The organism is Brevibacterium iodinum ATCC 49514, from assembly GCF_900169265.1.
Lineage (GTDB): Bacteria > Actinomycetota > Actinomycetes > Actinomycetales > Brevibacteriaceae > Brevibacterium > Brevibacterium iodinum.
In genome coordinates this window covers 114380-171064 of record NZ_FXYX01000003.1, presented here as the reverse complement: position 1 = coordinate 171064, position 56685 = coordinate 114380, and the positions used below count along the sequence as shown (strand labels likewise).

Below are 56685 nucleotides of genomic sequence, written 5' to 3'. Positions count from 1 at the left end.
CGCCGATGATGAGGGATTCCTTGTTCGCCAGGGCCACGTCCGTGCCGCGTTCGAGGGCGGCCAGGGTCGCGCCGAGACCGGCGGCACCGGTGATCGCGTTGAGGACCATATCGGCGGCCAAGCCCGCGACCGCCTCGGCGGCGTCATCCCCTAAGTGGAGGGCTTCGACGGGGTCGGCAGTCCCCCGCTGGGCAGCCAGCTCGGTCAGTCGCGCGCGCACCTCGGCCTCGCCTCCGGCGGGTGGGGTCGTGAGCCCGATGACGGGGACGTGGAAATCGAGGGCCTGCTCGAGCAGAAGGTCGAGCTGGGACCCGGCGGCCAAGCCGATGATCGCGTGCTCGTCCGGGTGTTCGGCGAGGACATCAAGGGCCTGGGTGCCGACCGAACCGGTTGAGCCGACTACAATGAAACCACGTTTACTCACGCCAACCGATGATGCCAAAGTTCTCTGGGAAATGACTCGACACGGACTCGTGTGTCGCCCAGCGGGACCTGGTCATCTGTAGTGCTTCGGGACACCGATCTTCCACCGGGTCCCGGTAAAACTGTGAATGAAGACAATCAATGGCGAAAGAGATGGATATGAGCAAGACGCTGAGCCCCGACGACATTCTTGGACTGGATTCGGTCTTCGAACCCGATGACCTCGAATTCGCATCGATCGTGAAGAAATGGCTGGACGAGAACGTCCGGGAAAAGATCGGCGACTATTTCCTCGACGCCACCATCCCCGCCCGAGAACTGGCCGAAGGACTCGGCGAGCTCGGTCTGCTGGGCATGCACCTCGACGGCTACGGCTGCGGCGGGTCGACGGCGACTCAGTACGGACTGGCCTGCCGCGAACTCGAAGCCGTCGACTCCGGTCTGCGCTCCCTCGTCTCCGTGCAGGGTTCGCTGGCGATGTTCGCCATCCACCACTGGGGGTCGGAAGCACAGAAGGAAGAATGGCTACCGAAGATGGCCGCCGGCAAGGCCATCGGCTGCTTCGGTCTGACCGAACCCGATGTCGGCTCCGACCCGTCGGGGATGAAGACGACCGCGAAGAAGGACGGATCCGACTGGATCCTCAACGGCGCGAAGATGTGGATCACGAACTCCCCGGTCTCCGATGTCATGGTCGTGTGGGCCAAGACCGAAGAGGTCGACGACAAGGGCAATAACGTCGTCCGCGGCTTCGTCGTCCCCTCGAACACCGAGGGTGTGCAGACCCCGGAGATCCACCGCAAGATCTCGCTGCGTGCGTCGATCACAGGTGAGATCGTCCTCGACAACGTCCGCCTGCCCGAGGATGCGATGCTGCCGAAGGCCATGGGACTCAAGGGGCCCCTGTCCTGCCTGTCCGAGGCCCGCTACGGCATCGTCTTCGGTGTCACCGGTGCGGCCCGAGACGCGCTGCTCTCCGCACTGGAGTACACCGGCACCCGTGTCCAGTTCGATCGCCCGCTGGCGGCGTTCCAGATCACGCAGCAGAAGCTGGCGAAGGCCTTCGGCCAGTACTCGCAGATCACTCTGCTCGCCGCTCACCTGGGCAAGCTCAAGGACTCCGAGAAGGGTGTCCGTCCCGAGCAGATCAGCCTGGGCAAGATGGTCAACGTCGATACCGCGATGAACGTGTGCCGTGACCTGCGCGCCCTGTTCGGCGGGTCGGGCATCACGAGCGAGTACCCGCCGCTGCGTCACGCGGTCAACCTCGAGACCGTGCTCACCTACGAAGGCACGCACGAGGTGCACCAGCTGACCCTGGGTCGGACGATGACCGGAATCAACGCTTTCGCGAACTGAACCATGTCGCCCAGGGTGGGCCAGCGCACTGACTCAACCCACTCACCGACTGGCTCAAAGTGCACGTGCACGGACTTGATGCACTGCACGTGCACTTTGAGCCAGTCGGTACGCAGCCGGCCGGCTGAAATCACCCGATTTCAGCCGGCCGTTGTCAGTTTCGACGACGCAGTTCGAGGACCACGGTCTGTTCATCCTCGCCGAGGTGGCTCTGGGCTTCCAGCCCCCGCTCGGCTGCGAACCCGGTGGCCTCTGCGACCTGGCCTTGCCCGAGTTCGATGAGCAGCACTCCGTAAGGGGCCAGCCAGTCCAAGGCCTCCGTGATGAGCCGGCGGACGAGGTCGAGTCCGTCGGAGCCCCCGAAGAGGGCGCTGCTCGGTTCGAAGTCGAGGGCCTCATGCGGCAGAAAGTCGGCTGCCGTTTCAGGAACGTACGGCGGCACGGCAGCGATGACGGAGATTGACTGCCGCAGCGAGTCGGGCAGTCCGTGCAGGCAGTCGAGGGCATGCCCGGTCACGAGAGTGCCGGACTCATTTGCTTGTTCGGGCCCGCCAGCCTGCGCAGATTCCCCCACGTGCGCTGAGTTCCTCGACTGGATGCAGCGTTCGACATTCTCCACCGCACATCGCACGGCTTCCACCTGCGCATCACCGAAGTGAAGATCGACTCCCGGCACAGAGGCAGCCACGACCGAGGCGACCGGTCCGACCCCGCAGAATGCTTCGAGCACAAGGGGTCGCGCTGCCGCGACGCCAGCGTCTGCCTCTGTACCATTCCGTCGTGAGTCCGTCACCTGCTGGGCCGCGGCCACCGTATGCGCGGCGAGCAGAGCCGTTCGCTGCCGCGGCACGAACACTCCGGGGCGGACACTCAATCGCAGGCTCGAAAAGTCGACCCAGCCGACGATCTGTTCGAGGGGTTCACCGCCGACTCGTCGCGCGATGAGCCCGGCAAGAAGCCGATCCGATCCTGCACCACTGTGCGCGTCCGAATCGGTGCTCGCCGCCATACCTTCGCTCACAGCTTCAAACAGGATCGCCGCCTCATCCTCGGCGAAGACGCAGCCGGCCGCGCGCAGAGCAGACACCGTCTCAGCCGAACGCGGATAAGCAGGCCGCGGGTCCGCGGAAGCCGGAACGTCGACACCAGCATCGGCGTCGAAGCCCCCAGACGCCCGGGGCTCAGGAAGCAGAGAGAACCTCGGTGCGGTACCAGTCGAGGCTCGTACCCGCCGCAAGATCACCGTCGTCGGTGAGCAGCAGAGTGCGCTGCGGGTCGAGCGGCACTACTGCGGCGAATTCGACGCGGGAGTCGCGCATCGCCTGGTCGAGGTTCGCGGTCTCGGAGCCGATCGCCACTCCGACGCCTTCGAAACGCGACCGGGTGACCCGCACGGAGGTACGCCCCGGCTCGACCGGTTCGTCTTCGATGGCGTGGAGAACCACTAAGTCTGAGGCAGAGTCAGACGAAGCCCCTGCTCGCAGATCCACGACGAGCCCGATCCGGGCGGCAGCCAACACACCGAGCGCCCGCGCCAGCGGCGGGACATCCTCGGCGAAGGTGAGCCGGGCACCGGATTCCGGAACCACGCCCATGGCGCGGAGCACTCCGGCGAGCTTCGAACTGCGGTCGAGCACCTCGGCGCGGTCGAGCTCGACGGGAACGGACAGGGCATTGACCAGGCGGGGATCCGTGACTTCCCGGCCGTCGACGAGCGGTTTCTCCGGGGCCGGTCCGGTCAGCACGATGTCTTCGGCCTTGCCCATCGCGATCGGGAAGTCGAGGAGTTCGTACACCGGGTTGAGTGTGCCGGGATCGGTCGCGGTCGGGACCGCGAAGTAGTGGAAATCAGTCAACGGAGGCCATCACTTCGACGACGCGGTCGATGAACGCATCGACCTGGTCCTCGTTGTATGCCTTCTTACCTTTTGCGGTCTTGAACAGCACGCGGCGGACCTGGTCGACGCTCATCGCCACGCCCTGCGTGAAGTACGAGCTGACCTTGTCGCACATGTCGTCGACCTGGGTGATGTCGTAGCCGATGACTCCGGGAGGAGGATTGTCGAAGCGCTCACCGGGCTCACGGACCAGGCGTCCCCGCAGGGACGCGGCCACACGGGTGAGCTCGGAGACCCAGGCGTCCTGACCGGCCTGCGCGATCAGACGGTCTCGGGCCTGCTTGGCGAATGCGTCCTCGAGACGGTCGAGAGCGGCGTCGACGACGGCGACGTGGTAGCCCTTGCGGACGAGATCGAAACCGACCGTGCGCACCGCCCGGGAGTCGAGGTCGCCAGGCTGCGGCGTCGGCCGTTCGAAGGACTCACGTGCACGCTTGAAGAAGCTGTCGACCTGCTTGGGGTCGTATCCGTTCTTCCAACCGGACATTCGAGGGAAAGTCGTGTCCGCCATGTCTCCTCCAGAAGCGAGTGGCTGTGGTGTTTCCACCATCATAGATGGAAGCCGCAGCAATTGCGTTGCCGCGGTCGGCAGTAGCCGAACCGGGCGTCGATCAGTCGGCTGCGGCGAGCTGTCCGCAGGCGCCGTCGATATCGGATCCGCGGGTATCGCGGATCGTCGTCGGAATGCCCTGATCGATGAGGCGGCGGACGAATTCGTCGGCGACCTCCGGTTCGGAGGCCGTCCACACCGACCCCGGGGTCGGGTTGAGCGGGATCGGGTTGACGTGGACCCAGCCGCGTCCGCGGGCGTTGAGCTTCTTAGCCAGCAGTTCCGCACGCCAGGCGTGGTCGTTCATGTCCTTGATGAGCGCGTATTCGATGCTCACCCGCCGACCGGTCACCTGGTAGTAGTTGTAAGCCGCGTCGATGGCCTCATCGGCCTTCCACCGCGTGTTGACCGGGATCATCTCATCGCGCAGTTCGTCATCGGGTGCGTGGAGGCTGAGGGCGAATGTGACGGGGATGTCCTCGGCGGCGAGTTTGTTGATTCCTGGCACGAGTCCGACCGTGGAGATCGTGATCCGCCGGGCCGACATGCCCAAGCCGTCCGGTGCCGGGCCGACGAAGCGGCGCACCGCGTTCATCACGCGCTTGTAGTTGGCCAGAGGTTCGCCCATTCCCATGAAGACGATGTTCGAGACCCGTTCGGGTCCATTCGCCGAGGTGGCCGTGGCCTCTGCATCGAATGCGGACTCCCCTGCCTGATCGTCATCGTCGGCTTCCGCGCCGAGTGCGGCTTCGCCGGCGCCGGGCATATCCGACTTCGGGGCTTCGGCGAGTTCGCCGGCGGCGATGACCTGGTTGGCGCGGATGACCTGTTCGACGATCTCGGCCGTGGACATATTGCGGGTCAGTCCCTGCTGTCCGGTGGCGCAGAACGGGCAGTTCATTCCGCAGCCGCACTGGCTGGAGACACAGAGAGTGACGCGGTTGCGGTAGCGCATGAGCACAGACTCGACGAGGGCTCCGTCGAAGAGGCGCCACAGGAATTTGATGGTGTCGCCGTTCTCGGTCCGCAGGCGGCGGACTTCTGTGAGCAGGTGCGGGAAGAACCGTTCCTGGATCTCGGCCCGTTTGTCCTTGGGCAGGTCCGTCATCGCTTCGGTGTCGGTGACGTAGTGGCTGAAGTAGTGGGTGGAGATCTGCTTGGCCCGGAATGCGGGCAGTCCCATCTCCTTGACCGCTTCGACACGTTCGTCCATGGTCATATCAGCCAGGTGCTGAGGCGGCTGCTTGACGCGAGCGGACTTGAAGTTGAGAAGGGGACGGCCATCGCGCATCGGAGTCTTCGATGTCGTACCGTCGGCATGTTCGACGACGGGCCTGGTCTGCCTTCTGCCTGCTTGAGTACTCACACACCTATTGTCTCATGTTCGCCCAGACCCTGTCGTGTGTGAGCCGCCACGTCAGGCGGCCGGACAGCGGGCTCAGAGATAGCCGGGCAGCACCGAGAACAGGACGAGAGCCACCGGAGCGGTGGGCAGGATCGAATCGAGTCGGTCCATCACTCCGCCGTGGCCGGGCAGCAGAGTGCCCATGTCCTTGAGTTCGAGGTCGCGTTTGATCATCGATTCGCTGAAGTCGCCGAGGGTGGCGAACGCGGGGATGACGGCGCCGATGACCAGTCCGGTCCAGAACGGCGCACCGACGACGGTGACCGCCAGGACCGTCGCGACGACCGCGGCGAACACTGTCGATCCGAGGTAGCCTTCCCACGACTTCTTCGGAGAGATCCGCGGAGCGATGGGGTGTTTGCCCCACAGCACGCCGAAGACATAGCCGCCGGTGTCGGAGGCGACGACGGAGGCGAGGAAGACGATGATGAAGAGGTTGCCGTCGGGCTGAGTGAGGATGTAGACGACAAAGCAGGCCATGAGGCCGACATAGGTGAGGGCGAAGAGGGAGAGCGAGACGTCTTTGACTGCGTTCTTCCGGCGCTCGACCATCGTGAAGAGCATGACGGCTCCGGCGCTGGCGGCGAAGGTCACCCAGAGGGCTTCGCGGCCACCGACGTAGGTGGCGACGACCATACAGGCCGCCGAGACCATGGTGGGAACCCGGGAGACGAGTGAGCCGGAACGTGACAGAGCGTTCGCCAGCTCCCACATTGCGGCGACGATGCCGACGAGGACGATGAAGAGGAACGAGATCGGCAGGAAGATCAGGGACGAGAGCACTACGCCGCCGATGAGCAGTCCCATGCCGATCGCGGCCGGCAGGTTGCGTCCGGCTCGACCGTAATCCTTCGGTTCAGGCTCGGAATCGGTCGCAGCCGCCTCGTCGGTCGGATTCGATTCCGGGTCGTCAGGCGAATACGGCTTGTCCGAGTTGCGCAGGTCTCGACGTTTCGGGAAAGGGGTCTCAACCCGCGCGGCCTCGCCTGACGGATCCGGCTCCCCGACGGGAGCCGGATCTGTCGCGGGGCTGTCGGACCCTGTCACGGCGATCATCAGACCTCGAGCAGCTCAGCTTCCTTCTGCGCAAGCAGCTTGTCGACGTTTTCCACCTTGCTCTTCGTGAGATCGTCGAGCTCGGAGATGCTGCGAGTGACCTCGTCCTCGCCGGCTTCGCCGTCCTTCTTGATGCGTTCGAGAGTCTCCTTGGCGTGACGACGGATGTTGCGGATGGAGACCTTGCCGTCTTCGGCCTTGCCCTTGACGATCTTAACGTATTCCTTGCGGCGTTCCTCGGTGAGGTCCGGGAGGACGACGCGGATGACGTTGCCGTCGTTGGCGGGGTTCGCGCCGATGTCGGAGTTGCGCAGAGCGTTCTCGATATCGGTCAGCGTGCCCTTGTCGTAGGGGGTCACGAGAATCGTGCGTGCCTCGGGCGTCTGGAACGAGGCGAGCTGCTGCAGCGGTGTCGGAGCGCCGTAGTAGTCGATCTCGATATCGGCGAACAGTGCGGGGTTGGCACGGCCGGTGCGGATCGACGCGAAGTCCTCCTGCGTGAATTCGACGGCCTTGTCCATCTTCTCTCTGGCTTCGGCCAGTGTCTCTTCAATCACGGTTGCCTCTTTCCCTCTTCTTAAAGCTTTGGGTTCATTCTATGGGTCATCACTGAAAAATGCCGCACCGAATCATCGCAGGGGTGTTCTCACCTGCGTGGATGCCAGGCGGCCGACCGCCTCGGTGGAGACGGTCCCACGCTGTGAGGACCCTCCCGCGTTCAGCGTCGGACCACCTCGGTGGGAGTGGGTCTCAGTGGACGACCGTGCCGATCTTCTCACCGATGATGGCCTTGCGCAGGTTGCCCTCGCCTTCCATTCCGAAGACGTGCATCGGCAGCTTGTTGTCCATGCACAGACTGAAGGCGGTCGCGTCGACGACCTTGAGGCCTCGCTGCAGGGCGTCTTGGTAGCTGATTTCGGAGATCTTCTCGGCCTGCGGGTCGACTTTGGGGTCGGCGGTGTAGACGCCGTCGACACCGTTCTTGGCGATGAGGACCTCATCGGCATGCACTTCAAGGGCGCGCTGGGCGGCCACGGTGTCGGTGGAGAAGTACGGGAGTCCGGCGCCGGCGCCGAAGATGACGACGCGGTTCTTCTCCATGTGCCGCATAGCGCGACGGGGAATATACGATTCGGCGACCTGTGACATGGGGATCGCGGTCTGCACGCGGGTGTCGACACCCGTCTGTTCGAGGAAGTCCTGCAGTGCCAGGCAGTTCATCACGGTGCCGAGCATGCCCATGTAGTCGGCACGAGTGCGGTCCATGCCGCGCTGGGAGAGTTCGGCTCCGCGGAAGAAGTTGCCGCCGCCGACGACGATGCTGACCTCGACATCCTCGGTGGTGGGAGCCACCTCGCGGGCGACTGCGGCCACGACGTCGGGATCGACGCCGATCTTGCCGCCGCCGAAGACCTCGCCGGAGAGCTTGAGCAGAACGCGGCGGCGATGAGTGCGCACCGCGCGGCTGGCGTAGCTGGATTCGTGAACAGGGGTGCTTGTCATGGAGTCCTTCTTCCGTGCGGGCAGGTCTGTACCCGGTGGGATCGTCACTGTGATCGGGCGTCTGGGTCAGTTTAGCGAAAAACGGGGCCGGACCGATTGGTCCGACCCCGCTCCTCGGGTGAGTTCTCACTCACTCGGTGAACCTGGGAAGCAGAGATCTGTCTGCTTCGCGGTCAGTGGTGTATCAGGCTCCGACGCGGTAGCGCAGGAAGCCGGTGGCCTTGACGCCGGCGGCCTCGAGGACCTTGGCCACGGACTGCTTGGGATCCTTGGCGAATCCCTGGTCAAGCAGGCAGTTCTCCTTGAAGAAGCCGTTGACGCGACCCTCGATGATCTTCGGCAGAGCCTGTTCGGGCTTGCCTTCGTTCTTCGCGGTGTCTTCGGCGATGCGACGCTCGTTCTCGACGAGGTCGGCGGGAACGTCTTCGCGGGAGAAGTACTTCGGAGCCATGGCGGCGATGTGCACGGCGACATCGTGTGCCACGGTCTCGTCGTCACCTTCGAATGCCAGCAGCACGCCGACCTGCGGGGGCAGGTCCTTGTTGGTGCGGTGCAGGTAGGAGGCGATCTTGGAGCCTTCGACACGGCCCACGCGACGCAGTTCGACCTTCTCGCCCAGCGAGGCACCGGATTCGGTGATGAACTGGGAGACGGGCTTGCCGTCGGTCTCAGCGGCGAGGAGCGCCTCGGCCGAATCGGCCTTGTTGGCCACGGCCAGCTCGAGGACCTCTTCGGAGAGCTTGACGAACGGTTCGGACTTCGCGACGAAGTCGGTTTCCGAGTTGAGCTCGATCATGGTGCCGACTCCGCCTTCGACGGAGGTCGCGACCAGACCGTCGGAGGTCGATCGGCCTTCGCGCTTGGTGGCGCCCTTGAGGCCCTTGATGCGCAGGGCTTCCATGGCCTTCGTCTGGTCGCCGTCGGACTCGTCGAGAGCCTTCTTGACGTCCATCATTCCGGCGCCGGTCTTCTCGCGCAGTGCCTTGATATCAGCGGCAGTGTAGTTTGCCATTCCTTCTCCTCAGGATGGTGGAGTTAAACGAAATCAGGACTCGGTCGACTCGGTGGAGTCGGCAGCTTCAGCGGCCGGAGCGGCTTCGGCGTTCTCGGCGTCGGCCGCAGGAGCAGCCTCAGCAGCAGGAGCGGCCTCTTCAGCCGGGGCAGCAGCCTCGGTGCCGTTCTCTTCGGTCTTGCCTTCGAGGAGCTCGCGCTCCCACTCGGGCATGGGCTCGACGGCGGAGACGTTCTTCTCACCGCTGGCGTCGTCCGAGGAGTGGCGGGCGATGAGACCCTCGGCCACGGCGTCGGCGACCACGCGGGTCAGCAGCGAGACGGAGCGGATGGCGTCGTCGTTGCCCGGGATCGGGTAGTTGACGTCGTCCGGGTCGCAGTTCGTGTCGAGGATGCCGATGACCGGGATGCCCAGCTTCTTGGCTTCGTCGACCGCGAGGTGTTCCTTCTTGGTGTCGACGATCCAGACGGCCGACGGGGTGCGCTGCATGTCGCGGATACCGCCGAGGGTCTTCTCGAGCTTGTCCTTCTCGCGACGCAGGATGAGCAGTTCCTTCTTGGTGTGCGAGGAACCTGCAACGTCATCGAAGTCGATCTCTTCGAGTTCCTTGAGGCGGCGCAGACGCATCGAGATGGTCTGGAAGTTCGTGAGCATACCGCCGAGCCAACGCTGGTTGACGTAGGGCTGACCCACGCGCTGAGCCTGCTCAGCGATGGATTCCTGGGCCTGCTTCTTGGTGCCGACGAAGAGGATCGAGCCGCCGTGGGCCACGGTCTCCTTGACGAATTCGAAGGCGTTGTCGATGTAGCCCAGCGACTTCTGCAGGTCGATGATGTAGATGCCGTTGCGCTCGGTGAAGATGAAGCGCTTCATCTTCGGGTTCCAACGACGGGTCTGGTGTCCAAAGTGAACGCCGCTGTCGAGCAGCTGGCGGATGGTGACGACGGCCATGCCGACGCCCTCCTTTCTGTGCACCCTCAGGGTGCTTTTACGTCACGCGCGCGTCGATCGTTCTCAAAGCGAACCTTTGAGGGTCCGCATCGATTCGATCGACGAGATGCGTCGATGACATTTTCGGTTGATTCCTGGTACCCGGTTCGTCCGCCCCACAGGCACACCTGACGGCTGCCTGCACCATGGGAAGGAGAAGAATTCGGATACGCGTAGTCAGAAGACACGCTTCTGCTGTGTCCAAGTCTATCCCGGTTGGGCAAGTCATTTCCAATCGAGATCGATCCCCCGCCGAGGCGGCCCACCGGCCCGTATCGTCGTACCGACTCGTGCGTCGACGGGTGGGGATCGACGGGTGTGGGCGAGCTCCGGAGCGCAGGGTCCCGTCGGTCGGGGGGAGCTGAATCGCCGTCGATTCGGTGCACTCGACCATCGCTTCCTGTGGACAGCCGCCGCACTCGAGCGTCGTTGATTTGTGGATGGAGGCGGCCCGTCCACAGCTCTGATTCTCACGGGTGACTCGGTCGTGCCCTAGGGGGTTGCATGCTCCCATGACTCACTTCGCGCTCGACCGGCTCCGCCTGCTGCTCCGTCTCCGAACGAGACGCTCAAGCCTCGGCTCACCGCAGTCACTGCTCCTTGCTGTGATCATCGCAGCGGCGCTTGTGCTCACGACCACTCCCCCGGAGGCAAGCGCTGCCACCGGATCTGCGTCGACAACGGCGCAGGGCAATCAGCAAAGGAACGCTCAGTCGAGTTGGGTCACCCCGGTGCCGGCGATGGAGATCATCGAAGCCTTCGACCCTCCGGACAAGCCGTGGCTCAAGGGACATCGCGGAATCGACGTACTCGCGCTCGAAGGCGAGCCGCTGCGGGCACCGACGGAAGGGACGATCCGCTTTGCAGGCACGGTGGCGGGAATGGCCACCGTCAGCATCCTCACCGAGTCCGATCATGTGCTCACCTTCCAACCAACAGCGACAGCGTTGGAAAAGGGCGAGAGATTTACCGCCGGTGAGCAGATAGGCACGGTGGGCAGCGGTGGTCACTGTCAGCGTTCGTGCCTGCACATCGGAGCATGGCCGGCCGCGAGCGATAAGAGGTACGTCGATCCGGGCAAGTTCTTCGGCCAGGAGCAGTCGGCACTTCTGCCTCTGTCACGGAAGCCCGCGAAGGAACCGAAAGGCAGCGGAGATTCGACCACCTCCGGTGCCGGAGCGTGGGGCGGTCACAGCAATGGGCAGATTCCCGCCTCGGCGATGTGTCAGTTGGAGTCGGCCCCCGGGCAGATGCTGCGCTGCGATGCTCAAGCAGCTTTCGATCGACTCTCGAAGGCGTTCGAGGCTCGGTTCGGCGCCCCGATCTCGGTCACCGATGCCTACCGGGACTACGCCACACAGGTGATCCTCAAACGTCGAAAGGGGAGGATGGCGGCGACTCCGGGCACGTCGAATCATGGGTGGGCTCTGGCGGTCGACCTCGGCAGCGGGATCAATTCCTTCGGCACCGCGCAGCATCAGTGGATGCGGACGAATGCGCCGAAGTTCGGGTGGATCCATCCCGGCTGGGCGCGGCAGACGGGGTCGCTGCCCGAACCCTGGCACTGGGAATTCCGGAAATAGAACGCCGCAGTCAGGCCGACGCTGCTGCCATGACTCTGCCGGCCAACTGCTTCACGGTGAGTTTCAGGCTCGCGGGTGTGCTCGCCGGTAGGTGTCCTGCAGACGCTGCATGGATACCTGAGTGTAGATCTGGGTGCTGCTCATCGTGGAGTGGCCGAGCAGCTCTTGGATCTGCCGCAGGTCGGCACCGCGGTCGAGCATGTGTGTGGCCGCCGAGTGTCGCAGTCCGTGTGGTCCGATGTCCGGGGCGCTGGGGTCGTCGGAACCGTAGCGGTGAACGAGTTCGCGCACCTGCCTGGCGCCGATGCGTCCTCCGCGAACGCCGAGGAACAGTGCATCGCCGCTGTGGGGGCCGGTGAACAGTTCGCGGGCGGCGAGCCAGTCGTCGAGGGCTCTGCGTGCCGGGGCTCCGAACGGCACCCGACGTTCTTTGTTGCCCTTGCCGAGCACGGTGATCATCGATGCGCGGCGATCGATATCGCTGCGGTCGAGTCCGGTCAGCTCCGAGACGCGCACCGCAGTGGCGTAGAGCATTTCCAGGATCGCGGCATCGCGGATGCGTTTGGCCGCCTCGAGCGGATCGTTCTTGCCGTGCTGTGCGGAATCACCCGTCGTGGCGTCGTCTGCCGCCGGGTCGCTCGTCGAGGAGTCGTCTGCCATCAAGCCACTCGTATCCATGCCGTTGTCGTCGCTTCCCCCTTTCCGTCTCCGCCCCACGCCGGTGACTCCGGTTCGGTGGTTCTCGGCGGCGGAGATGAGGTCGGCGGCCTGCTGAGGTTTGAGCACCGTGGGCAGGCGGGAGTCCTTCTTCGGAGTCCGCAGACGCGCGGCCGGGTTGTTCGGCAGTCCCAGGTTGCTCACACCGTAGGCGAAAAAGGAGCGCACTGCCGCGATCTTGCGAGCCACCGTCGATTTCGCGGCACCGGCATCGTCGAGGACGATGAGCCAGGACCGCAGATCGTCGAGTTCGACAGCAGCAATGTCGATCCGTGCGCCGGATGCCGTCGCGAGGTGCCCCTCTCCACTCCCCTGTCGGAGCTTCGTCGAGTGCACGGCGTGATCGAGGAAGTCGGAGACGTCGGCGACGTAGGCTCGGGCGGTGTGTTCGGAGACGTCACGAGACCTCAGGTGGTCGGCATAGCCGGACACCACCTCGGCGACGGTCGATGATGTGCTCACGTCCCCAGGTTACGCGGGTGGATGTGCACAATCATGGAGCCGGAGTGCAGCCGCGCCTACATCGCCGGACAGGCCGATCGGTTGGCGCAGTGTTCAGCCACCCGGTTTCTGCAGCTTCACCCATCCGGTGTCGCGGCGTGCGGCCAATCCGGCCAGGTCGAGCGCGGTGAGAGAGTTGAGCGCATCCGCGATCGTCAGCCCTGCCCGGGAGGCGATGGTGCCGACGTCGAGCGGCTTCGACACGGTCAGCGCATTCAGACAGATCTTCTCCCGCTCGTCGAGCCCTTCGCGGGGATCGAGAGACGGTGGGCGTTCTCCACTCCCCGCAGCAGCACTGAGCACGGCCGTGTCGAAGAGTGCCGGGGTGTCATCGTCCATGAGCGCGATGACGTCGTCGCTGCAGGTGACGAGTTCCGCTTCGTGTTCGCGCAGGAGCTTGTGTGCTCCGGTCGAGGACGCCGAGTACACGGACCCGGGGAAGGCCGCGACCTGGCGGGAGAGTTCGAGGGCATGCCGGGCGGTGTTGAGTGCCCCGCTGCGCCAGCCGGCTTCGACGATGACGCTCACCTGCGACGAGGCGGCGATGAGTCGGTTGCGCAGCAGGAACCGGTGGCGCATCGGCGTCATTCCGGGTGCAGTCTCGGACACGATGGCACCGGTGGCGAGGATCTGTTCGAACAGGTCGGCGTTCGCCGCCGGGTAGAAGCGGTCGACTCCCCCGGCCATGAATGCCACCGTCGGCGATTCCCGGGCGATGGCGGCACGGTGGGCGGCCGCGTCGATGCCGAACGCACCGCCGGATACGACGGTGATTCCGCGAGCGGCAAGATCCCACGCAAGGTCAGAGGCGCATTTGGTTCCGTAGTTGCTGGCTGCTCTGGCCCCGACCACGGCAACGGAACGAGTCAGTGCGGCACTGAGGGAAGCTGCTCCTCTCACCCACAGGCCCAGCGGTGCTGCAGGGCCGAGATCGTCAAGCATTCGTGGCCACTCATCGTCATCGGGGATGACCAGTCGGCCGCCGATTCTCGCGATCTTGTCCAGATCGCTCCCGACTGCGTCGGCTTCGCCGGCTCGCACAGCCCACCGGTCGATGGCTGCTGGCATCTGACTGTGTTCGGCTGCCTCGGTGCCGGTGTCGGCCAGACCTTGGACAGCATCGTGTGCGGTGGTCTCACCGCGACCGACGGCTGTGATGATCGCCAGAGCGGCGACCGGGCCGATTCCGTCGACGAGCTGTTTGAGCAGTCCGTCGCCGGGCTCACCGATGCGCAGCAGTGAGGCGATGGCCATGCGTACGTCCTCATGTGTGTTCACGGTCATGACTCCTGTGTCCGCAAGGCGAGCGCCATTCTCATCGTGTCGGGGTCGGGACCCTGCTTTCCCGCCAGGTCGGCCAGAGTTGTTGCGACGCGCAGCACCCTGTCATAGCCGCGCATGGTGATCCGGCCGGTGTCGAGTGCCCGGTCCAGGTCCGTCAGGTCTTTCGGTGTGAGTGCGAAGTGTTCGCGCAACCAGGTTCCGGGCGCTTCGGCGTTGAGCCTCCAGTCGCAGCCGGCGAAGCGTTCCGACTGTCGCTTCCGTGCGTCGAGTACGCGGGCGGCCACCGTGGTGCTGGTCTCCTGGTCCCCGCCGAGCCGGATGTCGGCGGGAGAGACGGGAAAGAGCTCGAGCTGCAGGTCGACGCGGTCGAGCAGCGGTCCGGAGAGCCGATTGCGATAGCGGCGTTTGTCCAGAGGGGTGCACCGACAGTCCCCGCCGGCGCCGGCCATCCCGACTCCGCAGGGGCAGGGGTTTGCGGCCATGATGAGCTGGAAGGATGCCGGAAGCACCATCGATCCCCAGGCACGGTGGATGTGGACGCGACGGGATTCCATCGGCTGTCGCAGGGCTTCGAGCACATCGCGTGAGAATTCGGGTGCCTCATCCATGAACAGCACCCCGCGGTGGGCGCGGCTGAGGACTCCGACCGTTCCGGGGCGGCGTCCGCCGATGAGCGCCGAGGCGGTGCTGCGGTGATGGGGTGCCTCGAACGGCGGGCGGCGATCGAGTCCGTCGCTGCCGTCGAGTTCTCCGCGCAGAGAACGGACGGTGGCGACTTCGACGGCTTCGTCGTCGTTCAGCGGCGGCAGGATTCCGGGCAGGCATTGGGCCAGCAGCGTCTTGCCCGCTCCGGGTGTTCCGCGCATGAGCAGGTTGTGGCCACCTGCCGCGGCGACTTCGAGGCCGAAACGTCCTTCGGCCTGTCCTTGGACTTCGCTGAGGTCATGGAGTTCCGGGTTCACGGGGACGGGCCGATCCATTTCGAGGACGGCAGGCAGTGCGGGTACGGCCATCGATCCTCCGTAGGCATTGACCACCTCGGCCAGCGAGGCGACCGGGAGGACTCTGGCCCGTCCGATGAGTCCCGCCTCGTCGGCGTTGCCGATGGGGACGACGAATCGGTCGAACCCAGCTTGCAGCGCTGTGTGCAGGGACGGGAGCACCCCGGTGACGGGACGGATTCTGCCGTCGAGCCCGATCTCACCGCAGTGGATGACGCTGCCGGTGTCGTCGTTGGTGATCAACGAGAGTGCTCTGAGCACGGCGACGGCGATGCCGAGGTCGAATCCGGTGCCGATCTTCGGCACCGTTCCCGGGGTGAGATTGATCGTCAGGTGCTCTGTGGCGACAGGTTTGCCGAGGTAGGACAGGGCCGCACGAAGGCGCTTGCGTGATTCGCTCACCGAGGCATCCGGCAGTCCGACGATGTCGATTCCCGGCAGGCCCGCGCTGACGCTGGCTTCGATCGACACGATCTTCCCGGTCAATCCCCACAGGGCCACGGCAGAGGCCCGCCCGATGATGTGCGCCGAGGATGTCGGTTCGACTTCGTCGGCCTCGGCCGGCTCGACCAGCTCCGGCGGATCGACCGACTCGGGCGGGTCGACCGGATCGCCCGACGGTTCCTCCCGTTCCAGGGTCTCCTCACTCACGAGTCGACCTGGATGTTCGGGCAGTGGAAGTACTGGACGCGCGGTTCCATGATGATGCCGAGTGCGTCGATGCGCGTGGCCGGAAAGTATTCGTCCTGCCCGCTCAGCCAGAACCCTGCCAATGTGCGGATGCGGGCGAGCTTGTTTCGGGTCACGGCTTCCAGCGGTGAGCCCAGCATCGCGGTGCGACGCGTCTTGACCTCCACGAAGACCGCGGTGTCACCGTCGCGGGCGATGATGTCGAGCTCACCGCGTGGGCACCGGAAGTTACGTTCGAGAACGACGAGTCCAGCGTCTTCGAGGAACGCAGCGGCGAGGTCCTCTCCCCTGCTCCCGAGCGCCTGCTTGCGCAGGCCCTTCACGGTCCGTGTGCTCTTCGATGCTCGATTCCGACCGGGTGTTCGTATCCGTCCCATGCGGATCAGATGACCATGCCGGCAATACTTCAGGGAAGATCAGAAAAAGGGCCTGTGGACGAGGCTCACTCATCCACAGGGGTTCTACGTTCGAGTCAGTGCCTCGTCCACAGCAGTCGGTGCATGAGTGAGTGGGCCCAGGGTTCGCCGGTGGCCCCGGTGCCCCGTATCAGCCGCGGATCGCCGTCGGCGGTTCGAGATCGGACTTCGCGATCTCTTCGATGTTGACGTCCTTGAACGTCAGCACGTGCACGGTCTTGATGAACCGCGCCGACCGGTAGCTGTCCCACACCCACGCGTCGCGCAGGGTGAGTTCGAAGTACACGTCGCCGGCATCGTTGTGAGCCTTGAGGTCGACGTGGTTGGCGAGGTAGAACCGGCGCTCGGTCTCGACGACATAGGCGAAGAGACCCACGACGTCCCGGTATTCCTTGTACAGCGCAAGCTCGAGTTGTGCTTCGTAATCGTCAAGATCATCGGCGCTCATGACAGACCCTCCTTCGCTCCCGAGTCCGCGGTCAGGCGGAAGCTTCTCCGGTGGTGGATGCAGGGTCCGAGTTCGGTGATGCCCTGTCGGTGCTTCACCGTCCCGTATCCCACGTTCGATTCCCAACCATAGTGCGGATGGGCCTCCGCGAGTGCGATCATCGTCTCGTCGCGTGCCACTTTCGCCACTATGCTCGCCGCCGCGATCGCCGGAACGGAGCCGTCCCCCTTGATCACGGTGCGCACAGGCGGCAGTTCGAGGTCGACACAGTCACCGAATATCCCCAGGCAATCGAGGGTGAGTGGGGCCGACAGCCAATCGTGTCGACCATCGAGGAGCACCATCGTCCGGCCCGGGAAATCCCTCGCAGAGGCGGCCGCTGCGTTGATATCGTCACGTCCCGAACCGTTCCTTTCGGAGCCTCCCGAACCGTGCCCGTCGGAACGAGCGTCCGCCCATTCGCGCAGCATCGAGATCATGCCGCGACGTCCGGCGAGGTTGAGCGCCATCGTCATCCCCACCTCGTCGAGTTCGGCAGGCGTCGTCGATCCCACCGCCGCGGCGGTCGCCCACGACCGCACGCGGTCGGTGGCCTCTTGCCTCGACTGCGCACTCAGCTGCTTCGAATCATGGATGCCGGCGGGCACCTCGGCGGCGGTGAGAGTGCGCAGATCGAACAGGGCGACACCGACGCTGACGGGCCCGGCCAGGGCACCACGGCCCACCTCGTCGACGCCGATGACGTAGTCGAATCCCTCGCTCAGCAGTTCCCGTTCGACGCTGAGGTCGGTCAGTCCACGTGCGGCCATCAGTTCCCGCTGAGTCCCTCGGCGGTGTCCGGTACGTCCGCGAAGACCTTGTCGGGTGTGGAGACCCAGCTGAAGTGCTTGAACGGCCAGTTGATGAGGAACACGGTGCCGACGACGTCGTCTTCGGACACGAACGGGTCGGTGTCCATGTGGTACCTCGAGTCGGCGGAGTTGCTGCGGTTGTCGCCCATCACCCAGTAATGGCCTTCGGGCACGGTGACTTCGAACTCGACCTCCGAGGGAGCGGTGCCCTCATCGAGATAGGTTTCGTCGATCAATTCGCCGTTGACCAGCAGGCGTCCTTCGGCGTCACAGCATCTGATCGTGTCGCCGCCGACCCCGATGACCCGTTTGATCAGCTGATTGCCCGAGTCCGCGGGGGCCAAGCCGATGAATTCGAGGACCGGGTTGGGCGTGTATTCGGCGGTCTCGGCGGCCGAGAGCCAATGGTCCGGGTCGTCGAAGACGATGATGTCGCCGCGGTCGGCGGGTCCGAAGCGGTGAGCCAGCTGGTTGACGAGCACCCGGTCATCGACCTGGAGAGTGGTCATCATGGATTCGGACGGGATGTAGAAAGAACGGACGACCCACGTCTTCAGGGCCGTCGAGATGAGCAGGGCGACGACGATGATCGCCAGGGTCTCCAGCAGACCGCGCGCGAACCGTTTCGAGGCGGGCGGCGGGGAAGCTTCGGATTCGCTTGTCATTCGTTCGCTTTCACATCGGAACAGGACTGCGGCTGTGGACTGAACCGAGCGTATCAGCACGACTCTCGCCGCACACTCAGCCGCAGTGCAGTTCCGTGCGAACGCTCAGTCGATCGAGGAGCCGTGCCCGATCACGGGGCCGATGATCCGGTCGGTGGGGATGAATCCCCCACCGGGCCGTCCCAGCAGCGACCTGGAGTCGGCGGAGTCGTTGCGGTTGTCTCCCATCACCCACATCGTGCCCTCGGGGACTTCGATGGAGAATTCCACCGCCGAGGCGGGGGTCGGCGCATAGTCTTCGCTCAGAGGCTTGCCGTTGAGCAGCAGACGGCCCTTCGCGTCGCAGCATTCGAGGCTGTCACCGCCGACGGCGATGACGCGTTTGACGTAGTAGACGTCCCGAGGGCCGAGTCCGGCCCAGGAACCGATCTTCTGCAGAGGAGTGGGCAGCGCATCGTCGACGAACGATCCGCGGCCGTCGAAGACGACGATGTCTCCGCGTTGGAGGTCTCCGCGCAGGGCGTCCGGGCGCCACACCGTGATCGAATCATCGACCTTGAGCGTCGGCTCCATCGAGGCACTCGGAATGGTGAAGCGCTGGATGACGAATCCGCGGATCGATCCACCGAGGACGATGATGATGACGGCGATCGCCGCGATCGCCTTCCAGAACCGTGCCGAAGACAGAAGACGCGACCCGAAGGTCGCGTCTTCATGTCTGTTCGGCACCGTGTGATCATCTCCCACAGTGCCGGGCAAATCAGGCCTTTTCGCGGATGCGAGCAGCCTTGCCGCGCAGTTCGCGCAGGTAGTACAGCTTCGCACGACGCACGGCGCCGCGGGTGAGGACCTCGATCTTGTCGACGTTGGGCGAGTGCACCGGGAAGGTACGCTCCACACCGACGCCGAAGCTGATCTTACGGACGGTGAAGGTCTCGCGAACGCCGTCGCCCTGGCGACGGATGACGATTCCCTTGAAGACCTGGATACGCGAGCGGGAACCTTCGATCACCTTGACGTGAACGTTGAGGGTGTCGCCCGGACGGAATTCGGGAACGTCAGACTTCAGCGAGGCTGCATCTACAACATCGAGCTTCTGCATTGTGGTATCTCCTGTGGCCTCTGCTTCAGGTCGAGGACACGCATATCGGACCGGTGTTCCGGTAACTGGATCGTCTGTCGGGATCTCTCCCCGTCGACCCGCCGATTCGATGCGACGGGCCACCGTGGGCACTCATCCCCCTGAAGCAGGTGAGTGCCAACAAACGCGACGCTCTATTCTGTCACGGTTGAGCGCTCAGACTCAAACCGCTCGAGCGCCGCCAGGTCGTCTTTGCTTAGGTCATCGAGCTTCTCGAGCAGATCCGGTCTGACATCCGCGGTGCGTTCGAGACGTCGGTCACGTCGCCACCTGGCGATCGCGGCGTGGTTGCCGCTGAGCAGGATCTCGGGCACTTCGCGTCCGCGCCAGGACGCCGGCTTCGTATAGATCGGGTATTCGAGCAGTCCGTCTTCGTGGCTCTCCTCGGTCAGCGATTCGGGGTTTCCGATGACGCCGGGGATGAGGCGGCTGACCGCTTCGATCATCGCCATCGAGGCGACTTCACCGCCGTTGAGGACGTAGTCGCCGATGCTCATGGGCAGCAGGTCGAAGTGCTCCCCGGCCCAATCGATGACGCGCTGGTCGATTCCTTCGTAGCGTCCGCAGGCGAAGACGAGGTGGTCGCGGGCGGCGAGATCCTCGGCGATGCGCTGGTCGAACACCTGCCCGGCAGGGCTGGGCACGATGAGCGTCGGCTTGCCTCCGGCTGCCCGACCGGCGGTCCGAGCACCGTCCGCACCTTCGCCCACCGCAGCGCTGCCGCGTTCCGCGAGGATGTGCTCGAGAGCCAGCGCCCAGGGTTCAGCCTTCATGACCATTCCCGCTCCCCCGCCATAGGGCGAGTCATCGACTGTGTTGTGCCGGTCGAAGGTGAAGTCCCGCAGGTCGTGGACGGCGAGGCTCAGCTGACCACGATCGACGGCCTTGCCGATGAGCGAAAGCTGCAGTCCGGCGAGATATTCGGGGAAGATCGACACGACATCGATCGACATCTGCGGTCCGACCGCCTCTGCGCGGGTCGCACCCTGGGTCTCTGGGCTCGCTCCGGTAGCCTCGGCGGGGGTGTCGCTGCCATTCATCGGGAACGGTTCGCTCATTCGGCGTCGAAGAGGCCGGCGGGCGGGGTGACGGTGACGAGGCCTGAGTCGATGTCGACATCGGGCACGATCTCGGTGACGAAGGGGATGAGCACAACGTGACCGGCGGTGTGTTTCATGTGGAGCAGATCCTGGGCGGACCCGTTCGTGACGTCGACGATCTCGCCGAAGAGGGCGTCATTCGCATAGACCTTGAGGCCGATGAGGTCATCGAGGTACCAGGCGTCGGTTTCGTCTTCGTCCTCATCCGCCTCGGCGAGGATGAGGGTGTTGCGGATCTCCTCGGCGCGGTTGCGGTCGGGGACCTCATTGAATGCCAGGAGCAGGCGATCGCGGTGCCACCTCGCCGACTTCAGCGTCAGCTCTCCGATATCGGGATCCGTGGCGAAGGTCGCCCCTGGATTGAGCCGGTCCTCGGGTCGGTCGGTGCGCACCTCGACGGTGAACTCGCCCTTGATTCCGTGCGGCTTGCCCAGCCGGGCGATCACCGTGTCCATACTGCTCCTCGAAGTCTGCTGTCGCTGTCTGTTCGGCGGGCCCTGCACTGAGGTGACTGCGCTTCTGCGGTCGTACGGCGGGCCGCCGTGCTCAGGCACCAGTGTAGTCGGCGACGGTTAAGTGAATGCATGAGAGGGGATGCAGCGCACGTGCACTGCATCCCCTCTCGGATGTTGGAATTACGCCTCGATGAGGTCCACTCGCACCGACTCACGGCCGGCCAGCGAGTTCATCACGGTGCGCAGGGCCTTGGCGGTCCTGCCTGCACGGCCGATGACCCGGCCGAGGTCTTCGGGGTGAACCCGGACCTCGAGGGTCGTGCCGCGCTGCGAAGAACGCGAACGAACGGAGACGTCGTCGGGATGATCGACGATTCCGCGAACCAGATGTTCGAGCGAATCAGGCAACATCTCAGGCTTCAGCGCTTTCTTCAGCGGCCTCAGGTGCGGCTTCGGCTGCTTCCTCGGCCGGAGCCTCGGCAGCTTCAGCGGACTTGCCGCCCTTCTGGGTGATGGCTTCCTTGATCACCGATTCGGCGTTCGGGGCCACGTAGGCTTCCTTCTCAGGCTGCGGCTTCACGGTGTTGACCGCTTCACCTTCGCCCTTGAACTTCTGCCAGTCGCCGGTGAGCCTGAGCAGAGCCTTGACCTGGTCGCTCGGCTGTGCGCCGACGCCGAGCCAGTACTGCGCGCGCTCGGAATCGATCTCGATGACCGAAGGCTCACGGGTCGGGTGGTAGATGCCGATCTGTTCGATGGCCTTACCGTCACGACGAGTCTTCGAGTCAGCGACGACGACGCGGTAGAAGGGTGCACGGATCTTGCCCATGCGGGTCAGACGAATTTTGACTGCCACTTTAGTGGTGTCTCCTTTTGTGTTCTGTGTGCACAGCTGTACCAGAAGAATCGTGGGGTTGATCTGCTGGAAGCCGCGGCTCGGACTATCACTTCGGCGCGGATGAGAGGGCCCGGACCGAGAGCAAAAGTACAAGAGTCAATTGTGCCAGAAGGCTCTACTTCTTGCCACCTGGGAAGATTCCGCCGAAGCCCTTGGGCAGGTTGGCCGGATCGAATTCCTCGTCCTTGCCCAGATCGACTCCGCCGAAGGCCGAGCCGACCGGGTCCTGGGTCTTGCCCGCCTTCTTGTCCGCCAGCGCCTGCGCCTCCTGCGCACGCTTGGCCGGGTTGCCCGACTGACCGCCCTTGCGCCCCTTCTTCTTCCCTGCGGGTTTCTTCTTCTTACCACCGGCGGCACCAGGCATTCCGCCCATCCCGGGCATCTGCGGCATACCTCCGCCACCGGGCATTCCGGGCATTCCGCCGCCGCGGGTCATCGACCGCATCATCTTCTGCGCTTGGGTGAAGCGCTCCATGAGCTGGTTGACCGCGGTGACCGTGGTGCCGGCGCCCTTGGCGATGCGGGCACGGCGGGACCCGTTGAGGATCTTCGGGTTGGAGCGCTCCTGAGGTGTCATCGATCTCACAATCGCTTCGACCCGGTCGACCTCACGCTCGTCGAAGTTCGCCAGCTGCTCCTTGTACTGGCTCATGCCGGGCATCATGCCCAGCATCTTCTTCATCGAGCCCATCTTCTTCAGGCCCGCCATCTGCGTGAGGAAATCGTTGAGGTCGAAGTCCTCGCCGGATTCGACCTTCTTCTTGAGCTTCTCGGTCTCTTTTTCGTCGAAGTTCTTCTCGGCCTGCTCGATGAGCGTCATGATGTCGCCCATGTCGAGGATCCGGTCGGCCATCCGGTCCGGATGGAACTGCTCGAAGTCCTTCATCGATTCGCCCGTCGAGGCGAACATGATCGGCTTTCCGGTCACCTCGGCGACGGACAGCGCGGCACCACCGCGGGAGTCGCCGTCGAGCTTCGAGAGCACGACGCCGGTGAAGTCGACGCCCGCAAGGAACGCCTCGGCGGTCTTCACCGCGTCCTGACCGATCATCGCGTCGATCACGAAGAGGACTTCGTCGGGGTTGACCGCGCTGCGGATGTCCGCGGCCTGCTGCATAAGCTCCTCGTCGATGCCGAGGCGGCCGGCCGTATCGACGATGACGACGTCGTGGAGTTTGGACTTCGCAACCTCGATCGAGTCGGTGGCGACCTGGATCGGATCACCGACGCCATTGCCCGGTTCCGGGGCGTAGACCACGGCACCGGCACGCTCGCCGACGATCTGGAGCTGGTTGACGGCATTGGGACGCTGCAGGTCGGCCGCGACGAGCATCGGCCGATGGCCCTCGGACTTCAGCCAGTGTGCGAGCTTTCCGGCCAGGGTGGTCTTACCGGCACCCTGGAGGCCGGCGAGCATGATGACCGTCGGCGGACGCTTGGCGAAGTTGAGTCGACGGGTCTGACCGCCGAGGATGCCGACGAGTTCGTCGTTGACGATCTTGACGACCTGCTGGCCGGGATTGAGTGCGCCCGAGACCTCCTCGGACAGCGCCCGCTCGCGGATCCGGCCGGTGAAGGCACGCACGACAGGCAGGGCGACGTCGGCGTCGAGCAGGGCACGTCTGATCTCACGAATGGTGGCATCGACGTCGGCTTCGGACAGCCGGCCCTTCCCGCGCAGATTCTTGAAAGTCGCGGTGAGCCTGTCGGACAGAGAGTTAAACACGTACGAGCCTTCTTCACGATGGTGTGGTCGACTCTCTAGACTAGCAACTCACCCGTGCCGGGCTGAAACCAAGAGTGCTGACAATGCCCCGTGAACCCTCGCCGAGGTGGCGCCGGCCTTCCCGTATTCGTCAATTGCCGAACGCCGAGGCGGCACAAATGCTTCACCTGCGCGCGGAACGGCCGATCGCCTCGGCGGGGTGGTCTGCTTCCACCCTGCCGAGGCGATCAATGAGCACGACGTCGCACTCTCCCCCGTTCACGCGGCCGGCGAGACCCACCGGCCGCCTGGACGGGCGTCTGTTGGGGTCACCGGAACGAGTAGGCCTGCTCGGCGTGTTCGAAGGTGTCGATTCCCTCGAGTTCCTCCCGCGGGTCGATCCGCAGCCCCATCGTCGAGCGCAGGACCAGGGAGATCGCGAGCGTGACGAGACCGGCGAAGACGATGGCCACGAGACAGGCGAGCACCTGTGCAACGAGGAGTTCGAGTCCGCCTCCGTAGAAGAGGCCGGCCGGTCCGTTTTCGTTCGGGAAGGCGAAGAACCCGATCATCACGGTGCCGATGATTCCGGCGACGAGGTGGACGGCCACGACATCGAGCGCATCGTCATAGCGCAGACGGTTCTTCGCTTCGACGGCGAAGATCGCACCGGCGCCTGCCGCGATTCCGATGAGGATGGCCGCATAGGGATCGACGTTCGCACACGCCGGGGTGATCGCGACGAGGCCGGCGATCGCTCCCGAGACGCTGCCGATGCTGCTCGGTCGCGAGGCCCGCAGGCGTTCGATCATGATCCAGGTGATCATGCCGGCAGCAGGTGCTGCCAGCGTGTTGATCCAGATGAGTCCGCCCTGTTCGATGGTGGTGGCGGCACCGCCGTTGAACCCGAACCAGCCGAACCACAGCAGCGCAGCCCCGAGCACGGTGATCGGGATGTTGTGCGGCTTGTGCGGGGTCGAGAAGCGGGCGCGACGACCCATGACGACGACGAGCACGAGGGCGGAGATGCCGGCATTGATGTGGACGACCGTGCCTCCGGCGAAGTCGATGGCCGGCCCGAACAGACTGCCGATCGCACCGGATTCGCTGAGCAGTCCGTCTCCCCAGACCATGAACGCCAGGGGGCAGTACACGAGGGTCACCCACGCGGCGGAGAAGACCAGCCAGGTGGAGAACTTCGCCCGGTCGGCGACCGCGCCGGCGATGAGGGCGATCGCGATCATCGCGAACGTCGAACCATAGCCGATGGAGATCAGCGAGGCCGGGTCGTTCGCGACCGAGCCGGTGAGTCCGAGTTCGGACAGCGGGTTGCCGACGATTCCGGCGATCGAGTCACCGGAGCTCAGTCCGTAGCCGAAGAGGACCCAGACGAGTCCACCGACGGCCATCGCGGAGAAGACCATCATCATCATATTGATCGCCGAGGTGATCCGCGTCATTCCTCCGTAGAAGAACGCCACCCCGGGGGTCATGAGCAGCACCAACCCCGCGGCGACCATCATCCATACATTCACTGCATCGAGTTCCATGTCGTCTCTTTCGTGTCTCGGCCGGTTCCGAATCGAACCGGGCAGACACAGTCTGCATGACGCATGTCACAGTGGTGAGTCGTCAATGTTTCCGGAATGTGACGAGCCTCGTCTCACCCTGCGAATATGCGGGTGAGACCAGGCTCGAAGAATGCGCGGGATCAGTTGCGCGACAATGCCGTCGGGACTGCTGAGCGTTCAATCAGCCCTCAGTCGAGCAGGGCGTCGACGAACCCTTCGGCGGTGAATGGCGCCAGGTCGTCGGCACCTTCGCCGAGGCCGATGAGTTTGACCGGCACCCCGAGTTCACGCTGGACGGCAACGACGATTCCGCCCTTCGCTGTGCCGTCGAGCTTGGTGAGCACGATCCCGGTGATGTCGACCGCCTCGGCGAAGACCTTCGCCTGCTGCATGCCGTTCTGACCGGTGGTCGCATCGAGGACGAGGAGCACCTCGTCGATCTCGTGGCCCTCCCCCAGCGGTCGGGTGGCCACTCGTTTGACCTTGCCGAGTTCGTCCATGAGTCCGCGTTTGTTCTGCAGACGTCCGGCGGTGTCGATGAGGACGACGTCGGAACCGTCGGCCTGTCCCTTCTCGACGGCTGAGTAGGCCACCGAGGCGGGATCGGCGCCCTCTTCCTTGCGCACGGTTTCGACGCCGACACGTTCACCCCATGTGGACAGCTGTTCGGCCGCGGCGGCGCGGAAGGTGTCCGCGGCGCCGAGCAGCACGGACTTGTCCTCAGCGACGAGCACGCGGGCGATCTTGCCAACCGTCGTCGTCTTCCCGGCACCGTTGACCCCGACGACGAGGATGACCGAGGGGTCGCCGTCCTTGCCGGTATCGGCGAGCGAGCGGTCCATCGTCGGATCGACGAGTTTGATGAGCTCTTCGCGCAGCAGCCCGCGGACCTCTTCGGGATCCCGGGTGCCGAGCACCTTGACGCGTTCGCGCAGGCGGTCGACGAGCTCGGTCGTCGGTTCGACGCCGACGTCGGCGAGGATGAGCGTATCCTCGATCTCCTCCCAGGCGGACTCGTCGAGATTGTCACGGGAGAGGAGGTTGAGCAGTCCGCGCCCGAGCCCGCTGTTCGACTTCGCCAGGCGCTCACGCAGGCGGACGAGGCGGCTGGCCGGTTCGGTGGGGACCTCGGAACCGCGCGCTTCGGCTTTGTCCTTCTCGACCGCCTCGGCGACGTCATCGATGCTCAGCTCACCGGTGACCTCCGCATCGATGCCGCGCCTGTCATCGAGGCCCTTCTTGCGCGCGTTGACGCGCAGCGAGATGCCCACGCCGACGACGAGAGCGAACACGATCGCCGCGACGATGAGCAAGATGATCGGCTGATCCATGGTTCTTCCGTCCTCCTTTGAGTGCCGCCGTTCGGGCCGCCGGCACTCGAGTTCCCAGACTCTTCCGGTGGTGTCAGTGTGTCGGTGAGCGCGCCGGAATCAGTCGGCGCGGTCTCCATTGTCGCGGGCCTCGACCACTCGAGGCCGCATAGGTCTCAGGTCAGGATCCGCGGCTGCCGAAGAGCAGCCCGGCGGTGGTCTTCCACCCTGTTCCCGACTCGGGGATCTTCCAGTGGCGGGTGCGCGGGCGGACCGTGATGAGCGAGGGCGCGGCATGGCGTCGGGGCTGCGGCCGGAGCACATAGGAGTGATCGCGGATCGCGGTCACCGCCGCCTGTTCCCTGGTCGCTAGGTGCGAGGTGCCGTCATCATGGCCGAAGAATTCGTGGACTTCGTCGTCGTAGCCGGTCCACTCGGGCGGCAGACGGAATCGCTGCACGTCGGAGGAGTATCGCAGGCGTCCTTCGGCGCGCAGGCCGGGCAGAGCCACGAGAAGGACGACGACGAATGCCAGGGCGAAGGAGATCGCGAGTCCGACTATGATGACAAGTACCGAATTCATGCCCTCGAGCCACCTCGCAGTACAGCAGCCTCGGCCATGGACGTCCCGCTCCTCACGTTCTTCGAATACCTGTGTCTCGGCCCAAGTCTATAGTCCCCGGCCACGACTATTGTGCTCGCCCGCCGTGCGGCAGTTGCAAAATTCCCTGGGACTGTCCTGGGCATCACCGTCAAACGGCCTTGTGCCCCAGCGGCGGGCCTGCCACCTCGGGCGCGCCGGCCGAAGAGCGGACTGCCGATCACGGAATCCGCTGCGATATGACTTTCGACACCCCGTCGCCGTGCATCGTCACTCCGTAGAGGGCGTCGGCGATCTCCATCGTCCGCTTCTGGTGGGTGATGACGATGAGCTGCGAGGAATCCTGCAGCTCCTTGAACACCGTGAGCAGGCGCGAGAGGTTGAGATCGTCGAGGGCCGCTTCGACCTCGTCCATGACGTAGAACGGGCTCGGCCGGGCCTTGAAGATCGCGACCAGCATGGCCACGGCAACCAGCGACCGTTCCCCTCCGGAGAGCAGAGACAGACGTTTGACCTTCTTGCCGGCCGGGCGGGCGTGCACGTCGACGCCGGTGGTGAGCATATCGTTCGGATCGGTCAGGCTCAGTGCGCCCTCACCGCCGGGGAAGAGACGGGAGAAGATGTCTTCGAACTCCCGCGCCGTATCCGCATAGGCTTCGGCGAAGACGCGTTCGACGTGCCGGTCGACCTCGTCGACGAGCTGCATGAGGTCCTTGCGGGAGGATTCGATGTCCGCGATCTGCTTCTCGAGGAACTGATGCCGTTCCTTCAGCGCCTCATACTCCTCGAGCGCGAGCGGATTGACCGTGCCGATGCGCTTGAGCTGCGACGCCGCCTGCTTCTGCCGCTTCTCCACCTCGGCGCGCACATACGGCCGGTCCTCGACGTCCTCCTCGAACGACGGAACGGGCAGATGCGGCCCGAATTCGTCGATGAGACGGTCGATTCCCAGCCCCGTCTCCTCTTCCGATCGGTGCGCGATCTCCTCGAGCCGAAGTCTGAATCGTTCCTTCGCCAGTTCGGCTTCGGCCGCGGCGTCCTTGAGCTTCTGCAGCTGGGTTCGCGTCGATCCCAATTCCTCGCCGAGGTGGCCCTTCTCCTCGCGCAGACCGCCGCGTTCGTCGACGAGGACCTGGATCGCCTCACCGAGCTCGGCCACCGTGGAGGCGGCCAGCTCCGCGGCTTCGGCCGCGGTCTCTAGGATGAGCAACACCGAGGCGGCCGCGCGCTTTTTCCTCGCGATCGTGCGCTGCGTCTGCTCCCGTGCTGCCTCTTCGGCCTTGGCCGCCCGCAGAAGAGAGTCGACCCGGTCGCTCAAGAACCGGGCCCGGTCGGCAGCCGAGCGGTGACTGATCCGCGCCTCGACGAGGTCCTCGGACGATTGCGACACCTGAGCGCTCAGTTCATCCCGTCGGGAGGTGTCGACGACTTCGTCGACCTCAGCGGCTCCGGCCAGCGCTGCCGCGGCCGACTGAGAGTCACGTTCGGCGGCGGCGAGGCGGGATTCGAGTTCGGTCGCATTCTCCTGCGCGCGCTGCAGGCGAGTGCGAGCCACACCGATCTCACCGGTGATGCGCGAGACCTCTTCGGCCGCGGCCATGATCTTCGCATCCGAGGAGTGGAGAGCGTCGAGGGCTGCGGCTGATTCCTCACGTGCCGCGGTCAAGCGCGGTTCGAGTTCCCTCAAGGAAACGTCGAGCTTCCCTGCACGGTCGTCAAGATCGGCAATGAGGGAATGTGTGTCCTCGAGCGCGGTCTGTGAGGCCAGCCGTGTGCCCGAGGCGGTGCGGGCCCGGCTGATGCGGGTCGCGGTGAGCACCTCACCGTGGACGGTGACGGCGGTGAGTTCGGGCCGCGCCGCGGTCATGTCGATTCCGGTGCGCGCATCGGGGACGCAGACGACACCGTGCAGGGCCCGGGCCAACAGAGCGCGCAGTTCGGGGACGTCGCTGTCGACGACGTCGGAGAGCCATCGCAGGCCTTCTGACGCAGGCAGCTCCGGCAGAGCGTCAAGGACACTCCCACCGCCTTTCCCGGCCGCTGGTTCGACCCCGGCGGGGATCGTCAGTGACACGTTCGTGTCCTCGCCGAGGTGGTCGAGCACTGCCAGCGCCGCTGCGCTGTCATCGACGATGACACCGGAGACCGTCGTCGACAGGGCCGCGGCCGCGGCCATCTCGAACCCGTGGTCGACGCTCAGCCGTTCGGTCACAGCGGTGCGCACTCCCGGCAGGTCCGCATTGAGGATGTCTTCGAGGTCGGCTTCCAGGGCGGTGCCCAACGCCAGGGCTTCCGCGCGGGCCTTCGCCGATGACAGTTCGGACGCGACCTGCGCCCGCTGCTCCTGCAGCTCAGTGCGTTCGGTCTCCAGCTTCTCGAGGCTCTCCTGCGCCGCCTCGTAGGCGGAGTCGAGTTCGGTCTCACCGGCTTCGACGTCCTCGACACCGGTCTCGGCCGATTCGAGTTCCCTCTCACGCTCGGCGATGCGGGCCGTGACGGTGTCGATCTCCGCGCGGTTGGCTTCGATCCGGGACTTGAGGTCGGTGATCCGCTCGGCCGCCTGCGTCTGCTTCGACTGCAGCGCCGAGCGGTTCTTCACCGCTTCGGTGATGGCGATCTGTGCGGCCTTGACCTCGTCCTCGGCGGTGCGCAGGGCTCGGGTGAGCTCTTCCTTCCGCTGCTGGCTGGCTTCGAGTGCGGTCGTCTTCTCGGTCACGGCCGCCTCGGCGTCGGTGAGTTCGGAGCGGTTGCGTTCGGCCTGGGCGCGCAGCTCTTCGGGTGACTTCGCTTCCCTCTGCCCCAGGCTGTTGACCTCCGAGAGCAGGTGGGAGCGCTTGTCCGCGGCACGCTGGCTCAGCCCCTGAGCGCGCACGACTTGTGTCTGTGTCCGCGATTCGGCGGTGCGTTGGACTTCGAGTTCGCTGTCGAGTTCGGACAGCCGAGCTTCGATCTCCGACAGGCGCGCCTCGGCGCGGGTGCGGCGGTGGTCGAGTTCGGCGATGCGGTCGCTGTGGTCTTCGCCCTCGCTCGTCGAGGCCAAGGAGGACTGCATCCGCACGGCATCGTCGGCGAGCAGCCTGGCGGTGGCGTCACGCAGCGTCGCCTGCACGATCGCTGCCTTCGCGGCGGCTTCGGCCTGCCGTCCCAAGGGCCCTAACTGCCTGTTGAGTTCGGTGCGCAGATCGGTGAGCCGGTCGAGGTTCGTCTGCAGTCCGGTGAGTTTGCGGACCGCTTTGTCCTTGCGGCGCCGGTGCTTGAGCACCCCGGCGGCCTCTTCGATGAAGCTGCGCCTCTCCAGCGGGTCGGCATGGAGGATCGCGTCGAGGCGGCCCTGACCGACGATGACGTGCATCTCCTTGCCCAGGCCCGAGTCGTTGAGCAGCTCTTGGATGTCGAGCAGCCTCGCCGGTGCCCCGTTGACGGCGTACTCGGATCCGCCGGTGCGGAACAGCGTCCGCGAGATCGTCACCTCGGTGTAGTCGACGGGGATGGCTCCGTCGGTGTTGTCGATGGTCAGAGTCACCTCGGCGCGTCCCAGAGCCTGACGTTTCGAGGTTCCGGCGAAGATGACGTCGTCCATCTTTCCGCCGCGCAGATTCTTCGCACCCTGCTCGCCCATCACCCAGGACAGGGCGTCGACGACGTTGGACTTGCCCGAGCCGTTGGGTCCGACGACGCAGGTGATTCCCGGCTCGAATCGAAGGGTCGTCGCCGAGGCGAAGGACTTGAATCCCCGCAGTGTCAGGCTTTTGAGATGCATATTGAGCACCAGCATATCCGCAGGCGGCGGCGAGATCCCGAATCTTTTGGTAGAGTTTCTCCTCGTGCGCAGACGACTGCGCCGTTTTCCTCCGTAGCTCAGTTGGCAGAGCATTCGACTGTTAATCGAAGGGTCGCTGGTTCGAGCCCAGCCGGGGGAGCTGGGAAAGGCCCTGTCGTGACCGACAGGGCCTTTGCTTGTACCACTTGTCCGATGCAGTCCCGTCAAGGAAGGAACGCCGAGGCGGTGGCCCGTCCTCCACTGCTCCACCGAGGGCCTGGTCCGATCGGCTCATCACTATGAGCAGTGAACTTAACACGATTCAGGAGCTCATCGAGCTCCTGAAGAATCCGACGACCGCGCTCCGGCCCTTCAAACGTGAGGGTCTGGACAAGGTGGTCTTCTTCGCGGCCGGCATCCTCGCCGTCGCATTCGTCGTCTGGGGCTTCGTCTCTCCCGACAGCCTCGGCAATGTGGCTGGCACCCTGCTGACCGGAGTGATGGACAACTTCGGCTGGCTCTTCGTCATCGCCGCCACGATCTTCACGATCTTCGTCATCGTCGTCGCAGTCAGCCGTTTCGGCCGGATCCCGCTGGGCCGCGACGATGAGAAGCCGGAGTTCAAGACCTCCTCGTGGATCGCGATGATGTTCGCCACGGGCATGGGCATCGGACTCGTGTTCTCCGCAGTCGGCGAACCCCTGTTCTTCTATATGTCCCCTCCTCCGAACACCGTCGACGGCTCCACTGCTGAGGCGATGGGCACGTCCATGGGAACGACTCTGTTCCACTGGACGCTCTACCCGTGGGCGATGTACGCCATCGTCGGTCTCGGCGTGGCCTATGGTTCGTTCCGTCTGGGACGCTCGCAGCTGTTCTCCTCGATGTTCACCCCGCTGTTCGGTGAGCGCGCCGTCAACGGTTTCGGCGGCAAGGTCATCAACATCCTCGCGATCCTCGCGACCCTGTTCGGTTCGGCCTGCTCGCTGGGTCTGGGCGCCATCCAGATCGGCGGCGGCATCGAGTCCGCGGGCATCATGTCCGAGGTCACTTCGCCGGTGCTCGTCATCATCATCGCCATCCTCACCGCGGCCTTCGTCGTCTCGGCAGTCTCGGGTGTGGAGAAGGGCATCCAATGGCTGTCGAACATCAACATGGTGCTCGCGGTCATCGTCGCCCTCATCGTCTTCATCGGCGGTCCGACGCTGTTCATCCTCAACGTCGTCCCCTCCTCGGTGGGTGCGTTCATCCAGGATCTGCCGCAGCTGGCTTCGCGTACCGCTGCCGACGGGCAGGGTGTCAATGAATGGCTGTCGTCGTGGACTGTCTTCTACTGGGCCTGGTGGGTGTCATGGTCGCCGTTCGTCGGCCTGTTCATCGCGCGCATCTCGCGCGGTCGCACCGTCCGTCAGTTCGTCACCGGTGTGCTCATCGTTCCCTCCGTCGTCTCGACCATCTGGTTCGCGGTCTTCGGCGGCGGCGCCATCGGCATCCAGGAGCGCGCTGAGCGCGGTGAAGGCACGGTCACGGCACTCGCGAAGGTCGTCGACGGCGAACCGGACATCAACATGGACACGATCCTGTTCGACCTCCTCGGCGCTCTGCCGCTGCCGAACCTCATCGCGATCATCCTCATGATCGTCACGGTCATCCTCATCGCGATCTTCTTCGTCACCGGTGCGGACTCCGCGTCGATCGTCATGGGCACGCTGTCGGCCAACGGCATGCAGGAGCCTGGCAAGGGTCTCGTGATCTTCTGGGGCACGGCGACCGGAGCCGTAGCCGCGGTCATGCTGTTGGCGGGCGGTTCCGACCCCGCCGAGGCGCTCGACGGGCTGAAGAACATCACGATCGTCTCCGCCCTGCCGTTCGTCATCGTCATGCTGCTGCTGTGCGTTGCGGTGTGGAAGGACCTGTCGAAAGATCCGCTCATCATCCAGGAGCAGCTGGCCGCGCACGTGCTCGAGACCTCGGTGGCCACCGCGGTCAACGAGTACGACGGTGAGATCTTCGGCCTCAAGACCTCGGAACTCCAGATCGAGGAAGACCCTGCCGACGACACGGGCACCTCCACAAAGGACTAACCCCCAATTGCTACCTGACGGCGGCCCAGCAACCTCGCGAGGTTGCTGGGCCGCCGTCAGGTAGTTCGAAGGAAAGGAAGTCGATAGATGAACAGAGTCATCAGACGCGAGGGGAACATCTCGACATTCATCGGCTGGATGCTCGTCGTCATGGCGATTCTCGCGTTCAGCACGGTGATCATCCTGGCGATCTTCGCCGAACCAATTTTTCTCATCTTCCTCTTCACACCGGTCATCGCGCTCATCGGCGCGTGGGTGAATTTCCACATGGGTTCACGCGCCCGGTTGGAGATCACTCCTGAGGAGTTCATCTGGTGCGGCTTCACCGGCAGGCCTCATCGGATCGCCTGGCGGGATCTCGACCGCATTCTCCTACCGGCTCCCGGTTCACGCTATCGGCTGGCTGCGGCAGCGCGCCTGCGAGACGGTCGGATCGTCGAAATCGACTCACTGTGGTTATCTCCGACGAACCCCGCGAATATTGTCTCCCCGCCTGACCACACCGAGGCGCAACGCGCGCTCATCGACGGCCACAAAGCGTATCTTGCGAGGGGATTCGGACACTGACGTCTTGATACTGTGGTCGTATGCGGCACCGCCGAAGGCGAGAGGTGAGGGCGCTCAGCTGCATTCCGAACAGGACCGCAATGGCAGCGATCGTTGGAACCGCGAACATGAGCGTTCCCTTCCGCCTGATCGCGGAGGTGGCGACCTCTTCTAGCGCATGCCCGGGTTGTAGCACCCGTTGTCAGCGTCGGCGCGCTTTACAGCACAACGCTGACGGCAATCCTGGCTGGTTTTCGATGAAGGCGGCTCTTCCTGCGCTGAGCGTCGGTGCGATGATCGCGCAACCCGGCGGTGCTCCACCCTCATAGAGGCGCATCAAGTAGTTCGCGCAGCTGATCGACGGTGGGCGAACCAGCCAGCCCGGCAGGAGTGCGGAACACTCGACAGGCGAGCTCCACCGGCGTGTGCTCGTCGGCGAAGGGGTCGGAACCGTCAATGAGGACGGTCGGGGACCCGTGGAACCCGAGGCGGGCGGCGTCCTCGGCAGTCTCGACTCGTTGATGCACGACGCGGACGGCCGATCGGCCGTCGAGGGCCTCGGTGAGCCGCCGGTCGAGCACCTCCCAGTTCGGGCACCCGTCGAAGTACTGCAACGTGATCTCCATGATCCACTCCTCTCAGGCTCTGTCCGCGCGGACCGCGGCCGGTGACGCCGTCTCAGGCGACGCGGCCGCCGCTTGGCTCTTGCGGGCACGCGCGGCGCGCAGCCCGTTGGCGATGACGACGACCTCGGCGACCTCGTGGACGAGCACGACTGCGGCCAGGCCGAGCACGCCGGTGATGGCCAGCGGCAGCAGCACGGTGATGATCGCCAGGGACAACACGATGTTCTGGTTCATGATCGCCCGGCCGCGGCGGGCGTGCCGCAGCGCCTGCGGGATCAGGCCGAGGTCGTGTCCGGTGAAGGCGACGTCGGCGGACTCTATCGCGGCGTCGGAGCCGGTCGCGCCCATCGCGATGCCCACGGTCGCACCGGCCAGGGCGGGGGCGTCGTTGATGCCGTCGCCGATCATCGCGGTGGGTGACTGCTCGGAGAGCTGGGCCACGATGCGGGCCTTGCCCTCCGGCCGCAGCTCGGCGTGCACGTCGCCGATCCCGGCGATCTGCGCCAGGACGTGGGCGGTGCGGGCGTTGTCTCCGGTGAGCATGCTCACCTCGACGCCCTGGCTCTTCAGCGTGCGCACGACGTCGGGGACCTCGGGGCGCAGCTCGTCGCGGACCCCGATCGCCCCGGCCAGGCGGCCGTCGACGGTGACGAGCACGCAGGTCTGGCCCTCGGCCTCCAGGTCCTCGACCCGGGCCTTGAGCGGTCCGGCGTCGATCCAGCGGGGGCTGCCCACGCTCACCCGGAGGCCGTCGACGGTGCCGCCGATGCCGTGGCCGGCCTCCTCCGTCACCTCTTGCGCGGCGGGGGCTCCCTGGCCCGCGGCGGCGATGGCGGCGGCGAGAGGGTGCGTCGAGTGCTGCTCCACCGCCGCGGCCCAGGCGAGCACCTGCGCGTCGTCGAAGCAGTCGGCGGCGACGACGGCGGTGACCTCGGGCCGGTTGCGGGTCAGGGTGCCGGTCTTGTCCACGGCGAGGTGGCGGATGCCGCCGAGGCGCTCGAAGGCGGCACCGCTCTTGATGACGACGCCGAACTTCGTCGCAGCCCCGATCGCGGACACCACCGTGACGGGCACCGCGATCGCCAGCGCGCACGGGCTGGCCGCGACGAGCACGACCAGGGCGCGGGTGATCCAGGTCTCCGGGTCGCCGAGCAGCGAGCCGAGCACGCCGACCAGGACGGCGAGGACCATCACGCCGGGCACCAGCGGACGGGCGATCCGGTCGGCGATGCGCGCGCGTTCGCCCTTCTCGGTCTGGGCCTGCTCGACCAGCTCCACGATGGTGGTCAGCGAGTTGTCGGTGCCCGCCGCGGTCGCCTCGACCTCCAGGACCCCGGCGGTGTTGATCGCGCCCGCCGACACTGCGTCATCGGGGGCGACCTCGACCGGGATCGACTCGCCGGTGATCGCCGAGGTGTCCAAGCTGGAGCGACCGGACCGGACAGTCCCGTCGGTCGCGACCCGCTCGCCGGGGCGGACCAGCAGCACGTCGCCGACGGCGATCTCCTTGGCCGGGACTTCGACCGAGGCATCGTCGCGCAGCACGGTCGCGGTCTCCGGCACAAGCTTCAGCAGCGCGCGCAGGCCCCCGCGGGCGCGGTCCATCGCCTTGTCCTCCAGGGCCTCGGCGATCGAGTAGAGGAACGCCAGTGCGGCGGCCTCCTCGGCGTAGCCGAGGATCACTGCGCCGACGGCGCTGATCGTCATCAGCAGCGCGATCCCCAGCTTCCGCTTGACGAACAGGTTCCGCAGAGCGCCGGGCACGAACGTGTACGCGCCCAGCAGCAGGCCCGCCCAGAACGCGACCAGCGCCGCGACGTGCAGTCCCGACCACTCCAGCACCAGGCCGGTGCCGAACGCGACGCCGGAGAGGATCGGCACCACCAGACCCGGATCGCGCCACCACGGGCGCTCGGCCTCCTCGGCCTCTTCGGCGGCACTGGTGGTCGGCTCGTCGCAGCCGCAGGCGGCGCTCACGAGGCGTCCCCTGAACCGGTCGCGGCGCAGCAGCCGGGCACCGAACAGTGCGGGTCGATGCACGGCGCGCTCTCGTCCACCGCGAGCGTGACGTCCACCAGCGCCGTCAGCGCCCCGGCCAGGTGCGGGTCGGCGATCTCGTAGCGGGTCTGGCGGCCCTCGGGCTCGGCGACCACGATCCCGCAGTCGCGCAGGCACGTCAGGTGGTTGGACACGTTCGAGCGCGTCAGCCCCAGCTCGCGCGACAGCACGGCAGGGTGGCTCGGGCCGTCGAGCAGGGACATCAGGATCTTGGAGCGCGTCGGGTCGGCCATGGCCCGGCCAAGCCGGTTCATGACGTCGAGGCGCGAAGCAATAGTCAGCATGCACTGAACTATACAGTGCACGCTGACCAATCGTCCAGATGCAGGGGCTGCCGCACGCGCTCCGCGCGCTTGCCCTCGGGAATCGCGGTCACCTCTTGCGCCAGCTCGGCCACGTCGGCATCCCGCGGCCCTTCCACGTCTCCACCAAGCCGGCGACCCAACGCACGGACGCGAAGAGGGCGTAACCGGCCCCGGCGAGGCCAGCGCCGACCGCGAGCCAGCGCCCGATCCCGAGCCACACGCTCCCGTCCACGTCCACCGCCCACTGAGCGCCCGTGATGAGCCCGGCGATGCCCATCCAGAGCCCGGCGACGACCACGACCACCGGCAGGAGGGCGAGGCACATCGCCGCGGCGACCGACCAGAGCTGACGGGCCCCCAGCGTCGCCGTGGCGGCGATGATCCGCTCGGCGCGCTCGTTCGACGCGTCGATGTTCGCCGTCATCGTGGCCGAGGCCTCCCCGGCGACCTGCTCGACCGCCTTCTCGACCCGCTCCTCGGTGCGCTTCTCGATCCGCTGCACGGCACCGCCGACCTGGCTCACGAGCTTCTGGTTGTCCTCGGCCAGGGACTGGAGCTTCTCAGCCGCCGAGGCCGTAGCTGCTCGATTCATTTGCGCTTCGGCGATCAAGCTCTGCGAGGCGCTCTGCAGCTGCTTCCCGTCGAGACTCTGCGCGAACTCTCTGAGCGTGCTCTCGATCTCGCTCAGTCTGCTCTCGACGCTCTCGATCTGCGGCGACTTGTTGACGGACGGCTGCAAGGTCGACGGCAGGCCCTTCAGCTCCTCCTTGACGGTTTCCTCGATCGCGATCCGCAGATACGACTTCAGTCCGTTCACGGCCTTCGTCTGCCTGTTGACCGCTGCGATGACGTCGGCGTTCGTAGGCTCCGACAGATTCGACGCCGTCGAGCTCGGCTCGGTCTCCTGCTGCTCGTTCCTCATCTCGTCGAGAATGCTCATTGCTCTGCTCCTTCGGTCGGTTGTTCTCGTGGAACTCGAAGATTTGCTGTGCGCCCTCGGCGGTGAACTCGGGCGTCAGCCCGGATGCTTTCTTCCGGCCGAGCTTGCCGTTGTCGGCCCGGCGCATCTTGTACGTCCAGCCGTCACGCTGGGTCTCTGCGAGGGCGACGCCATGCTCGTCGAGTACCTCGGTGAATCCCGCCCGGTCCACTGACCGCTTGTCCCGCAGCGAGGCGGCGACCTTGTCCCCGAGGATGCGCTCGAATCCGCCTGACGCGAAGTCCTCCCGGCGCTGCGACCAGTCCGGCTTTGCTTGCTCCGGCGACGGGAGGACCTGGCACCCCTCGTCTTGCATCAGTTCGTCGTTGGCCTGGCGCAGGCCGTTCTTCCACGACGTGTTCCGCTGCAGCGACTTCCCGGTGAGGTTGTCGTGGTTGATGACGTAGATGTGGTTGTGCAGGTGCCCGCCGGCCGAGTCGGCGTGGGTGACCACGAGGTGATCGGCCGAGTGCATCCGCTCCGCGAGCTTCACGCCCAGCTCATTGACCCGCTGCACGTGCCCCCGGTCGTTCTTGCCGAACTCGTCCGGCGAGAAATTCTGCGTGTACGAGTACAGCTCGTTCTTCCGCCCGTGGGCCCTCGCCAGAGCCTCTGCGCGGGCGACGAAGGCCCACGGCGACTCCACCGAGCACGACATCGCTGCGGCACGATCGGTGCCGGTCTGGACGTGGCCTGTGCGCTTGTCCTTGTCGTTGCCGTACAGCGCGTACCCGACCGAGTCGCTGGCGGACCGCGACGGCTTCACGTTGACCGTACTTATAGCGCCGTCCGATCCCCGAGCTGTGCCCGCACGGCATCCATCGATTCCATGACCTCGCGCAGCAGATCGTCGTCGAGGGCACCACCGCGACGCACCGCCTGGTTCAGGTTGATCCCGATTCGGCGCACCTGCTCGACCGCCTGACCCAGCTCCGGCGACGGCGTGGAGGCCGCCGCGACCTCTAGATGCCCGAGACCGTCCCGGCGGGAGTCCAGGGCGTCGAGAATGACCGTGCGTACCCATTTGCTCGGCTTCACGCCGAGCCTGCGAGCACGTCGCCGAACCGCTTCGCCCTCCGCATTCGTGACCCGCACGTCGATGCTCACGTCGCGATTCGCCTGGGGCTCATCGACTCCATGACCATCATTGGTGTTGGGAGCCGTACGGTCAGGGCCAGCAGGGTACTTGTAGCGCATATCGGGGTTGTAGCGTTGGAGTCATTGGCTACCGTCGTCTACAAGTACCTACACACTTGATCGGTGCTGCACGTTTCAGGGTCCGGGTGCGCGGCGTCCTGTCTGAGGTCCGCGATAGTGTCGCGCAGCACGGAGAGCTGCGCGATCTGCTGCTCGATCTCAGCGAGGCGCACGTCAAGCAGGTCGCGCACGTGCTCGCAGGGCGCATGGCCGCCGTCGCGGATGTCGAGGATCTGGCGGATCTGGGCGAGGGTGAGGCCCGCGGCCTGGCCGCGGTGGACGAAGTCGATCCGGGCGACCGTCTCGGGTGCGTAGTCGCGATAGCCGGACTGCGTGCGCTCGGCCGGCGGAAGCAGCCCCTGCCCCTCGTAGAAGCGGAGCGTCTTCGCCGTGGTGCCCGCGCGTTCGGCGAGTTCTCCGATGCGCATCGCGGCCTCCGATCGTTCGGCAGGAGCAGGCTTGACCTTCCCCTGCACTGGAAGGTCCAGTATGGCTGAGACAGAGCAGAAAGCCAAGGACTGACAGGAGCAGCGATGCCTACCAAGTACGACCTCGCCATCATCGGATCCGGAGGCGGAGCATTCGCCGCCGCCATCCGTGCGACCACGCTCGGCAAGTCGGTGGTGATGATCGAGCGCGGGACGCTCGGCGGCACCTGCGTGAACACCGGCTGCGTGCCGTCGAAGGCCCTCATCGCCGCTGCCGACGCCCGTCACGTCGCCGCCGACGCTTCAGGCCGGTTCCCGGGGATCGCGGCGACGGCTGAGACAGTGGACATGCCTGCGCTGATCGCCGGGAAGCAGGCGCTGGTCGAGTCGCTGCGCGGCGAGAAGTACGCCGACGTCGCCGACTCCTACGGCTGGCAGGTCCGCCGCGGCGATGCATCGTTCGCCGGCGGCCCAGACGCCCCGGTACTGGAGATCATCGCCGGCGACGGGACGGTCGAGACCATCGAGGCCGACCACTTCCTGGTCGCGACTGGTTCTCGCCCGTGGGCTCCGCCGATCGACGGCCTGGAGGAGACCGGGTACCTGACCTCGACCACGGCAATGGAACTCGCTGAGGTTCCTGAGTCGTTGCTGGTACTCGGCGGCGGCTACGTCGCCCTGGAGCAGGCGCAGCTATTCGCTCGCCTCGGCTCGCAGGTCACGCTGCTGGTGCGGTCCCGGCTCGCCTCGAAGGAGGAGCCGGAGGTGTCCAAGGCGCTTCAGGAGGCGTTCGCCGACGAAGGCATCCGCGTCGTCCGCCGCGTGGTGCCCACCCGGGTCTCCCGCGGCACGGGAGGCGAGGCCGTCGTGACCGCCGACGTGTCCGGCGACTCGCAGGAGTTCCGCGCCGAGCAGGTGCTCGTCGCCCTCGGACGCCGTCCCGTCACCGATGGCCTGAACCTCGATGCGGTCGGGGTGAAGACCGGGGACTCCGGCGAGGTGGTCGTCTCCGACCGACTGCGGTCCTCGAACCCGCGGATCTGGGCCGCGGGCGACGTGACCGGGCACCCCGAGTTCGTCTACGTCGCCGCCCACCACGGCACCCTCGTCGCCGAGAACGCGTTCGCCGACGCCGATCGTGCCGTCGACTATTCCCGCCTGCCGCGGGTGACGTTCACCGGGCCCGCGATCGGAGCGGTCGGGATGACCGAGAAGGAAGTGCTTGCTGCGGGGATCCGCTGCGATTGCCGCGTCCTGCCGCTGCACCACGTGCCCCGCGCGCTGGTCAACCGCGACACCCGCGGGTTCATCAAGATCGTCGTGAACGCCGACACGAACGAGATCCTCGGCCTGACCGCCGTCGCCAAGGACGCCGGAGAGCTCGCCGCCGCCGGTGTCCACGTGCTCGGCAAGACCGTCGCCGAGATCGCCGACGCCTGGGCTCCCTACCTGACAATGGCCGAGGGCATCCGGATCGCCGCGAAGGCCTTCACCACCGACCCGTCGCTGCTGTCGTGCTGCGCATGACCGGCAACGCAGGCAATCGGGGAGATCTCATCCTGAAGAGGTGCAGACGATGGGCGCCGATCAGGACCGCGACGAACGGCGCGCCGGTCCCGTCGTCGCTGCAGGGACCGGACTGCTCTTGCTGGCATGCTGCGCGCTTCCGTTGCTGCTCTGTTGCGGCCTGCCGCTCATCGCGGCGGGCGGAGCACTCGCGGGCGTCGGTGGGCTCCTCGGTAACCCCTGGATCATCGGTGCCGGGATCGCCGTCGTGATGGCCGTCACGGCGGGGATGCTCGTCAGGTTAGGGCGGCGGCACCGAGGCCGCAGGACCGGCTGCTGCGAAAATCCTTCGACCGCTGATCGGAACCGGTAGCTCGAGCGGATCCAGCCATCATCGCCACCTCGGCCACTTCGGCACCCCGCGACCCTTCCACGTCTCCGCGAGACCGGCGGCCGAGCGGACGGACGCGAAGAGCCCGTAGCCGGCCCCGGCGAGACCCACGGAGACCACGAGCCAGCGCCCGATGCCGAGCCAGATGCGCCCGTCCACGTCGAGCGCCCACTGAGCGCCCGTGATGAGACCGGCGATGCCCATCCAGAGCCCGGCGACGACCACGACCACCGGCAGCAGGGCGAGGCACATCGCAGCGGCGGCCGACCAGAGCTGACGCGCTTCGAGCTTCGCCGTCGCCGCCATGATCCGCTCGGTGCGCTCGTTCGAGGCGTCGAGGTTCGCGGTCATCGTGGCCGAGGCCTCCCCGGCGACCTGCTCGACGGCCTTCTCGACCCGCTCCTCAGTACGCTTCTCGATCCGCTGCACCACGCCGCCGACCTGGCTCACAAGCTTCTGGTTCGTTGTGGCCTGCACCTTCAGACCCTCAATCGCCGAGGCCGTAGCCGCGCGATTCTTCTGCGCCTCCGCGACCAAGGTTCGCGACGCGGCGTTCAAGCTCTCGCCGTTGAGACTCTGCGCGAACTTGCCGAGCGTGCTCGCGATCTCGTTCTGCCTGCTCTCGATACTCGCGATCCTCGCGGACACGTCGCTGGAGGGCGAGGAGGTCGACGCCGGGGTCGTGATCCGCTCCAGCCGCCTCGTCGTCTCCTCGTCCATGACCTTCACGAACCCCGCGAGCTTCTTCTGCTGCTCGGTCAGCGTGGCAATCCTCGTATTCTGCGCCTCGACGGCGGCGAGGATCGAGGTCAACAGCTCCATCGTCTCCGGACTGCCGAGCGGCTGCGGCGACTGCACGGGCCCGTTCTGCTGCTTCAGCCTGTCGAGCGCTGCGCTCATGTTCCTGCTCCTTCTGCTGCTGGTGGTAGTCGAAGAACGCCTGCGCGCCCTCCGGGGTGAAGTCCGCCGAGAGCGCGCTCGCGCGTTTGCGGCGATCGGCGCGGCCGGACTCGCCGCGGCGGTCCTCGATGTAGAGCGTCCAGGTCTCCTGCCCGGCGCGCTTGCCCTTCTTGCTGACGGGGCTGTGCAGCCGCATCCTCGGCACACGTTCCCCGGCGTCGTCGAGCTGCTGGTTCTGCTCCTCGATCACCGCTTCGAGACCGGCCTTGTCCACCACGCGGGGGTCGGCCAGTGCGGCGCTCATCCGGTCACCCATCTCGCGGTCGAGCCCGCCCTCCGCGAAGTCCTCGCGGCGCAGCTCCCAGTCCTTCGGCGCGTGCTCCAGCCGCTTCACGACCGAGAGCCCGTGCTCTCGCATCAGCTCGTCGTTCGCCGACTGCACGCCCCGCTGGTTCCCGGCCTTGCGATCGTGGAACGTCCGGTAGTCCGAGAGCGCCTTTCCGGTCCGGTTGCTGTGATTGATGACCAAGATGTGGTTATGCGGCTTTCTGCCCCGGCCATCCACGTGACTGACCACGAGGCAGTCCGAGTCGGGGTGCATCCTCTTCGCGAGCTGATAGCCGAGATCGTTCACCCGCTGCACGTGCTCCGGGTTCTTCGGGTCGAACTCCTCGTCGCTGAAAGACTGCCGGTAATGCAGCGCCTCGACCTCGCGCGTGGTGTTCTGCGTGAGCGCCCGTGCGCGCGCCGAGAATGCGCCAGGGCCTCCCGGCACTTCGCACGTGATCGCGACGCCCCGCTCGTCCTCCTTCCCGCGGATATAGCGCTCGGTGTCGGCGGCGCTGGTGCTCGGGCTGTAGTGGGTGGTGCTCATGCGGCCGTCCGATCCCCGAGCAAGGCGCGGACCTCGCGCAGCAGCTCGATCAGCTCGGGCACCTCCGACGACAGCGCCACCGCCTCACCGGCGCGCGCGCGGTGATCCAAGTCGTTGACGTTGATCGCCAGCGGGCGCACCTGGGCAGCCAGCTCACGAGCGTCCGCCGACGCCTGCACACGCGCCTCGACCCCGAGCAGGTGCGCCGCCACGGCGGCGTCCAACTCCTCCGAGCGGGAGGCGTGGAGGGCATCGCGTACGAGAATACGCTTCACTGCGTTGTAGTCAGAGGTCTCGATAGACTCTCCGGCTAAGATCCGCTTCATTTCACCGCGTTGCACCGATGCAGAATGCCGCTGCCAGTGACAGATGTGGCGCGAACTGTGTCAATCGCGACGCGACGAGCACAACGCGCCCTGACTAAGACACAGGGGCTACATCGCATTTGCGAGAATCTGCCTGACCTATCGAGCGGCCAGCGTGATCAGCGAGATCCTGACAAGGATCCGCCGACAAAGGAGACACGCCGTAAATGATCTTGGCAATCGGTTAGCTGTCGACCACACTCTGATCCAGAGGATTGAAGTTCCTCGACAGTCTGCATCCGGGCCCGCTGCCGGAAACCGCTTTCCTGCTTCTACGTCAATGTCTCCGCAGCCCTGGTCTAGGCCTTCAGCGGTACTTCTCTACCGTTCTCACCGGGCAGTCTGTATGCGAACACGTCGAAGTTCTGAATGCTCGGGTCTGCGCCGAACAGCTCTCCAGCCTGCAGGGCGAGTGACTGGCCGACACCCCACAACAGGGCGGAGTCTCGCCCTAGCGGGGGTGTCGGCCAGTCAGGAGGCCTTGGAGTAGAGCAGCCGCGCGGCCGGTTCGGGCCACCGAATCCGTGGCCCGACCTCCTCCTGTGGACGTTTGATCGCAACCGCGAGCGACCGCCCGAGCGACTGCCCAGCAGCGGACCTCCGACGACTGGAAAACGGGGCGGACGAGGAAGATCCGGGTCAAGAGACATGCAAGTTGCAGCCCCGTAGCCGAACCCGGGAACTCAGCATCATAGTCCTACCACAGCGACGCGGCGGCCTGCTCTATGCGGGCTGCTTCTCCGCGACGACATCGAGTTGCTCGATCACGGGCTCCTCGAAGAGCTCACCCGTTTTCTCACCGAGCGCTTTCGCGACTTCACCCGAAAGGTGCGCCTGGCGACCGTCGTCGTCGGGAAAGGCATCGAAGATCCCGAACGACGAGGGTCCGAACTGGATTCCGAACCACCGGACGGTTTTGGGTTCCCCGTCGACGATCGACAGCCCCTGGTTCAAGAAGTCGCGGACGTCGTCCTCTTTGCCGGGCAGTGCTTCGAGGCGTACCAGAAGCGCTTTGCTGACCTGCGTTGTTGCCATCTTCGATCTCTCCTCTGTTCGGTTTCGCGTTTTCCGGGATGATCAGAACGCCGCTGCGGCTGCCTCCGCGACCATTTGATCCTGCAAGCCGCTGCCCCCGCTGACTCCTACCGCCCCGACGACCAGTCCGTCGCGGCGTAGCGGGATTCCACCGGCGAAGACCATGACCCTACCATGGTTCGACCCCTGGATGCCGTAGAACTGCTCGCCGGGCTGAGCTTGTTCGGCCAAATCATTGGTGGCGATGTCGAAGGCGCGTGCCGTGAAGGCCTTATTGATCGAGATGTCGACGCTGCCCACCCACGCGTTGTCCATGCGGATGTGGGAGACCAGATTGCCACCCGCGTCAACCACCGCGACGTTGCTCGGCGACCCGATCTTGCTCGCCTCACTTTGACCGGCGGCGATCACGCGCTGAGCGTCCTCGAGCGATACGGATTCGAACTTGATGGTCATGAGTACCTCCCGTGTCGTGTGCGTGGTGAAGCTAACTGCGTCGATCTGTTGGCTGGTGCTGTCTCTCTTCAGTTCGACGTCATTGTCCCTGGCTGGCTTGGCCTGCACGATTGCCGACAGAGCCACCTCGATCATGGTGCCTCACCCGCCTGGCCGAACAGTTCCACGATCGCGGAGCAGAAGGCGGGGAGATCGTCGGGTGAACGGCTGGTGATCAGGTTCCCGTCGCGTGCCACCTCTTCGTCCACGACGTTCGCGCCGGCATTGCGCAGGTCGGTTCGAATGCTCGGGTAGGAGGTCAGCGTCCGGCCGTTCGCACCGCCGGCTTCGATCATCGTCCACGGTCCGTTCCGGCCGGATCCATGTCGTTGTTGCGGGCCTGAATCTCGCCCTCGTGCGGTGACAGCAACTCCGTCGTGGCCCCGGCATCGTGCAGAGCCTGTCGCGGCTGTTCCAGTTCCACGCGCTCCGCGCCGTCCGCGGCCAGGATCGCGATCCGCTCCCGAATCAATTCGCCTGCCATGTTCTGCTCCATTCTGTGAGAGGTATTGACCTGCCCGCGGCTCACCTTGGTCCAGCCGTCGTTGTGCTCGTCGAAGTTCTGTTAGGCATCGGGGGCCTGGGGCGGAAAGACGCCGACCACACCGATGCCGCCGGTGAACTGCACCGACTGCATCAGACGGTTCAGGGTCATCACCGGATCCTCGGCGCCTTGCGTGCGCCAGGTGCCGATACACCTCGCCCTGCCGGCAGGGCACCGGCTCGCCGACGACGGAGAAGTCCGGATCGCCGACCTCGTCGCCGAGACGATTGTGATGTTCCCCCGCGAATACTTCCTTGGCATCTGGGACCACATCATCGGGCACCTGCTCCCCACCGTCGCACCCCATCCGGACCAGGTGCTCACCCAACCAGACCTCATCAACTCCCCTGGCGCGTATGGCAACCGATCCCCATCCAGGAGGCGAATTAGACGGCTTCTGGTGCACTCGATAGAGGTACGCCTCGGTGCGCCGGTCAGCCTCGTCGCGCATTCACCGAAGGACGTCGTCGACCGCGGCCACATGCGTGCCGACGTGGAGCGCCGTCGCCCGCTGCCGCGCGGCTCACGCGGCGACCCGATCGTCACCGCCCATCATCCTTCGGATCCCGGGCGTCAGATCGTCCGCGGGTCAGAGGCCCTGGTCGACCAGTCGGGCTGCGTGCCCGTGCGTTACCAGGAGAAGATCGCAACCTGGTCGACGTCCAGGGCGGGAGTGCCCTCGGCCCAAAACGGGCGGAATCTTCCGCAACCGTTAAAGTACGAGAAGACCTCGTTCGGCCGCAGCTCGTCAAGCCGCCGAAGCAACGACAGCACGACGCAGAAGCGGGGGGCACTGCGCGCTCGAAACCCGCGCGGCCGCTCATCGTCGCGCCGGACACAACCGCTCAAACTAGCGCCTTCGCTGGCAGCGCGGGCAAAAATGACTCGAGCGACCGCCGATCTTTTCACGTACGATGGTGGTGCCGCAGCGCTTACATGGGGTCCCGTGTTTTTTGTAAACCGTCAGAGAACGCTCGAAGTAACCGGATTCGCCATTGACGTTGACGTAGAGGGCGTCGAAGCTCGTCCCGCCCACGGCCAGGGCATCGCTCATCACTTTCGTCGCGGATTCGAGCACCGCGACGAGGCGGCTCTTCCGCGTCCGGGCCGGCACCGCCAAGGGGTGGACTCCCGCCCGGAACAGTGCCTCGTCGGCATAGATGTTCCCGATTCCGCTGACGAGCGTTTGGTCGAGCAGTGCTGCCTTGATCGCCGTGCGCTTCTTCGCCAGGTTCGCCACGACCCGTTCCGGATCGAACGCGGGCTCGAGCGGATCGGCCGCGATGTGCACCGCCGAGGCGGGGACGAGCCGACCGTACCCGTGGACGAGAGGTTGGACGCTGATATGGCCGAAGATCCGTTGGTCGACAAACCGCAGTTCGCGGTCGCTGTCGAGGTGCAGAACCACACGAGTATGACGGTGGATCTCCTCGCCGGGCGAGTGGATGCGCAGCTGTCCGCTCATGCCCAGATGCACGAGGATGCCGAGCTCGGGTCTCGGCACAGGTGAAGTGACCGGGTCCGCAGTGGAGAGATCAGCCCCCTCCCCCAGGCTCAGCCACATGAACTTCCCACGCCGTTCGGCCCTCCAGATGTGCGCCCCAGTCACGGCGGAAACGAACCCGGAGACCGCGGATGCATCGATGCGCCGCTGGGACGTCGTGCCCAGAATTCGGGGGTCGAGCACCTCGGCGCCGGTGATCGTCGACCCATTCGTCCATTCATGGACGCCGCGACGAACGCTTTCGACCTCGGGAAGTTCAGGCATCGAACTCACGCATCAGAACAACGCCCCTTCAGAAATCTCAGCCCTTAAAGAACCCGTTCCACTGGCAGCGGGAAAACTCAGCGCCGGTAGTCCGGGTAGATGGTGCGGATGGCTTTGACGGCCACCTCGGCGGCTGCGGCTTCGGCGGCCTTCTTCGAGGATCCGTCGCCGGCGCCCCAGTTGTTCGCCCCGAGCATCGCGGTGGCGGTGAAGACCATCGCATGGTCGGGCCCGGCCGAGGTGATCTCGTAGCTCACGGCACCGAGATCGAGGTCGGCAGCGGCCTCCTGCAGGGTGGTCTTGAAATCCATCCCCGCCCCGAGGTTGACCGCGTCGTCGAGCATTCCGTCGATGAGGCGGTGGACGAACGCGAAGGCCTCTTCGCGTCCGCGGGAGACGAAGGTCGCGCCGATGAGGGCCTCGACGGTGTCGGCGAGGATCGAGTCCTTGTTCCGGCCTCCTGTCAGCTCCTCACCCTTGCCCAGCAGAATGTGCTCGCCGATGCCGTGTCGGCGGGCAATCGATGCCAGGGCGCGCGTGTTGACGACGGCCGAACGCATCTTGGCCAACTGGCCTTCAGGCAAATCTGGGTTGTCGTAGAACAGCGACTCGGTGGCGACGAGGCCCAGAACGGAGTCGCCGAGGAACTCGAGGCGCTCGTTGGTGGGGATGCCCCCGGCTTCGAAGGCGAAGGAACGGTGCGTGAGCGCGAGACGAAAAGTCTCGGGATCAATATCGATCCCGAGACTCTTCTTCAGTGCTGCTGTGGTGTCAGTGTCCACAGTCTCAGACGTCAGCGACCTTGCGGCCCTTGTACTCGAGGTACAGCGGGGTGCCGGCTGCGTCTTCGACGACCTTGGCCTGGTGGGGGCGCGAGTACACAACGCGACCGTTCTCCACAGTCTTGACCAGGTTCGGAGCCTTGGCCTTCCACTGCGAACGACGGTGGCGGGTGTTGCTGCGCGACAATTTACGCTTCGGAACAGCCACGTCTAGCTCTCTTTCTTCTCTTCCAACAGATTCTTCAATGATGCGAACGGCGATTCGGATTCGTCCTCGTCCACCTCGAGGTCCTCCCCCAAGGTGTAGCTGAACTCCTCGCTCTCATCCCGCGAGGGATTGAACGGCAGAGCCATCACGACGGCGTCTCTGATCGCGGGCTCGAGGTCGAGCTGATCCCGGTCGATGACGTAGGAGTCTTCGTCCCCTTCGGCCTGCTCATAGACGTACATCTCCTGGATGTCCACATCTATAGGCAGCTCGATGGGTTCGAGCGTCCTCGCGTCTTCGCCGCGGGCCGTCGCCGAGACTGTGCCCGACACGTAGATTCCCTCCGACACACTCTCGAACATCAGCTCGAGCGTCAGTGGTGAACCTTGACCAACCCCGATCACTTCGATCTTGAGATCCGCTGGAGCCGACAAGGTGGTGTTCACCCGTTCCCACTCACCCGGATGACCGAGCAATCCCATGGATCTGAGATCATAGACGAATTCAGATCTGTCCTTCATGCCCTGTCCTCCTGGTGCGTTTGAGGATGTCGCTCCTGCGTTCACACGCGACTCACCATTCTAATCATTGTCAGCGGTCATTACCAATCGGTCTTCATCGGCCGTGCAGGTGTTCCTCGTCACCATCGTTCGTGATGATTGCGCCAGGTCACTGCCCCGGCGATGAGGAGCAGCGCTCCGGACATCGTGAACACGATCCCGGAGCCGGCGACGATCGTCAGCGCCGAGGCGGCCGAGGGGATCGCGACCTGGCTGAGTCGGTTGCCCGCCAGGCGGATCGAGAGCACCGCTGCCCGATTCTTCGCATCGGCCAGCGCGGACACCCACGACATGGTCAGCGGCTGGGTGAGCCCGAAGCAGAATCCCGCGACCGCGAGCAGCACCCCGAGCGTCCACGGTTGGCTGAACACGGGGATGAGGACGACGCTGATGCCGGCTATCGCCGAGGCGGTCCACAGCAGAGACAGGTCCCGCCACCTGGCCGTGAGGCTTCCGATGAAGAGCCGTGAGACCACCGAGGCCAGAGTGCGCAGGGCGAGCAGCCAGGTCACCGTAGTTACGGACAGTCCGTTCTGCTGCCCGATGAGCGGCAGGTAGGCGGTCATCAGATCGACGGCGGCGAGCGTGGCCATGGACGCGAAGATCGCCGGTTTCATCCCCCTGATCGACAGGAGCGCCCACGGCGTCTGCGCCCCTTCGGCGGCTTCGGCGCGGGAGACGTGCGGAGTCCTGCCGCGGAGCATGACGACCGCGGCGGCGATGAGGGTGAGCGCGGAGACCGCGGTCATGAACCACAGGGCGTTCGTGATGTGTGCCTGCCCGGAGGTCGCGTCGGCGACCATTCCAGCCAGGGGCAGTCCGATGGTCTGCCCGATCGAGACGCCGAGGGTGAGGTGGCCGAACTTCGATGTCATCTGGGCCGCCGGGAAGCTCTGCGGGATGAGCGCTTGGGAGGCGACCGTGGTCAGCAGCTGTCCGACGCCGAGGCTCATCGTGGCGACCAGCAGCACGCCGAGGTTGGGGGCCATGGCCGCGAGCGCGACGGGCAGGACGGACAGCACGGTTCCCGTCCACAGCACCGCGGTGGCGTACCCGCGGTCGACGAGGCGGCCGATGAAGAGGGCGGTGAGCAGTGGGACGAGCGAGTACACGGCCGTCATCAGGCCGAGGACGAACCCCGTTCCGCCGAGTTCGAGGGTGCGGTAGGAGATGAGGACGCGGACGCCGTTGTAGGTGGCGTGCGCGAGCACGGTATGGATGACGAGGCCGGGAAACCACGCCCGGTTGGCTGGAGTCGCCGCGCCCATCCCTCAGCGAGCGCCGTCGCCGGGGATGTCTCCCCGCAAAGCGTCGAGCACCGAGGTGGGGACGAGGCCTTCGATGTTCCCGCCGCCTCCGTGGACTTCCTTGATGAGTGAGGAGGAGACGTGTTCGAACTTCGGGTCGCCGGGGACGAAGATCGTCTCGAGCTCGGACAGGTGTTTGTTCATCAGCGCCATCGGCAGTTCGTAGGCGAAGTCGGTGCCCGAGCGCAGACCTTTGACGACGGCGGGGGCGCCGATTCTCGTGCAGTAGTCGACGAGGAGGCCCCCGGAGACGAGGTCGATCGTGATGTTCTGTGCGCCCCGAGTGCGTTCGTCCTCGGTCAGGGATCGACGGATGAGGTCTGCGCGGACCTCCGGGTCGAAGCGACCGGACTTCGAGGGATTGTGGACGACCGCCACGACAACCTCTTCGAACATCCGAGAGCTGCGGGCGATGATATCGAGATGACCCATGGTGATCGGGTCATAGGAACCGGGGCAGACGACCTTCATGCCCTCATCGTATCGTTCGGACGCTCACGCAGCTGCAGCCACTGATCGTCGGCGGGTGTCTCGTCGTCGTGGCCTTTGACCACCTGAGCTTCGAAACCGTCTTCGGGTCCGTGCAGACGCGAGGCCGCCTCGGCCATGATCCGGGCGACGATCGCCAGCGAACGGGGTTCGTCACCGGCGGCGACGGCCTCGGCGAGTTTGCGGTGGCTGTCGATGAGGTCGCACCGCACCTCGTAGCCGCGCTGATCGGACAGCGACAGCAGCCGGGTGTGGACCATCGAGACCTTCATGAGGTCGGTCAGCCGCGCCGATCCGGAGCACGCGACGATCGCGTGGTGGAAGTTGAGGTCGGCATCGCCGATCGTGCGCGCAACGTTCTCCTCGATGGCGTGTTCGAGCTCCCGCAGAGCCTGGCGAATCCGTGACATGGACCGCCCCTGCCGGACGATGAGCTTGACCGCCTGCGATTCGATCGCCTCGCGAACGGCGTAGACGTCGTCGATGTCTGCGGTGCGCATCCTCCTCACATGCACGCCCCGTCCGGGAGCATGCGTCATCACGCCTTCGCTGATGAGACGCTGCAGAGCCTCCCTCAAAGACGGTCGCGACACCTCGAGCAGCTCGGCCGTGCGCACCTCGTTGATCGACTGACCGGGCTCGAGCGAACCGGAGTAGATGGCGTTGCGGATCTGGTCGACGATGAGGTCGATCGTCGAAGCGCGGACCACTTTGCGCAGCACCGGGAGCTCGGAAGTCGGAGGATTCGTCACGGTCACGATCATATAACGTTGTCAGACAGTGTGACATTCGGACAACATGAGTATTGAATACTGTTCCAGAGACGCATGTCACGAGGATGTGTCGACGTTCAAGGAAGGAACAGCACATGAAACTCAAAGGACTGGCCGCCGCGACATCGATTCTCGCGCTGACGCTGACTCTCGGTGCCTGCGGCGGAAGCGACTCCGACGAGTCCGCTCTGCAGAAGGCCATCGACGAAGGAAAGATCTCCGTCGGCTTCGCCGGTGAAGCCCCGTACAGCTTCGAAGAGGGCGGCGAACTCCAAGGAGCGTCGGTCGCTCTGGCGAAAGCCGTGTTCAAGGAGCTCGGCGTCGAGGACGTCGAAGGCGTCAACACCGAGTTCGGCTCTCTCATCCCCGGCCTCAATGCCGATCGCTTCGATGCGATCTCGGCCGGCATGTCGATCCTGCCCGACCGCTGCGAACAGGCGTCCTTCGGTGACCCCGAGTTCATGTACACCACTGCCCTGATGACCAAGGAAGGCAAGCTCGACGGGATGAAGAATCTCGACGACGTCAAGGAGAAGGGCGTCAAGCTCGCCACCATGACCGGCGCCATCGAATCCGACTACGCCAAGGACCTCGGCATCAAGACCCAGCAGGTCGGCACCCCGCAGGACGGCATGGACGCCGTGACCACCGGTCGCGCCGATGTCTTCGCGCTCACCGCCATCTCGCTCAACTGGATGGCGAAGAACAGCGAGGACTCCGGTGTCGAGGTCAGCGATTCATTCGTCCAGGAGATCGACGGAGTGCCGCAGGTCGGTGCCGGTGCCACGGTCTTCCGCAGCGATGACGAGGAACTGCGCGACGAATGGAACAAGGGCCTGGAGAAGATCGTCTCCGACGAGAAGGCCTACCTCGACGTCGTCGGCGACTACGGATTCACGAAGGAAGAGCGCCCCGACGGTTCGATCACGACCGATCAGCTGTGCAAGGGCGAACTTCCCACCGCTGATTCCTGAGTCGGTTCTTCCCAAGCACCATGAATGACAATGTCACGACGTTGCTGAACTTCCTCCCACAGGTGTGGGAGGGAGTTCAGACAACCATCATCCTCACGGTCGCCGGCAGCATCGGTGCCGTCATCATCGCACTCATCCTCGGTCTGACGATGACTTCACCGAGCGCCTGGCTGCGCGTTCCGGCTCGCATCGTCGTCGAGTTCTTCCGCGGCACCTCGCTGCTCGTGCAGCTCTTCTGGCTGTTCTACGTTCTCCCGCTCCTCGGCGTCGATTTCGACCCCATGGCCTGCGGTGTCGCTGCTCTGGCACTGAACTACGGAGCCTATTCCGCCGAGGTGGTCCGCTCGTCGATCAAGACAGTGGCCCCCGGCCAGTGGGAGGCTGCGATCGCGCTGAGCCTCTCCCCCACCCGCCGCATGATCCGCGTGATCTTCCCGCAGGCGTGGGCACTGATGATTCCGTCCTTGGCGACGCTGCTCATCCAGCTGCTCAAGGGCACGGCGGTCGTCTCCTTCATCACGCTCTCCGACCTCACCGACAAGACCGAACAGCTGCGCCAGGCGACCGGCGACACGATGTTCGCCTATTCGATCAGCCTCCTCATCTACTTCGCACTGGCGTGGCTGCTCCAGGAATTCATGAACTTCCTCGAACGCAGGGCCACTGCCGCGCTGGGCCGCAAGCGCCCGAACTCGCGCACCGATCGTCGCGAGGCCAGGCGCACGGCCCGGGCCGATGCGGCACACACGAAGGCAGGTGACCTCTGATGTGGAATTGGGAATTCGCCGCCGAGGCGCTGCCGATCCTGCTCCGCGGGTTCGTCAACACTCTCATCGCCACCGTCGTCGGCACCGTCATCGCCGCGATCCTCGGCCTCATCCTGGCCGTTGCCATTCGCGGCCTGCCGCGCTGGATCAACTGGCTCGTCCGCCTCATCGTGGCGTTCATCCGCAACACTCCGCTGGTCGTCCAGCTGCTGTTCGTCTACTACGCGTTCGCCGACATTCCGGGTCTGGTCAATGTGCCTGCCCTCGTCATCGGCTTCATCGTCATCGGCATCCACTATTCGACGTACATGTCCGAAAGCTACCGAGCCGGTATCGACTCGGTGCCGCCGGGACAGTTCGAGGCCGCCACTGCGCTGTCGCTGCCGCCGGTGCGCACCTTCACCGCGATCGTGCTGCCCCAGGCGCTGCGGGCGACCATCCCGTCGCTGGGCAACTACGCTGTCGCGATGTTCAAGGACACCCCGTTCCTGTTCGCGATCTCCGTCGTCGAGCTCGTCACCGCGGCGAAGGAATTCGGCGGTTCGACCTTCGCCTACACGGAAGCCTTCACTCTGGCGGGAATCATCTTCCTCATCGCCAGCTACCCGACCTCACTGCTCATTCAGAGATTGGATCGACGCCTTGCCACCTACTGAGAACACCCCCACTGCACCATCCGCCTCGGCGACCCCGGCGATCGAGTTCAAAGACGTGGAAAAGAGCTTCGGGCCGACCACCGTGCTCAAGAACCTCAACTTCACGGTGGCTCCCGGCGAACGCGTCACCCTCATCGGGCCCAGCGGTTCGGGCAAGACGACGATCCTGCGCCTGGTGATGACCCTCGAAGAGCTCACCGGCGGATACATCTATGTCGACGGGAAGCCGCTGACCTTCGAGGAGCGCGACGGCAAACGCGTCGAGCTGCCGAAGAAGCGCACGCGTGAGATGACCACGCGCATCGGGATGGTCTTCCAGCAGTTCAACCTGTTCCCGAACATGACAGCGCTCGAGAACATCATCGAAGCTCCCGTCCATGTACTCGGCAAGTCCAAGGCCGACGCGAGCAAGGAGGCCAAGGAGCTGCTCGAACGCGTGGGCCTGGCTGACAAGGCCGATGCTCATCCGACCCGCCTCTCCGGCGGTCAGCAGCAGCGTGTGGCGATCGCCCGTGCGCTGGCGATGAGCCCGGAGATCCTCCTCCTCGACGAGGTCACCTCGGCGCTCGACCCCGAGCTCGTCGGTGACGTGCTCGGAGTGCTGCGCGATATCGCCGAGACCACGGACATCACGATGCTTCTGGTCACGCATGAGATGCAGTTCGCCCGCGATGTCTCTCACCGAGTGATGATGTTCGACAGCGGTCAGGTGCTCGAAGAGGGTCCGCCGGACCAGATCTTCAACAACCCGCAGCACGAGCGCACCCGTTCGTTCCTCTCCAGCGTGCTCTAGTCCTCCGCGGCTGCCACAGCGTCGGACTCCCCGACGAGCTGGACGAAGTGGATCGCGGTCTCGCCGAAGGTCTTCGCCCGGAAGACTTCCAGTCCGTCCGGCATCGTCGGCTCCGGCGAGCGCGCGGCGCGTTCGACGACGACGATGGACTCCATGTCCAGGTGCGTGCTCAGACGACTGAGGATCTGCGTGACCGCGTCCTCACCCAACGGGTAGGGCGGGTCCATGAACACGAGGTCGAAGACCCGTGACTCCGGGTGACTGGGTCCGGGCAGTCCGGACAGGAAGTGGAGCACATCCCCGGCGTGGACCGTCGCGGAATGGTCGAGGCCGAGCTTGTCCGCGTTGGACTCCAGCGCCCGCAGCGAGGCCAGAGAGGAATCGACGAAATCGACTTGCGCCGCGCCCCGGGACATCGCTTCGAAGCCGAGACCGCCGGAACCGGCGAATAGGTCGAGGACGTTCGCGGCCTGCAGCACTCCGTAGCCGTCGAGCATGGAGAACAGTGACTCCTTGACCCGGTCGGACGTCGGCCGGGTGTTCGCCCCCGACGGGGAGGTCAGTCTGGCCCCTTTGTGTGCTCCGGCGATGATCCTCATGTCTGCCTCCTCAGCCTGCCTCGATGAAGTGGGCGTCGTCCTCGGGCAGGACGCGCCTGATGAAGGCCTTGAGCGCAGGCACCGCTTCAAGAGTCGGGTCGATGGCCACGATCTGCTCGGCGATCGTCTTCGCTTCGGCCACGATCTCGGAGTCGCGGAGGATCGACAGATGCCGCAGTGAGGATCCGCCCCACTGGGACCCGCTGAGCACATCGCCTTCGCCGCGGGCATCGAGGTCGTATTCGGCCAGGGCGAACCCGTCCAGAGTCTCAGCCACTGCCTGCAGCCTCCCGTAGCTCTCGTCCGTCTCGCTCATTTCGGTGAGCAGGAAGCACAAGGCCGAGCTGCCGTCACGGCCGACGCGTCCGCGCAGCTGGTGCAGCTGAGCGACGCCGAAGTTCTCGGCTTCGATGATGACCATCATCGTCGCCCGTGCGACGTCGACGCCGACCTCGATGACCGTCGTCGAGACGAGGATCTCGATATCGCCCCTGCCGAAGTCCGCGAGCACCCGGTCCTTCTCCGCGGCGGACATCCGCCCGTGCAGCAGGCCGAACTTCTTGTCGGAGAGCTCCGGGGTCTCCTGCAGCTTCCGCGTGATGTCTTCGATGCCCTGCTTCTGACCGAGCACCTCCCCGGATTCCGGATCTTCGATGTCCATCGGTTCGATCCGCGGGAAGACGACGAAGACTCCCCTCCCGTCCTCGACGGTCTGCCGCATGAGCTCCCGCACCCGGGCATACCAGTTCGGTTGGTCGACGATCGGCACCACATGCGTGGCGATGTCCTTCGGGCCCGCCGGCATCTCGTCGAGCGTCGAGATATCGAGGTCGGCGAAGACCGTCATCGCCACCGTGCGCGGAATCGGAGTCGCCGACATCACGAGGGTATGCGGGGTCGTCTCTCCGCCCTTGGCGCGCATCGCCTCACGCTGTTCGACACCGAAGCGGTGCTGCTCGTCGACGACGATGAGACCGAGGTCGGCGAACATCGTCGACGCCGACAGCAGCGCATGTGTGCCGACGACGATGTCGATGTTCCCGGTGACGAGGTCGAGGGCGAGTTCACGACGGTCCTTCGCAGGCATCGACCCGGTCATCAGAGCCACCGTCACCTGATCGTCGTCGGAGAGCAGCGGCGACAGCGCCATCTGTTCGTCGAGGAGGCTCTGGATGGAATGGAAATGCTGAGCGGCGAGCACCTCGGTGGGGGCGAGCATGGCGGCCTGGGCGCCGGAGTCGACCGCGGTGAGCATGGCCCGCAGAGCCACGAGGGTCTTACCGGAGCCGACGTCACCGTGCAGGAGCCGGTGCATCGGCCGATCGGCGGCCATGTCCTCGGCGATCTCCTCGCCGACCCGGACCTGGGAGACAGTGAGAGTGAAGGGCAGGTCGTCATCGAAGCGGCGGCTCTTCGCCCCTTGGGTGAGCAGCGGTGTCGCCTTCTCCGCGGCCAGGGTCGCCTTGCGGGAGGCGAATTCGGTCTGCAGGGCGAGCGCTTCCTCCCACTTCCACCGCAGCCGGGCCCGTTCGACATCCTCGATCTTCCGCGGCCGGTGCATGTCCTCGAGCGCGGTGCGCAGATCCGGCAGTTCGTGGGCCTCCCGCAGCCCTTTCGGCAGCGGGTCCTCGAACTCTTCGTCTCCGGCGACGGTGAGCAGGGTCTTGATCGAACTCCACAGCCGGGACTGAGCGATGCCTTTGACGGCGGGGTAGATGGGGAACGGGGAATTGAGGTCCTCGGGAGTCCATTCGTGGTCATCCTCGGTGCGGTTGAGCCACAC

56 protein-coding genes, 1 tRNA gene and 3 pseudogenes (2 of these 60 only partly in view) are annotated in these 56685 nt (G+C 65.4%); 10 read left to right on the top strand and 50 right to left on the bottom strand.

Annotation, left to right across the window (positions count from 1 at the left end):
• On the bottom strand, positions 1-424 hold the 5' portion of the coding sequence (gene dxr / locus BI49514_RS04610) for a 1-deoxy-D-xylulose-5-phosphate reductoisomerase (RefSeq protein WP_101544649.1). It extends 797 nt beyond the left edge of the window; the window shows 424 of its 1221 coding nt (coding positions 1-424); the start codon lies at positions 422-424; the stop codon falls past the left edge of the window.
• Between the two features lie 158 nt (positions 425-582).
• Between dxr and BI49514_RS04605 the strand changes: the two genes are divergently transcribed.
• Complete coding sequence (locus BI49514_RS04605; RefSeq protein WP_101544705.1) at positions 583-1782, top strand: acyl-CoA dehydrogenase family protein; 1200 nt, start codon at positions 583-585, stop codon at positions 1780-1782.
• Positions 1783-1936: 154 nt separating this feature from the next.
• Here the strand turns inward: BI49514_RS04605 and BI49514_RS04600 are convergent, their stop codons facing one another.
• The 9 genes from BI49514_RS04600 to rpsB form a co-directional block, all read right to left on the bottom strand.
• Entirely contained in the window at positions 1937-2869 is a 933-nt protein-coding gene (locus tag BI49514_RS04600) for a class I SAM-dependent methyltransferase (protein WP_101544646.1), read from the bottom strand.
• Positions 2870-2963: 94 nt separating this feature from the next.
• The gene (locus BI49514_RS04595; RefSeq protein WP_101544644.1) at positions 2964-3638 is read right to left on the bottom strand and encodes a hypothetical protein; all 675 of its coding nucleotides are present in this window, start codon (positions 3636-3638) and stop codon (positions 2964-2966) included.
• Positions 3631-4191, bottom strand: coding sequence for a DivIVA domain-containing protein (locus BI49514_RS04590; protein WP_101544643.1), 561 nt, complete (start codon positions 4189-4191; stop codon positions 3631-3633). Before BI49514_RS04590 ends, BI49514_RS04595 begins: the two co-directional genes overlap by 8 nt.
• Positions 4192-4291: 100 nt before the next feature.
• Positions 4292-5596, bottom strand: coding sequence for a 23S rRNA (adenine(2503)-C(2))-methyltransferase RlmN (rlmN, locus tag BI49514_RS04585; RefSeq protein WP_244195143.1), 1305 nt, complete (start codon positions 5594-5596; stop codon positions 4292-4294).
• Between the two features lie 72 nt (positions 5597-5668).
• Positions 5669-6691, bottom strand: a complete 1023-nt coding sequence (locus tag BI49514_RS04580) for a phosphatidate cytidylyltransferase (protein ID WP_101544640.1) — start codon at positions 6689-6691, stop codon at positions 5669-5671.
• Positions 6691-7248: a ribosome recycling factor gene (frr, locus tag BI49514_RS04575; protein WP_101544639.1), complete on the bottom strand. Its 558-nt coding sequence runs from the start codon at positions 7246-7248 to the stop codon at positions 6691-6693. Before frr ends, BI49514_RS04580 begins: the two co-directional genes overlap by 1 nt.
• A 193-nt stretch (positions 7249-7441) precedes the next feature.
• The gene (gene pyrH / locus BI49514_RS04570) at positions 7442-8194 is read right to left on the bottom strand and encodes a UMP kinase (RefSeq protein ID WP_101544637.1); all 753 of its coding nucleotides are present in this window, start codon (positions 8192-8194) and stop codon (positions 7442-7444) included.
• Positions 8195-8378: 184 nt separating this feature from the next.
• On the bottom strand, positions 8379-9206 hold the full coding sequence (gene tsf, locus BI49514_RS04565) for a translation elongation factor Ts (RefSeq protein WP_101544635.1): 828 nt from the start codon (positions 9204-9206) through the stop codon (positions 8379-8381).
• A gap of 33 nt (positions 9207-9239) precedes the next feature.
• The gene (gene rpsB / locus BI49514_RS04560) at positions 9240-10157 is read right to left on the bottom strand and encodes a 30S ribosomal protein S2 (RefSeq protein ID WP_101544634.1); all 918 of its coding nucleotides are present in this window, start codon (positions 10155-10157) and stop codon (positions 9240-9242) included.
• A 551-nt stretch (positions 10158-10708) separates the two neighbouring features.
• Between rpsB and BI49514_RS04555 the strand changes: the two genes are divergently transcribed.
• Positions 10709-11779, top strand: a complete 1071-nt coding sequence (locus tag BI49514_RS04555) for a D-alanyl-D-alanine carboxypeptidase family protein (RefSeq protein WP_244195144.1) — start codon at positions 10709-10711, stop codon at positions 11777-11779.
• 63 nt (positions 11780-11842) lie between these two features.
• Here BI49514_RS04555 and BI49514_RS04550 read toward each other — a convergent pair whose 3' ends face one another.
• From BI49514_RS04550 to smc, 18 genes are all read right to left on the bottom strand, one after another.
• Entirely contained in the window at positions 11843-12958 is a 1116-nt protein-coding gene (locus tag BI49514_RS04550) for a tyrosine recombinase XerC (protein ID WP_101544631.1), read from the bottom strand.
• A gap of 93 nt (positions 12959-13051) precedes the next feature.
• Complete coding sequence (gene dprA, locus BI49514_RS04545; protein WP_101544629.1) at positions 13052-14281, bottom strand: DNA-processing protein DprA; 1230 nt, start codon at positions 14279-14281, stop codon at positions 13052-13054.
• A complete protein-coding gene (locus BI49514_RS04540) occupies positions 14278-15933 on the bottom strand; it encodes a YifB family Mg chelatase-like AAA ATPase (protein WP_338063763.1) in 1656 nt (551 codons plus the stop codon). Before BI49514_RS04540 ends, dprA begins: the two co-directional genes overlap by 4 nt.
• Positions 15930-16349, bottom strand: coding sequence for a YraN family protein (locus BI49514_RS04535; RefSeq protein ID WP_101544628.1), 420 nt, complete (start codon positions 16347-16349; stop codon positions 15930-15932). The genes BI49514_RS04540 and BI49514_RS04535 overlap by 4 nt, the downstream gene beginning before the upstream one ends.
• A gap of 169 nt (positions 16350-16518) precedes the next feature.
• Positions 16519-16836, bottom strand: a complete 318-nt coding sequence (locus BI49514_RS04530; protein WP_025777313.1) for a DUF2469 domain-containing protein — start codon at positions 16834-16836, stop codon at positions 16519-16521.
• Entirely contained in the window at positions 16833-17645 is an 813-nt protein-coding gene (locus BI49514_RS04525; protein WP_101544626.1) for a ribonuclease HII, read from the bottom strand. The genes BI49514_RS04530 and BI49514_RS04525 overlap by 4 nt, the downstream gene beginning before the upstream one ends.
• Positions 17645-18352 carry a signal peptidase I gene (gene lepB / locus BI49514_RS04520; RefSeq protein WP_101544625.1) on the bottom strand — a complete coding sequence of 236 codons (708 nt, stop codon included), beginning with the start codon at positions 18350-18352 and terminating at the stop codon, positions 17645-17647. Before lepB (BI49514_RS04520) ends, BI49514_RS04525 begins: the two co-directional genes overlap by 1 nt.
• A 105-nt stretch (positions 18353-18457) precedes the next feature.
• Positions 18458-19081, bottom strand: coding sequence for a signal peptidase I (lepB, locus tag BI49514_RS04515; protein ID WP_101544623.1), 624 nt, complete (start codon positions 19079-19081; stop codon positions 18458-18460).
• A 31-nt stretch (positions 19082-19112) separates the two neighbouring features.
• Entirely contained in the window at positions 19113-19454 is a 342-nt protein-coding gene (gene rplS, locus BI49514_RS04510) for a 50S ribosomal protein L19 (RefSeq protein WP_025777317.1), read from the bottom strand.
• Positions 19455-19627: 173 nt separating this feature from the next.
• Entirely contained in the window at positions 19628-20446 is an 819-nt protein-coding gene (gene trmD, locus BI49514_RS04505; protein WP_101544702.1) for a tRNA (guanosine(37)-N1)-methyltransferase TrmD, read from the bottom strand.
• Between the two features lie 101 nt (positions 20447-20547).
• A complete protein-coding gene (gene rimM, locus BI49514_RS04500) occupies positions 20548-21048 on the bottom strand; it encodes a ribosome maturation factor RimM (RefSeq protein WP_101544622.1) in 501 nt (166 codons plus the stop codon).
• A 180-nt stretch (positions 21049-21228) separates the two neighbouring features.
• On the bottom strand, positions 21229-21459 hold the full coding sequence (locus tag BI49514_RS04495; protein WP_039210974.1) for an RNA-binding protein: 231 nt from the start codon (positions 21457-21459) through the stop codon (positions 21229-21231).
• Position 21460: 1 nt separating this feature from the next.
• Positions 21461-21904: a 30S ribosomal protein S16 gene (rpsP, locus tag BI49514_RS04490; protein ID WP_101544621.1), complete on the bottom strand. Its 444-nt coding sequence runs from the start codon at positions 21902-21904 to the stop codon at positions 21461-21463.
• Between the two features lie 157 nt (positions 21905-22061).
• Entirely contained in the window at positions 22062-23672 is a 1611-nt protein-coding gene (ffh, locus tag BI49514_RS04485; protein WP_101544619.1) for a signal recognition particle protein, read from the bottom strand.
• A 308-nt stretch (positions 23673-23980) separates the two neighbouring features.
• On the bottom strand, positions 23981-25201 hold the full coding sequence (locus BI49514_RS04480) for an ammonium transporter (protein WP_101544617.1): 1221 nt from the start codon (positions 25199-25201) through the stop codon (positions 23981-23983).
• Between the two features lie 209 nt (positions 25202-25410).
• Positions 25411-26553, bottom strand: a complete 1143-nt coding sequence (gene ftsY / locus BI49514_RS04475; protein WP_101544616.1) for a signal recognition particle-docking protein FtsY — start codon at positions 26551-26553, stop codon at positions 25411-25413.
• A gap of 160 nt (positions 26554-26713) precedes the next feature.
• The gene (locus tag BI49514_RS04470; protein ID WP_101544614.1) at positions 26714-27115 is read right to left on the bottom strand and encodes a hypothetical protein; all 402 of its coding nucleotides are present in this window, start codon (positions 27113-27115) and stop codon (positions 26714-26716) included.
• Positions 27116-27353: 238 nt separating this feature from the next.
• Positions 27354-30893 carry a chromosome segregation protein SMC gene (smc, locus tag BI49514_RS04465; protein ID WP_101544700.1) on the bottom strand — a complete coding sequence of 1180 codons (3540 nt, stop codon included), beginning with the start codon at positions 30891-30893 and terminating at the stop codon, positions 27354-27356.
• Between the two features lie 87 nt (positions 30894-30980).
• On the opposite strand from smc, the gene BI49514_RS04460 reads away from it, so the two are divergent.
• The 3 genes from BI49514_RS04460 to BI49514_RS04450 all read left to right on the top strand — a co-directional run bounded on the left by BI49514_RS04460 (position 30981) and on the right by BI49514_RS04450 (position 33544).
• Positions 30981-31053, top strand: a tRNA-Asn gene (locus BI49514_RS04460).
• A gap of 139 nt (positions 31054-31192) precedes the next feature.
• Entirely contained in the window at positions 31193-32977 is a 1785-nt protein-coding gene (locus BI49514_RS04455) for a BCCT family transporter (protein WP_244195146.1), read from the top strand.
• An 87-nt stretch (positions 32978-33064) separates the two neighbouring features.
• Complete coding sequence (locus BI49514_RS04450; protein WP_101544613.1) at positions 33065-33544, top strand: hypothetical protein; 480 nt, start codon at positions 33065-33067, stop codon at positions 33542-33544.
• A gap of 302 nt (positions 33545-33846) precedes the next feature.
• Here BI49514_RS04450 and BI49514_RS04445 read toward each other — a convergent pair whose 3' ends face one another.
• The 7 genes and pseudogenes from BI49514_RS04445 to BI49514_RS04420 form a co-directional block, all read right to left on the bottom strand.
• Positions 33847-34149 carry a thioredoxin family protein gene (locus BI49514_RS04445; RefSeq protein WP_101544611.1) on the bottom strand — a complete coding sequence of 101 codons (303 nt, stop codon included), beginning with the start codon at positions 34147-34149 and terminating at the stop codon, positions 33847-33849.
• Positions 34150-34161: 12 nt separating this feature from the next.
• On the bottom strand, positions 34162-36126 hold the full coding sequence (locus BI49514_RS04440) for a heavy metal translocating P-type ATPase (protein WP_101544697.1): 1965 nt from the start codon (positions 36124-36126) through the stop codon (positions 34162-34164).
• Positions 36123-36491, bottom strand: coding sequence for a Cd(II)/Pb(II)-sensing metalloregulatory transcriptional regulator CmtR (gene cmtR, locus BI49514_RS04435; RefSeq protein WP_094454062.1), 369 nt, complete (start codon positions 36489-36491; stop codon positions 36123-36125). Before cmtR ends, BI49514_RS04440 begins: the two co-directional genes overlap by 4 nt.
• A gap of 88 nt (positions 36492-36579) precedes the next feature.
• Entirely contained in the window at positions 36580-37452 is an 873-nt protein-coding gene (locus BI49514_RS17385; protein WP_476695661.1) for an AAA family ATPase, read from the bottom strand.
• A gap of 352 nt (positions 37453-37804) precedes the next feature.
• Positions 37805-38149, bottom strand: a pseudogene (locus tag BI49514_RS17380) (relaxase/mobilization nuclease domain-containing protein); the annotation flags it as partial.
• A gap of 119 nt (positions 38150-38268) precedes the next feature.
• A complete protein-coding gene (locus tag BI49514_RS16290; protein WP_206516267.1) occupies positions 38269-38598 on the bottom strand; it encodes a plasmid mobilization protein in 330 nt (109 codons plus the stop codon).
• Between the two features lie 128 nt (positions 38599-38726).
• The gene (locus BI49514_RS04420; protein WP_006215441.1) at positions 38727-39116 is read right to left on the bottom strand and encodes a heavy metal-responsive transcriptional regulator; all 390 of its coding nucleotides are present in this window, start codon (positions 39114-39116) and stop codon (positions 38727-38729) included.
• A gap of 105 nt (positions 39117-39221) precedes the next feature.
• Between BI49514_RS04420 and merA the strand changes: the two genes are divergently transcribed.
• The gene (merA, locus tag BI49514_RS04415) at positions 39222-40643 is read left to right on the top strand and encodes a mercury(II) reductase (protein WP_101544608.1); all 1422 of its coding nucleotides are present in this window, start codon (positions 39222-39224) and stop codon (positions 40641-40643) included.
• Positions 40644-41013: 370 nt separating this feature from the next.
• On the opposite strand, the gene BI49514_RS17175 is transcribed toward merA, so the two are convergent.
• The 13 genes and pseudogenes from BI49514_RS17175 to BI49514_RS04345 all read right to left on the bottom strand — a co-directional run bounded on the left by BI49514_RS17175 (position 41014) and on the right by BI49514_RS04345 (position 51092).
• The gene (locus BI49514_RS17175; protein WP_338063762.1) at positions 41014-41913 is read right to left on the bottom strand and encodes a hypothetical protein; all 900 of its coding nucleotides are present in this window, start codon (positions 41911-41913) and stop codon (positions 41014-41016) included.
• 412 nt (positions 41914-42325) lie between these two features.
• Positions 42326-42787: pseudogene (locus BI49514_RS17170) on the bottom strand (relaxase/mobilization nuclease domain-containing protein); the annotation flags it as partial.
• Positions 42784-43113 (bottom strand): hypothetical protein, encoded by a 330-nt coding sequence (locus tag BI49514_RS04395; RefSeq protein ID WP_244195148.1) that lies wholly within the window; start codon positions 43111-43113, stop codon positions 42784-42786. The pseudogene BI49514_RS17170 and the gene BI49514_RS04395, both read right to left, overlap by 4 nt.
• A gap of 762 nt (positions 43114-43875) precedes the next feature.
• Positions 43876-44187 (bottom strand): putative quinol monooxygenase, encoded by a 312-nt coding sequence (locus BI49514_RS04390; RefSeq protein ID WP_101544601.1) that lies wholly within the window; start codon positions 44185-44187, stop codon positions 43876-43878.
• A 42-nt stretch (positions 44188-44229) separates the two neighbouring features.
• Positions 44230-44778 (bottom strand): GlcG/HbpS family heme-binding protein, encoded by a 549-nt coding sequence (locus tag BI49514_RS04385; protein ID WP_244195149.1) that lies wholly within the window; start codon positions 44776-44778, stop codon positions 44230-44232.
• Positions 44775-45166 (bottom strand): annotated as a pseudogene (locus BI49514_RS04380) (DJ-1/PfpI family protein). The gene BI49514_RS04385 and the pseudogene BI49514_RS04380 overlap by 4 nt, the downstream one beginning before the upstream one ends.
• A gap of 910 nt (positions 45167-46076) precedes the next feature.
• Positions 46077-46994, bottom strand: coding sequence for a bifunctional DNA-formamidopyrimidine glycosylase/DNA-(apurinic or apyrimidinic site) lyase (mutM, locus tag BI49514_RS04375; protein ID WP_101544600.1), 918 nt, complete (start codon positions 46992-46994; stop codon positions 46077-46079).
• Positions 46995-47071: 77 nt separating this feature from the next.
• Complete coding sequence (gene rnc / locus BI49514_RS04370; RefSeq protein WP_025777329.1) at positions 47072-47776, bottom strand: ribonuclease III; 705 nt, start codon at positions 47774-47776, stop codon at positions 47072-47074.
• 4 nt (positions 47777-47780) lie between these two features.
• On the bottom strand, positions 47781-47984 hold the full coding sequence (gene rpmF / locus BI49514_RS04365; protein WP_025777330.1) for a 50S ribosomal protein L32: 204 nt from the start codon (positions 47982-47984) through the stop codon (positions 47781-47783).
• A 2-nt stretch (positions 47985-47986) separates the two neighbouring features.
• Entirely contained in the window at positions 47987-48550 is a 564-nt protein-coding gene (locus tag BI49514_RS04360; protein ID WP_244195150.1) for a YceD family protein, read from the bottom strand.
• Between the two features lie 74 nt (positions 48551-48624).
• Positions 48625-49812, bottom strand: a complete 1188-nt coding sequence (locus BI49514_RS04355) for an MFS transporter (RefSeq protein WP_101544596.1) — start codon at positions 49810-49812, stop codon at positions 48625-48627.
• A gap of 3 nt (positions 49813-49815) precedes the next feature.
• Positions 49816-50322 carry a pantetheine-phosphate adenylyltransferase gene (gene coaD, locus BI49514_RS04350; RefSeq protein WP_101544594.1) on the bottom strand — a complete coding sequence of 169 codons (507 nt, stop codon included), beginning with the start codon at positions 50320-50322 and terminating at the stop codon, positions 49816-49818.
• Positions 50319-51092, bottom strand: coding sequence for a GntR family transcriptional regulator (locus BI49514_RS04345; RefSeq protein ID WP_101544691.1), 774 nt, complete (start codon positions 51090-51092; stop codon positions 50319-50321). Before BI49514_RS04345 ends, coaD begins: the two co-directional genes overlap by 4 nt.
• Before the next feature lie 116 nt (positions 51093-51208).
• Here BI49514_RS04345 and ehuB point away from each other — a divergent pair, with 116 nt between their 5' ends.
• The 4 genes from ehuB to ehuA are packed head-to-tail and all read left to right on the top strand — an operon-like array spanning position 51209 to position 54303.
• Positions 51209-52087 carry an ectoine/hydroxyectoine ABC transporter substrate-binding protein EhuB gene (gene ehuB, locus BI49514_RS04340; RefSeq protein ID WP_101544591.1) on the top strand — a complete coding sequence of 293 codons (879 nt, stop codon included), beginning with the start codon at positions 51209-51211 and terminating at the stop codon, positions 52085-52087.
• 20 nt (positions 52088-52107) lie between these two features.
• Positions 52108-52854 carry an ectoine/hydroxyectoine ABC transporter permease subunit EhuC gene (gene ehuC, locus BI49514_RS04335; protein WP_101544589.1) on the top strand — a complete coding sequence of 249 codons (747 nt, stop codon included), beginning with the start codon at positions 52108-52110 and terminating at the stop codon, positions 52852-52854.
• The gene (gene ehuD, locus BI49514_RS04330; RefSeq protein ID WP_101544587.1) at positions 52854-53510 is read left to right on the top strand and encodes an ectoine/hydroxyectoine ABC transporter permease subunit EhuD; all 657 of its coding nucleotides are present in this window, start codon (positions 52854-52856) and stop codon (positions 53508-53510) included. Before ehuC ends, ehuD begins: the two co-directional genes overlap by 1 nt.
• The gene (gene ehuA, locus BI49514_RS04325; protein WP_101544585.1) at positions 53497-54303 is read left to right on the top strand and encodes an ectoine/hydroxyectoine ABC transporter ATP-binding protein EhuA; all 807 of its coding nucleotides are present in this window, start codon (positions 53497-53499) and stop codon (positions 54301-54303) included. Before ehuD ends, ehuA begins: the two co-directional genes overlap by 14 nt.
• Here ehuA and rsmD read toward each other — a convergent pair.
• Positions 54300-54902, bottom strand: a complete 603-nt coding sequence (rsmD, locus tag BI49514_RS04320; RefSeq protein WP_101544583.1) for a 16S rRNA (guanine(966)-N(2))-methyltransferase RsmD — start codon at positions 54900-54902, stop codon at positions 54300-54302. The genes ehuA and rsmD overlap by 4 nt on opposite strands.
• A gap of 10 nt (positions 54903-54912) precedes the next feature.
• A protein-coding gene (locus tag BI49514_RS04315) for an ATP-dependent DNA helicase RecG (protein WP_101544582.1) crosses the window boundary here: on the bottom strand, positions 54913-56685 show its 3' portion. 375 nt of this gene lie beyond the right edge of the window; the window shows 1773 of its 2148 coding nt (coding positions 376-2148); its start codon lies beyond the right edge, outside the window; the stop codon is at positions 54913-54915.

Coding starts and splice junctions, on each gene's coding strand:
- BI49514_RS04390 (WP_101544601.1), bottom strand. CDS start 44,187: ATGGCAACAACGCAGGTCAGCAAAGCGCTTCTGGTACGCCTCGAAGCA.
- BI49514_RS04590 (WP_101544643.1), bottom strand. CDS start 4,191: ATGGCGGACACGACTTTCCCTCGAATGTCCGGTTGGAAGAACGGATAC.
- BI49514_RS17385 (WP_476695661.1), bottom strand. CDS start 37,452: ATGAGCATTCTCGACGAGATGAGGAACGAGCAGCAGGAGACCGAGCCG.
- BI49514_RS04450 (WP_101544613.1), top strand. CDS start 33,065: ATGAACAGAGTCATCAGACGCGAGGGGAACATCTCGACATTCATCGGC.
- BI49514_RS04555 (WP_244195144.1), top strand. CDS start 10,709: ATGACTCACTTCGCGCTCGACCGGCTCCGCCTGCTGCTCCGTCTCCGA.
- BI49514_RS04605 (WP_101544705.1), top strand. CDS start 583: ATGAGCAAGACGCTGAGCCCCGACGACATTCTTGGACTGGATTCGGTC.
- coaD (WP_101544594.1), bottom strand. CDS start 50,322: ATGAAGGTCGTCTGCCCCGGTTCCTATGACCCGATCACCATGGGTCAT.
- lepB (WP_101544625.1), bottom strand. CDS start 18,352: ATGACAAGCGAATCCGAAGCTTCCCCGCCGCCCGCCTCGAAACGGTTC.
- rpsB (WP_101544634.1), bottom strand. CDS start 10,157: ATGGCCGTCGTCACCATCCGCCAGCTGCTCGACAGCGGCGTTCACTTT.
- BI49514_RS04395 (WP_244195148.1), bottom strand. CDS start 43,113: ATGAAGCGGATCTTAGCCGGAGAGTCTATCGAGACCTCTGACTACAAC.
- BI49514_RS04535 (WP_101544628.1), bottom strand. CDS start 16,349: ATGGGACGGATACGAACACCCGGTCGGAATCGAGCATCGAAGAGCACA.
- BI49514_RS04420 (WP_006215441.1), bottom strand. CDS start 39,116: ATGCGCATCGGAGAACTCGCCGAACGCGCGGGCACCACGGCGAAGACG.
- BI49514_RS04530 (WP_025777313.1), bottom strand. CDS start 16,836: ATGAGCGCCGATGATCTTGACGATTACGAAGCACAACTCGAGCTTGCG.
- BI49514_RS04385 (WP_244195149.1), bottom strand. CDS start 44,778: ATGATCGAGGTGGCTCTGTCGGCAATCGTGCAGGCCAAGCCAGCCAGG.
- BI49514_RS04470 (WP_101544614.1), bottom strand. CDS start 27,115: ATGAATTCGGTACTTGTCATCATAGTCGGACTCGCGATCTCCTTCGCC.
- BI49514_RS04525 (WP_101544626.1), bottom strand. CDS start 17,645: ATGGCCGCACGTGGACTGACCGACCTCAGCGTCGAACGGGAACTGCTG.
- smc (WP_101544700.1), bottom strand. CDS start 30,893: ATGCATCTCAAAAGCCTGACACTGCGGGGATTCAAGTCCTTCGCCTCG.
- dprA (WP_101544629.1), bottom strand. CDS start 14,281: ATGACCGTGAACACACATGAGGACGTACGCATGGCCATCGCCTCACTG.
- ehuD (WP_101544587.1), top strand. CDS start 52,854: ATGTGGAATTGGGAATTCGCCGCCGAGGCGCTGCCGATCCTGCTCCGC.
- BI49514_RS04480 (WP_101544617.1), bottom strand. CDS start 25,201: ATGGAACTCGATGCAGTGAATGTATGGATGATGGTCGCCGCGGGGTTG.
- BI49514_RS04455 (WP_244195146.1), top strand. CDS start 31,193: ATGAGCAGTGAACTTAACACGATTCAGGAGCTCATCGAGCTCCTGAAG.
- ehuC (WP_101544589.1), top strand. CDS start 52,108: ATGAATGACAATGTCACGACGTTGCTGAACTTCCTCCCACAGGTGTGG.
- pyrH (WP_101544637.1), bottom strand. CDS start 8,194: ATGACAAGCACCCCTGTTCACGAATCCAGCTACGCCAGCCGCGCGGTG.
- ftsY (WP_101544616.1), bottom strand. CDS start 26,553: ATGGATCAGCCGATCATCTTGCTCATCGTCGCGGCGATCGTGTTCGCT.
- BI49514_RS04445 (WP_101544611.1), bottom strand. CDS start 34,149: ATGGAGATCACGTTGCAGTACTTCGACGGGTGCCCGAACTGGGAGGTG.
- BI49514_RS17175 (WP_338063762.1), bottom strand. CDS start 41,913: ATGAGCGCAGCGCTCGACAGGCTGAAGCAGCAGAACGGGCCCGTGCAG.
- tsf (WP_101544635.1), bottom strand. CDS start 9,206: ATGGCAAACTACACTGCCGCTGATATCAAGGCACTGCGCGAGAAGACC.
- ehuB (WP_101544591.1), top strand. CDS start 51,209: ATGAAACTCAAAGGACTGGCCGCCGCGACATCGATTCTCGCGCTGACG.
- rsmD (WP_101544583.1), bottom strand. CDS start 54,902: ATGAGGATCATCGCCGGAGCACACAAAGGGGCCAGACTGACCTCCCCG.
- trmD (WP_101544702.1), bottom strand. CDS start 20,446: ATGTCGATCGATGTCGTGTCGATCTTCCCCGAATATCTCGCCGGACTG.
- BI49514_RS04495 (WP_039210974.1), bottom strand. CDS start 21,459: ATGTTGCCTGATTCGCTCGAACATCTGGTTCGCGGAATCGTCGATCAT.
- cmtR (WP_094454062.1), bottom strand. CDS start 36,491: ATGCTGACTATTGCTTCGCGCCTCGACGTCATGAACCGGCTTGGCCGG.
- merA (WP_101544608.1), top strand. CDS start 39,222: ATGCCTACCAAGTACGACCTCGCCATCATCGGATCCGGAGGCGGAGCA.
- rimM (WP_101544622.1), bottom strand. CDS start 21,048: ATGGACACGGTGATCGCCCGGCTGGGCAAGCCGCACGGAATCAAGGGC.
- mutM (WP_101544600.1), bottom strand. CDS start 46,994: ATGCCTGAACTTCCCGAGGTCGAAAGCGTTCGTCGCGGCGTCCATGAA.
- BI49514_RS04580 (WP_101544640.1), bottom strand. CDS start 6,691: ATGATCGCCGTGACAGGGTCCGACAGCCCCGCGACAGATCCGGCTCCC.
- BI49514_RS04355 (WP_101544596.1), bottom strand. CDS start 49,812: ATGGGCGCGGCGACTCCAGCCAACCGGGCGTGGTTTCCCGGCCTCGTC.
- rplS (WP_025777317.1), bottom strand. CDS start 19,454: ATGCAGAAGCTCGATGTTGTAGATGCAGCCTCGCTGAAGTCTGACGTT.